The 57,671-nt window shown below is 53.4% G+C and carries 54 protein-coding genes and 1 pseudogene (2 of these 55 only partly in view); 38 read left to right on the top strand and 17 right to left on the bottom strand.

Annotated elements, in window-relative coordinates; genetic code table 11:
- From prpB to prpE, 4 genes are all read left to right on the top strand, one after another.
- On the top strand, nt 1–408 hold the 3' portion of the coding sequence (gene prpB, locus LDB27_RS16890; RefSeq protein WP_000052223.1) for a methylisocitrate lyase. It extends 480 nt beyond the left edge of the window; the window shows 408 of its 888 coding nt (coding positions 481–888); its start codon lies off the left edge, out of view; its stop codon occupies nt 406–408.
- A 110-nt stretch (nt 409–518) separates the two neighbouring features.
- A complete protein-coding gene (gene prpC / locus LDB27_RS16885; protein WP_001285878.1) occupies nt 519–1,688 on the top strand; it encodes a 2-methylcitrate synthase in 1,170 nt (389 codons plus the stop codon).
- A gap of 39 nt (nt 1,689–1,727) precedes the next feature.
- Nucleotides 1,728–3,179, top strand: coding sequence for a bifunctional 2-methylcitrate dehydratase/aconitate hydratase (locus LDB27_RS16880; protein ID WP_023207501.1), 1,452 nt, complete (start codon nt 1,728–1,730; stop codon nt 3,177–3,179).
- Between the two features lie 40 nt (nt 3,180–3,219).
- Complete coding sequence (gene prpE / locus LDB27_RS16875) at nt 3,220–5,106, top strand: propionate--CoA ligase (protein ID WP_023207502.1); 1,887 nt, start codon at nt 3,220–3,222, stop codon at nt 5,104–5,106.
- A 101-nt stretch (nt 5,107–5,207) separates the two neighbouring features.
- Here prpE and hemB read toward each other — a convergent pair whose 3' ends face one another.
- Nucleotides 5,208–6,182 carry a porphobilinogen synthase gene (hemB, locus tag LDB27_RS16870; RefSeq protein WP_000130724.1) on the bottom strand — a complete coding sequence of 325 codons (975 nt, stop codon included), beginning with the start codon at nt 6,180–6,182 and terminating at the stop codon, nt 5,208–5,210.
- A 512-nt stretch (nt 6,183–6,694) separates the two neighbouring features.
- Between hemB and ehaB the strand changes: the two genes are divergently transcribed.
- Nucleotides 6,695–9,706 carry an autotransporter adhesin EhaB gene (ehaB, locus tag LDB27_RS16865; protein ID WP_000556503.1) on the top strand — a complete coding sequence of 1,004 codons (3,012 nt, stop codon included), beginning with the start codon at nt 6,695–6,697 and terminating at the stop codon, nt 9,704–9,706.
- Between the two features lie 85 nt (nt 9,707–9,791).
- Entirely contained in the window at nt 9,792–10,415 is a 624-nt protein-coding gene (iprA, locus tag LDB27_RS16860) for a hydrogen peroxide resistance inhibitor IprA (RefSeq protein WP_000950235.1), read from the top strand.
- A gap of 44 nt (nt 10,416–10,459) precedes the next feature.
- On the opposite strand, the gene ampH is transcribed toward iprA, so the two are convergent.
- Nucleotides 10,460–11,617 (bottom strand): D-alanyl-D-alanine-carboxypeptidase/endopeptidase AmpH, encoded by a 1,158-nt coding sequence (gene ampH, locus LDB27_RS16855; protein ID WP_000830775.1) that lies wholly within the window; start codon nt 11,615–11,617, stop codon nt 10,460–10,462.
- Nucleotides 11,618–11,963: 346 nt separating this feature from the next.
- Here ampH and sbmA point away from each other — a divergent pair, with 346 nt between their 5' ends.
- On the top strand, nt 11,964–13,184 hold the full coding sequence (sbmA, locus tag LDB27_RS16850) for a peptide antibiotic transporter SbmA (protein WP_000477024.1): 1,221 nt from the start codon (nt 11,964–11,966) through the stop codon (nt 13,182–13,184).
- 14 nt (nt 13,185–13,198) lie between these two features.
- A complete protein-coding gene (yaiW, locus tag LDB27_RS16845) occupies nt 13,199–14,293 on the top strand; it encodes a surface-exposed outer membrane lipoprotein YaiW (protein ID WP_001271426.1) in 1,095 nt (364 codons plus the stop codon).
- Between the two features lie 37 nt (nt 14,294–14,330).
- Here yaiW and LDB27_RS16840 read toward each other — a convergent pair whose 3' ends face one another.
- Complete coding sequence (locus tag LDB27_RS16840) at nt 14,331–14,639, bottom strand: YaiY family protein (protein WP_000763139.1); 309 nt, start codon at nt 14,637–14,639, stop codon at nt 14,331–14,333.
- 267 nt (nt 14,640–14,906) lie between these two features.
- Here LDB27_RS16840 and LDB27_RS16835 point away from each other — a divergent pair, with 267 nt between their 5' ends.
- A complete protein-coding gene (locus LDB27_RS16835; protein ID WP_001239240.1) occupies nt 14,907–15,122 on the top strand; it encodes a DUF2754 family protein in 216 nt (71 codons plus the stop codon).
- 25 nt (nt 15,123–15,147) lie between these two features.
- On the opposite strand, the gene ddlA is transcribed toward LDB27_RS16835, so the two are convergent.
- Nucleotides 15,148–16,242 (bottom strand): D-alanine--D-alanine ligase, encoded by a 1,095-nt coding sequence (ddlA, locus tag LDB27_RS16830; protein WP_001096588.1) that lies wholly within the window; start codon nt 16,240–16,242, stop codon nt 15,148–15,150.
- Between the two features lie 77 nt (nt 16,243–16,319).
- Between ddlA and LDB27_RS16825 the strand changes: the two genes are divergently transcribed.
- From LDB27_RS16825 to adrA, 5 genes are all read left to right on the top strand, one after another.
- A complete protein-coding gene (locus LDB27_RS16825; protein ID WP_000480797.1) occupies nt 16,320–17,033 on the top strand; it encodes an extensin family protein in 714 nt (237 codons plus the stop codon).
- Between the two features lie 168 nt (nt 17,034–17,201).
- Nucleotides 17,202–18,413 (top strand): multidrug efflux MFS transporter, encoded by a 1,212-nt coding sequence (locus LDB27_RS16820; RefSeq protein WP_000446772.1) that lies wholly within the window; start codon nt 17,202–17,204, stop codon nt 18,411–18,413.
- 296 nt (nt 18,414–18,709) lie between these two features.
- Nucleotides 18,710–18,970 carry an anti-adapter protein IraP gene (gene iraP / locus LDB27_RS16815; protein ID WP_001518423.1) on the top strand — a complete coding sequence of 87 codons (261 nt, stop codon included), beginning with the start codon at nt 18,710–18,712 and terminating at the stop codon, nt 18,968–18,970.
- A gap of 352 nt (nt 18,971–19,322) precedes the next feature.
- Nucleotides 19,323–19,643 (top strand): phosphate starvation-inducible protein PsiF, encoded by a 321-nt coding sequence (gene psiF, locus LDB27_RS16810; protein ID WP_000705162.1) that lies wholly within the window; start codon nt 19,323–19,325, stop codon nt 19,641–19,643.
- Between the two features lie 91 nt (nt 19,644–19,734).
- The gene (adrA, locus tag LDB27_RS16805; protein ID WP_000484093.1) at nt 19,735–20,847 is read left to right on the top strand and encodes a diguanylate cyclase AdrA; all 1,113 of its coding nucleotides are present in this window, start codon (nt 19,735–19,737) and stop codon (nt 20,845–20,847) included.
- A gap of 14 nt (nt 20,848–20,861) precedes the next feature.
- Here the strand turns inward: adrA and proC are convergent, their stop codons facing one another.
- A complete protein-coding gene (proC, locus tag LDB27_RS16800) occupies nt 20,862–21,671 on the bottom strand; it encodes a pyrroline-5-carboxylate reductase (protein WP_000412193.1) in 810 nt (269 codons plus the stop codon).
- Nucleotides 21,672–21,810: 139 nt separating this feature from the next.
- Here proC and LDB27_RS16795 point away from each other — a divergent pair, with 139 nt between their 5' ends.
- The 5 genes from LDB27_RS16795 to ppnP all read left to right on the top strand — a co-directional run bounded on the left by LDB27_RS16795 (nt 21,811) and on the right by ppnP (nt 24,497).
- Nucleotides 21,811–22,266, top strand: coding sequence for a YaiI/YqxD family protein (locus LDB27_RS16795; RefSeq protein ID WP_000158137.1), 456 nt, complete (start codon nt 21,811–21,813; stop codon nt 22,264–22,266).
- A 184-nt stretch (nt 22,267–22,450) separates the two neighbouring features.
- Nucleotides 22,451–22,996, top strand: a complete 546-nt coding sequence (gene aroL / locus LDB27_RS16790) for a shikimate kinase AroL (protein ID WP_000983571.1) — start codon at nt 22,451–22,453, stop codon at nt 22,994–22,996.
- A 26-nt stretch (nt 22,997–23,022) separates the two neighbouring features.
- A complete protein-coding gene (yaiA, locus tag LDB27_RS16785) occupies nt 23,023–23,214 on the top strand; it encodes a protein YaiA (protein ID WP_001143161.1) in 192 nt (63 codons plus the stop codon).
- 250 nt (nt 23,215–23,464) lie between these two features.
- Nucleotides 23,465–24,142 carry an AroM family protein gene (locus tag LDB27_RS16780; RefSeq protein WP_001276437.1) on the top strand — a complete coding sequence of 226 codons (678 nt, stop codon included), beginning with the start codon at nt 23,465–23,467 and terminating at the stop codon, nt 24,140–24,142.
- A gap of 70 nt (nt 24,143–24,212) precedes the next feature.
- On the top strand, nt 24,213–24,497 hold the full coding sequence (ppnP, locus tag LDB27_RS16775; RefSeq protein ID WP_000941953.1) for a pyrimidine/purine nucleoside phosphorylase: 285 nt from the start codon (nt 24,213–24,215) through the stop codon (nt 24,495–24,497).
- A 37-nt stretch (nt 24,498–24,534) separates the two neighbouring features.
- Here ppnP and rdgC read toward each other — a convergent pair whose 3' ends face one another.
- Nucleotides 24,535–25,446: a recombination-associated protein RdgC gene (gene rdgC / locus LDB27_RS16770; protein ID WP_000964305.1), complete on the bottom strand. Its 912-nt coding sequence runs from the start codon at nt 25,444–25,446 to the stop codon at nt 24,535–24,537.
- Nucleotides 25,447–25,571: 125 nt separating this feature from the next.
- Here rdgC and mak point away from each other — a divergent pair, with 125 nt between their 5' ends.
- On the top strand, nt 25,572–26,480 hold the full coding sequence (gene mak, locus LDB27_RS16765; protein WP_001219270.1) for a fructokinase: 909 nt from the start codon (nt 25,572–25,574) through the stop codon (nt 26,478–26,480).
- A 19-nt stretch (nt 26,481–26,499) separates the two neighbouring features.
- Here mak and araJ read toward each other — a convergent pair whose 3' ends face one another.
- The 3 genes from araJ to sbcD form a co-directional block, all read right to left on the bottom strand.
- A complete protein-coding gene (gene araJ / locus LDB27_RS16760; protein WP_000755629.1) occupies nt 26,500–27,672 on the bottom strand; it encodes an MFS transporter AraJ in 1,173 nt (390 codons plus the stop codon).
- Nucleotides 27,673–27,844: 172 nt separating this feature from the next.
- On the bottom strand, nt 27,845–30,985 hold the full coding sequence (gene sbcC, locus LDB27_RS16755) for an exonuclease subunit SbcC (RefSeq protein WP_001530688.1): 3,141 nt from the start codon (nt 30,983–30,985) through the stop codon (nt 27,845–27,847).
- A complete protein-coding gene (sbcD, locus tag LDB27_RS16750; RefSeq protein WP_001221249.1) occupies nt 30,982–32,184 on the bottom strand; it encodes an exonuclease subunit SbcD in 1,203 nt (400 codons plus the stop codon). The genes sbcC and sbcD overlap by 4 nt, the downstream gene beginning before the upstream one ends.
- 213 nt (nt 32,185–32,397) lie before the next feature.
- On the opposite strand from sbcD, the gene phoB reads away from it, so the two are divergent.
- From phoB to malZ, 5 genes are all read left to right on the top strand, one after another.
- Nucleotides 32,398–33,087 (top strand): phosphate response regulator transcription factor PhoB, encoded by a 690-nt coding sequence (gene phoB / locus LDB27_RS16745; protein WP_000113921.1) that lies wholly within the window; start codon nt 32,398–32,400, stop codon nt 33,085–33,087.
- 69 nt (nt 33,088–33,156) lie between these two features.
- Nucleotides 33,157–34,452, top strand: a complete 1,296-nt coding sequence (gene phoR / locus LDB27_RS16740) for a phosphate regulon sensor histidine kinase PhoR (RefSeq protein WP_000893642.1) — start codon at nt 33,157–33,159, stop codon at nt 34,450–34,452.
- Between the two features lie 408 nt (nt 34,453–34,860).
- Nucleotides 34,861–36,180 (top strand): branched-chain amino acid transporter carrier protein BrnQ, encoded by a 1,320-nt coding sequence (brnQ, locus tag LDB27_RS16735; RefSeq protein WP_000149625.1) that lies wholly within the window; start codon nt 34,861–34,863, stop codon nt 36,178–36,180.
- Nucleotides 36,181–36,254: 74 nt separating this feature from the next.
- On the top strand, nt 36,255–37,625 hold the full coding sequence (proY, locus tag LDB27_RS16730) for a proline-specific permease ProY (RefSeq protein WP_001555879.1): 1,371 nt from the start codon (nt 36,255–36,257) through the stop codon (nt 37,623–37,625).
- Nucleotides 37,626–37,786: 161 nt separating this feature from the next.
- On the top strand, nt 37,787–39,604 hold the full coding sequence (gene malZ / locus LDB27_RS16725; RefSeq protein WP_000930717.1) for a maltodextrin glucosidase: 1,818 nt from the start codon (nt 37,787–37,789) through the stop codon (nt 39,602–39,604).
- Nucleotides 39,605–39,675: 71 nt separating this feature from the next.
- On the opposite strand, the gene LDB27_RS16720 is transcribed toward malZ, so the two are convergent.
- Both LDB27_RS16720 and acpH read right to left on the bottom strand, forming a co-directional pair.
- Nucleotides 39,676–40,278: a peroxiredoxin gene (locus tag LDB27_RS16720; protein WP_000244731.1), complete on the bottom strand. Its 603-nt coding sequence runs from the start codon at nt 40,276–40,278 to the stop codon at nt 39,676–39,678.
- A gap of 209 nt (nt 40,279–40,487) precedes the next feature.
- Nucleotides 40,488–41,069, bottom strand: a complete 582-nt coding sequence (acpH, locus tag LDB27_RS16715; RefSeq protein ID WP_001009858.1) for an ACP phosphodiesterase — start codon at nt 41,067–41,069, stop codon at nt 40,488–40,490.
- A 93-nt stretch (nt 41,070–41,162) separates the two neighbouring features.
- Between acpH and queA the strand changes: the two genes are divergently transcribed.
- The 7 genes from queA to LDB27_RS23885 all read left to right on the top strand — a co-directional run bounded on the left by queA (nt 41,163) and on the right by LDB27_RS23885 (nt 47,749).
- Nucleotides 41,163–42,227, top strand: coding sequence for a tRNA preQ1(34) S-adenosylmethionine ribosyltransferase-isomerase QueA (gene queA / locus LDB27_RS16710; protein WP_001266524.1), 1,065 nt, complete (start codon nt 41,163–41,165; stop codon nt 42,225–42,227).
- A gap of 196 nt (nt 42,228–42,423) precedes the next feature.
- A complete protein-coding gene (gene tgt / locus LDB27_RS16705) occupies nt 42,424–43,551 on the top strand; it encodes a tRNA guanosine(34) transglycosylase Tgt (RefSeq protein WP_000667305.1) in 1,128 nt (375 codons plus the stop codon).
- 22 nt (nt 43,552–43,573) lie between these two features.
- Entirely contained in the window at nt 43,574–43,906 is a 333-nt protein-coding gene (gene yajC / locus LDB27_RS16700; RefSeq protein WP_000007628.1) for a preprotein translocase subunit YajC, read from the top strand.
- A gap of 27 nt (nt 43,907–43,933) precedes the next feature.
- Entirely contained in the window at nt 43,934–45,781 is a 1,848-nt protein-coding gene (gene secD / locus LDB27_RS16695; protein WP_000934811.1) for a protein translocase subunit SecD, read from the top strand.
- Nucleotides 45,782–45,791: 10 nt separating this feature from the next.
- Nucleotides 45,792–46,763 carry a protein translocase subunit SecF gene (gene secF, locus LDB27_RS16690; RefSeq protein WP_000046629.1) on the top strand — a complete coding sequence of 324 codons (972 nt, stop codon included), beginning with the start codon at nt 45,792–45,794 and terminating at the stop codon, nt 46,761–46,763.
- Between the two features lie 93 nt (nt 46,764–46,856).
- Nucleotides 46,857–47,204 carry an HNH nuclease YajD gene (yajD, locus tag LDB27_RS16685; protein WP_000974818.1) on the top strand — a complete coding sequence of 116 codons (348 nt, stop codon included), beginning with the start codon at nt 46,857–46,859 and terminating at the stop codon, nt 47,202–47,204.
- A gap of 437 nt (nt 47,205–47,641) precedes the next feature.
- Nucleotides 47,642–47,749 carry a type I toxin-antitoxin system toxin Ldr family protein gene (locus LDB27_RS23885; RefSeq protein ID WP_000176312.1) on the top strand — a complete coding sequence of 36 codons (108 nt, stop codon included), beginning with the start codon at nt 47,642–47,644 and terminating at the stop codon, nt 47,747–47,749.
- 83 nt (nt 47,750–47,832) lie between these two features.
- Here the strand turns inward: LDB27_RS23885 and LDB27_RS16675 are convergent, their stop codons facing one another.
- Both LDB27_RS16675 and LDB27_RS16670 read right to left on the bottom strand, forming a co-directional pair.
- Entirely contained in the window at nt 47,833–48,696 is an 864-nt protein-coding gene (locus LDB27_RS16675; RefSeq protein WP_000752021.1) for a nucleoside-specific channel-forming protein Tsx, read from the bottom strand.
- Between the two features lie 299 nt (nt 48,697–48,995).
- Complete coding sequence (locus tag LDB27_RS16670) at nt 48,996–49,535, bottom strand: DUF3251 domain-containing protein (RefSeq protein ID WP_000198486.1); 540 nt, start codon at nt 49,533–49,535, stop codon at nt 48,996–48,998.
- A 151-nt stretch (nt 49,536–49,686) separates the two neighbouring features.
- On the opposite strand from LDB27_RS16670, the gene nrdR reads away from it, so the two are divergent.
- The 6 genes from nrdR (at nt 49,687) to pgpA (ending at nt 53,791) form a co-directional block, all read left to right on the top strand.
- Nucleotides 49,687–50,136, top strand: a complete 450-nt coding sequence (nrdR, locus tag LDB27_RS16665; protein ID WP_000543533.1) for a transcriptional regulator NrdR — start codon at nt 49,687–49,689, stop codon at nt 50,134–50,136.
- A 3-nt stretch (nt 50,137–50,139) separates the two neighbouring features.
- A complete protein-coding gene (ribD, locus tag LDB27_RS16660) occupies nt 50,140–51,243 on the top strand; it encodes a bifunctional diaminohydroxyphosphoribosylaminopyrimidine deaminase/5-amino-6-(5-phosphoribosylamino)uracil reductase RibD (protein ID WP_001150225.1) in 1,104 nt (367 codons plus the stop codon).
- Between the two features lie 88 nt (nt 51,244–51,331).
- Nucleotides 51,332–51,802: a 6,7-dimethyl-8-ribityllumazine synthase gene (ribE, locus tag LDB27_RS16655; RefSeq protein WP_001021372.1), complete on the top strand. Its 471-nt coding sequence runs from the start codon at nt 51,332–51,334 to the stop codon at nt 51,800–51,802.
- 20 nt (nt 51,803–51,822) lie between these two features.
- Entirely contained in the window at nt 51,823–52,242 is a 420-nt protein-coding gene (nusB, locus tag LDB27_RS16650; RefSeq protein ID WP_000801129.1) for a transcription antitermination factor NusB, read from the top strand.
- Between the two features lie 78 nt (nt 52,243–52,320).
- A complete protein-coding gene (gene thiL, locus LDB27_RS16645) occupies nt 52,321–53,298 on the top strand; it encodes a thiamine-phosphate kinase (RefSeq protein ID WP_000752147.1) in 978 nt (325 codons plus the stop codon).
- Nucleotides 53,276–53,791 carry a phosphatidylglycerophosphatase A gene (pgpA, locus tag LDB27_RS16640; RefSeq protein WP_000154059.1) on the top strand — a complete coding sequence of 172 codons (516 nt, stop codon included), beginning with the start codon at nt 53,276–53,278 and terminating at the stop codon, nt 53,789–53,791. The genes thiL and pgpA overlap by 23 nt, the downstream gene beginning before the upstream one ends.
- A 7-nt stretch (nt 53,792–53,798) precedes the next feature.
- On the opposite strand, the pseudogene LDB27_RS23965 reads toward pgpA, so the two are convergent.
- The 4 genes and pseudogenes from LDB27_RS23965 to ispA form a co-directional block, all read right to left on the bottom strand.
- Nucleotides 53,799–53,887 (bottom strand): annotated as a pseudogene (locus LDB27_RS23965) (hypothetical protein); the annotation flags it as partial.
- A gap of 7 nt (nt 53,888–53,894) precedes the next feature.
- Nucleotides 53,895–54,869 carry an aldo/keto reductase gene (locus LDB27_RS16635; protein ID WP_001199873.1) on the bottom strand — a complete coding sequence of 325 codons (975 nt, stop codon included), beginning with the start codon at nt 54,867–54,869 and terminating at the stop codon, nt 53,895–53,897.
- A 56-nt stretch (nt 54,870–54,925) separates the two neighbouring features.
- The gene (dxs, locus tag LDB27_RS16630) at nt 54,926–56,788 is read right to left on the bottom strand and encodes a 1-deoxy-D-xylulose-5-phosphate synthase (protein WP_000006777.1); all 1,863 of its coding nucleotides are present in this window, start codon (nt 56,786–56,788) and stop codon (nt 54,926–54,928) included.
- Nucleotides 56,789–56,811: 23 nt separating this feature from the next.
- A protein-coding gene (gene ispA, locus LDB27_RS16625) for a (2E,6E)-farnesyl diphosphate synthase (RefSeq protein ID WP_000348074.1) crosses the window boundary here: on the bottom strand, nt 56,812–57,671 show its 3' portion. Its footprint extends 40 nt past the window's final position; only the last 860 of its 900 coding nucleotides appear in the window; the start codon falls outside the window, past its right edge; it ends in the stop codon at nt 56,812–56,814.

Genomic DNA, 57,671 nt, shown 5'->3' with positions numbered 1-57,671 from the left:
GCGCTGGCGGTGGAAGGGCTGGAGGCGGCTCTCGATCGCGCGCAGGCTTACGTGGACGCGGGGGCTGACATGCTGTTCCCGGAGGCGATCACCGAACTGTCGATGTACCGCCAGTTCGCCGACGTGGCGCAGGTGCCGATCCTCGCCAACATCACTGAGTTTGGCGCGACGCCGCTGTTTACGACCGACGAGTTGCGCAGTGCAAACGTGGCGATGGCGCTCTATCCGCTGTCGGCGTTTCGCGCCATGAACCGCGCCGCAGAAAAAGTCTATACCGTGCTGCGCCAGGAAGGGACGCAAAAGAACGTGATCGACATCATGCAAACCCGCAACGAGCTGTACGAAAGCATCAATTACTACCAGTTCGAAGAGAAGCTGGACGCGCTGTACAGGAATAAAAAATCGTAGCCTGTAGGCCTGATAAGGCGAAGCCGCCATCAGGCAATGCCGGATGGCACTACGTTTATCCGGCTTACACGCCTCAATACCCTACACATTAAAAAAATGACGAGGACACTATGAGCGACACCACGATCCTGCAAAATAATAACCATGTCATTAAGCCCAAAAAATCCGTCGCCTTGTCTGGCGTACCAGCCGGAAATACCGCTCTGTGTACCGTGGGAAAAAGCGGTAACGATCTGCACTATCGCGGTTACGACATTCTCGATCTGGCGGAGCATTGCGAATTTGAAGAAGTCGCGCATTTGCTGATCCACGGAAAATTACCGACCCGCGACGAGCTGAACGCTTATAAAAGCAAGTTAAAAGCGCTGCGCGGATTACCCGCCAATGTCCGTACCGTTCTGGAAGCGTTACCGGCGGCCTCGCACCCGATGGACGTGATGCGTACCGGCGTTTCCGCGCTGGGCTGCACCCTGCCGGAAAAAGAGGGACATACCGTCTCCGGCGCGCGCGATATTGCCGATAAGCTGTTGGCCTCGCTCAGCTCTATCCTTCTTTACTGGTATCACTACAGTCACAACGGCGAACGTATTCAGCCGGAAACCGACGATGATTCCATCGGCGGCCATTTCCTGCATCTGCTGCATGGTGAAAAGCCAACCCAAAGCTGGGAAAAGGCGATGCATATTTCGCTGGTGCTGTATGCCGAGCATGAGTTCAACGCCTCGACGTTTACCAGCCGGGTGATTGCCGGGACCGGCTCGGATGTCTACTCCGCGATTATCGGCGCGATTGGCGCGCTGCGGGGCCCGAAACACGGCGGGGCGAATGAGGTGTCGCTGGAAATTCAACAGCGTTATGAAACGCCGGACGAGGCAGAGGCGGATATCCGTAAACGCGTGGAAAACAAAGAGGTGGTGATTGGCTTTGGACATCCGGTTTACACCATCGCCGACCCGCGCCATCAGGTGATCAAACGGGTGGCGAAACAGCTTTCAGAAGAAGGCGGCTCGCTGAAGATGTACCACATCGCCGACCGTCTGGAAACGGTGATGTGGGAAACCAAAAAGATGTTCCCGAATCTCGACTGGTTTTCGGCGGTCTCCTACAACATGATGGGCGTCCCTACCGAAATGTTCACCCCGCTGTTTGTCATCGCCCGCGTTACCGGCTGGGCGGCGCACATTATTGAACAGCGTCAGGACAACAAGATTATTCGCCCCTCTGCCAACTATACCGGGCCGGAAGATCGTCCGTTTGTCTCGATAGACGATCGTTGCTAACTCACTCTTATTAAAAATAAAACGCAGGAAACGTACCCTATGTCTACCCAAGAACTGAACATCCGTCCGGAATTTGACCGCGAAATCGTCGATATCGTGGATTACGTGATGAACTACGACATCACCTCAAAGGTGGCGTACGACACCGCGCATTATTGCCTGCTCGACACGCTCGGCTGTGGTCTGGAAGCGCTGGAATACCCGGCCTGTAAAAAATTGCTTGGGCCGATCGTACCAGGCACGGTGGTGCCCAACGGCGCACGCGTGCCGGGCACCCAGTTCCAGCTCGATCCGGTACAGTCAGCTTTTAACATTGGCGCGATGATCCGCTGGCTCGATTTTAACGATACCTGGCTTGCCGCCGAGTGGGGCCATCCTTCTGATAACCTCGGCGGTATTCTGGCGATTGCGGATTGGTTGTCACGTAACGCCGTCGCCGCCGGCAAAGCGCCGCTGACCATGAAACAGGTATTGAGCGGGATGATCAAAGCCCATGAAATTCAGGGCTGCATCGCGCTGGAAAACGCCTTCAACCGTGTCGGGCTTGATCATGTGCTGCTGGTCAAAGTGGCCTCGACCGCGGTGGTCGCTGAAATGCTGGGGCTGACGCGCGATGAGATCCTCAACGCGGTATCGTTGGCGTGGGTCGACGGCCAGTCGCTGCGCACTTATCGTCATGCGCCGAATACCGGTACGCGCAAATCCTGGGCGGCGGGCGATGCGACTTCGCGCGCGGTACGTCTGGCGCTGATGGCGAAAACCGGCGAGATGGGCTATCCCTCGGCGCTCACCGCCAAAACCTGGGGCTTCTACGACGTTTCATTCAAAGGTGAAACGTTCCGTTTCCAGCGCCCTTACGGCTCCTACGTGATGGAAAACGTGCTATTCAAAATTTCTTTCCCGGCAGAGTTCCACTCGCAAACCGCCGTCGAAGCGGCGATGACGCTGTATGAGCAGATGCAGGCCGCGGGTAAAACGGCAGCGGATATCGAGAAAGTGACCATCCGCACCCACGAAGCCTGTCTCCGCATTATCGATAAAAAAGGCCCGCTCAATAACCCGGCGGACCGCGATCACTGTATCCAGTATATGGTCGCCGTGCCGTTGCTGTTCGGACGGTTAACCGCGGCGGATTATGAAGACGAGGTGGCGCAGGACAAGCGTATTGACGCCCTGCGCGAGAAAATCGTGTGTTATGAGGACCCGGCTTTTACCGCCGACTATCACGACCCGGAAAAACGTGCTATCGGCAATGCGATCACCGTGGAGTTTACTGATGGCTCACGCTTTGGCGAGGTTGTCGTGGAGTATCCGATTGGTCATGCGCGTCGCCGCGCCGACGGTATTCCGAAGCTTATCGAAAAATTTAAAATTAACCTGGCGCGTCAGTTCCCGACTCGCCAGCAGCAACGCATTCTGGATGTCTCCCTGGACAGAGCCCGCCTGGAGCAGATGCCGGTTAACGAATACCTCGATTTATATGTCATCTGAGCCAGCCAGCAGTAAGGCGTAAGTTCAACAGGAGAGCGTGATGTCTTTTAGCGAATTTTATCAGCGTTCCATTAACGAACCGGAGGCGTTCTGGGCCGAGCAGGCCCGGCGTATCGACTGGCGACAGCCGTTTACGCAGACGCTGGATCATAGCCGTCCACCGTTTGCCCGCTGGTTTTGCGGCGGCACCACTAACTTATGTCATAACGCCGTTGACCGCTGGCTGGATAAACAGCCGGAGGCGCTGGCGCTGATTGCCGTCTCATCAGAGACCGATGAAGAGCGTACATTTACCTTCAGCCAGTTGCATGATGAAGTCAACGCTGTGGCCGCCATGTTGCTGTCGCTGGGCGTGCAGCGTGGCGATCGCGTATTGGTCTATATGCCGATGATTGCCGAAGCGCAGATAACCCTGCTGGCCTGCGCGCGCATTGGCGCGATCCATTCGGTGGTCTTTGGCGGTTTTGCCTCGCACAGCGTGGCGGCGCGCATTGACGATGCCAGACCGGCGCTGATTGTGTCGGCGGATGCCGGAGCGCGGGGCGGTAAAATCCTGCCGTATAAAAAGCTGCTTGATGACGCTATTGCGCAGGCGCAGCATCAGCCGAAACACGTTCTGCTGGTGGACAGAGGGCTGGCGAAAATGGCGTGGGTGGATGGGCGCGATCTGGATTTTGCCACGTTGCGCCAGCAGCATCTCGGCGCGAGCGTGCCGGTGGCGTGGCTGGAATCCAATGAAACCTCATGCATTCTTTACACCTCCGGCACTACCGGCAAACCGAAAGGCGTCCAGCGCGACGTCGGCGGTTATGCGGTGGCGCTGGCAACCTCGATGGACACCATTTTTGGCGGCAAGGCGGGCGGCGTATTCTTTTGCGCATCGGATATCGGCTGGGTCGTCGGCCACTCCTATATCGTTTACGCGCCGTTGCTGGCAGGCATGGCGACTATTGTTTACGAAGGACTGCCGACGTACCCGGACTGCGGGGTCTGGTGGAAAATTGTCGAGAAATACCAGGTTAACCGGATGTTTTCCGCCCCGACCGCGATTCGCGTGCTGAAAAAATTCCCGACGGCGCAAATCCGCAATCACGATCTCTCCTCGCTGGAGGCGCTTTATCTGGCCGGTGAGCCGCTGGACGAGCCGACGGCCAGTTGGGTGACGGAGACGCTGGGGGTGCCGGTTATCGACAATTATTGGCAGACGGAGTCCGGCTGGCCGATCATGGCGCTGGCCCGCGCGCTGGATGACAGGCCGCCGCGTCTGGGAAGTCCCGGCGTGCCGATGTACGGTTATAACGTCCAGCTACTCAATGAAGTCACCGGCGAACCTTGCGGCATAAATGAAAAAGGTATGCTGGTGATTGAGGGGCCGCTGCCGCCGGGCTGTATTCAGACTATTTGGGGCGACGATGCGCGTTTTGTGAAGACTTACTGGTCGCTGTTTAACCGTCAGGTTTATGCCACCTTCGACTGGGGAATCCGCGATGCCGAGGGGTATTACTTTATTCTGGGCCGTACCGATGATGTGATTAATATTGCGGGCCATCGGCTGGGGACGCGAGAAATAGAAGAAAGTATCTCCGGTTACCCGAACGTAGCGGAAGTGGCGGTGGTGGGGATAAAGGACGCTCTGAAAGGGCAGGTAGCGGTGGCGTTTGTTATTCCGAAGCAGAGCGATACGCTGGCGGATCGCGAGGCGGCGCGCGACGAGGAAAAAGCGATTATGGCGCTGGTGGACAACCAGATCGGTCACTTTGGTCGTCCGGCGCATGTCTGGTTTGTCTCGCAGCTCCCCAAAACGCGTTCCGGAAAGATGCTTCGCCGCACGATCCAGGCGATCTGCGAAGGCCGCGATCCGGGCGATCTGACAACCATTGACGATCCCGCGTCGTTGCAGCAAATTCGCCAGGCGATCGAGGAATAGCCGTAAGCCGGATAAGCCGCGTCCGGCAACGGGTTAGCGTCAGCGACTGAATAGTGGGGTAACGTCGGGAAAGGGCGGCAGCGCGCCGCCCTGTAACAGAATTAACGCAGAATATTTTTCTCAGCCAGATCCAGCGCGAAGTAGCTGAAAATCAAATCGGCGCCGGCGCGTTTAATCGAGCCCAGACTTTCCAGCACGACCTTTTCTTCATCGATGGCGCCAGCCATAGCAGCAAATTTAATCATGGCATATTCACCGCTCACCTGGTAAGCGCCAAGCGGCAACTCTGTGCGTTCGCGGATTTCACGCAGCACGTCCAGATACGCGCCGGCCGGTTTCACCATCAAGCAATCCGCGCCCTGGGCTTCGTCGAGCAGTGATTCGCGAATCGCTTCACGGCGGTTCATCGGATTCATTTGATACGTCTTGCGGTCGCCTTTTAACGCGGTGCCCGCTGCTTCACGGAAGGGGCCGTAGAAAGAAGAGGCGAACTTGGTGGAGTAGGACATTATTGCCGTATCGGTAAAACCGGCGGCATCCAGCGCCTGGCGGATAGCCTGGACTTGTCCATCCATTGCCGCGGAGGGCGCAATAAAATCTGCTCCAGCCGCCGCCGCGATAACGGCCTGTTTGCCGAGGTTGGCCAGCGTCGCATCGTTATCCACACCGTGTTCGCACAACACGCCGCAGTGGCCGTGCGAGGTGTATTCGCAGAAGCAGGTGTCGGACATGACGATCATCTCCGGCACGGTTTGCTTACAGATGCGGGACATTCTTGCCACCAGGCCGTCTTCTTTCCAGGTATCGCTGCCGGTGTCATCAGTATGGTGGGAAATGCCGAAGGTCATAACGGAACGAATACCAGCATTTGCGATACGTTCAATCTCTCGCGCCAGCTGCTTTTCCGGGATACGCATTACGCCGGGCATGGCATCAATAGCTTTGTAATCGTCGAGTTCTTCTTCAACAAAGATCGGCAACACCAGGTCGTTCAGGCTAAGTGTTGTCTCTTCAAACATAGCGCGCAGCGCAGCGGATTTGCGCAGGCGGCGAGGGCGATGGATAAGGTCTGTCATGGTCTGCCTGATGTTTGTGGAATCGAAGGCCCAGTATACCTGAATCTGCAGGCAGATGTTTTACGAAAACGGTCCTTAACGTAGCAGGCGCAGCCCCGGCGGCGGCAGAACATGGCGCTTCTTTTATATACCGGAGATTAATACCTCAGGCACTATATCATTTTAAATAAGAATTAGTTTTACGTTGTTTTTAGTTTTATTTCATCGTCATTTAAGTAAATGTGGGTTTTAACATTATTCATATTTATTTTATTTTTCTTTAATCCATATTTATCTCATATGTATTTTATTTTTTTATTTTCTTGTAACCTCATGAAAAAGAATGATTTTTAATTATCTATTTTCCTTTTATTACGTCTTTTTAATTCATGTCCGAATCCGGACTGAGGATAAAGAATAATTGAACCTTTTAGCAATGACGCCGCATAATCCTCCTTGCTAAACATCTATATGTTTTTATGCATTGATAATTGATGGATCAACTATATTACGTCCCTGAGGAGGGATGACAAATGCACTCCTGGAAAAAGAAACTTGTAGTCTCACAATTAGCATTGGCTTGCACTCTGGCAATCACTTCTCAGGCGAATGCTACTACTAATGATATTTCTGGTACCACTTACAATACGTTTCATCACTACAACGATGCGACCTACGCTGATGGCGTTTATTATGATGGCTATGTAGGTTGGAACAACTACGCAACTGATAGTTACTATAACGGTGACATTTATCCTGTAATCAATAACGCGCGAGTTAATGGCGTTATTTCTACCTACTATCTGGATGATGGCGTTACTACCAATACTAATGCGAATAGCCTGACAATTAAAAACAGTACTATTCATGGTATGATTACCTCCGAGTGTATGACTACCGATTGCGTAAATCGTGACACCGGGTATGTATATGATCGCCTGGCGCTGACCGTTGATAACTCTACCATTGATGACAACTACGAGCATTATACCTATAACGGTACCTATACCGATGGTACTGCGGATACGCATGTTGTTGATGTTTATGACATGGGTACCGCGATTACACTGGATCAGGAAGTTGATCTGTCTATTGTAAATAATTCTCATGTTGCTGGTATTACCCTGACTCAGGGCTACGAATGGGAAGATATCGACGATAACACCGTTAGCACTGGCGTAAACAGCGGTGAAGTATTTAATAACACAATCAATGTTGCTGATTCTACCGTAACCTCTGGCTCATGGTCTGATGAAGGTACTTCCGGCTGGTTTGGTAATACTAATAACGCTAGCGATTACAGCGGTTCTTATACTGCTGATGACATTGCGATTGCGGCAATTGCAAACCCATACGCTGATAATGCAATGCAGACGACGGTCAACCTCAGCAACTCCACGCTGATGGGCGATGTTGTATTCTCCAGCAATTTCGATGAGAACTTCTTCCCGAATGGAGCGGATAGCTATCGTGATACTGATGCTGACCGCGACACGAACGGTTGGGATGGCACTGACCGTATGGATGTTACCCTGAATAATGGTAGCAAATGGGTTGGTGCAGCAATGTCTGTACATATGACAGACACTGGTACTGATGCCGATGGAGACGGTGTTTTTGAATATACTGTAGATACTGACGGCGACGGTATTCTTGATGCCACATCTCCGGATGGAGTTTACGATTCTTATGCTGTAGGTACCGAGGCAACTGCAAATCTGATCGATATCGCAGCTAATAGTCTGTGGCCATTATCAACTGTAGGTGTTGATAACATTTATACTGACTACAGTGAGTATAACCATATCGTTGGTAACGAAGTTTATCAGAGCGGCCTGTTTAACGTGACCCTGAATACCGGATCACAGTGGGACACTACTAAAACTTCTCTGATTGATACGCTGAGTATCAATAGTGGTTCTGTTGTCAATGTTGCTGATTCTACTCTGGTTTCTGACACTATCGGCCTGACTGGTGGTTCTGCTCTGAACATCAATGAAGATGGTCATGTTGCAACTGATACCCTGTCTATCGATAACAGTACCGTTACGATTGCTGATGATGTTTCTGCTGGCTGGAGCGTAAATGATGCTGCCCTGTACGCAAACACTATCAACGTAACCAATAATGGTGTACTGGATGTTGGTAATAGCGCTTCTAATGCGCTGCAGGTTGATACTCTGAACCTGACCAGCTACACCGATGCTAACGGTTATGTGAACGCAGGTGTTTTCAACATCGAAAGTAACCGTTTCGTACTGGATGCTGACCTGACTAACGATCGTACTAACGACACGACTAAGTCTAATTACGGTTATGGCGTGATTGCGATGAACTCTGATGGTCATTTGACCATTAACGGTAACGGCGATACTTACGATACCGACCAGACGGAAGCAGGTCAGGATGAAGTTGATAACGTTGGTGACAATGTTGCAGCTGCAACCGGTAACTATAAAGTACGTATCGACAATGCTACAGGCACGGGTTCTGTTGCGGATTATAAAGGTAATGAGCTGATCTATGTTAACGATAAGAACAGCACCGCTACCTTCTCTGCAGCAAACAAAGCTGACCTGGGTGCTTACACCTATCAGGCTAAGCAGGAAGGCAACACTGTCGTGCTGGAACAGATGGAACTGACCGACTACGCTAACATGGCGCTGAGCATTCCTTCTGCGAACACCAATATCTGGAACCTGGAACAAGACACCGTTGGTACTCGTCTGACCAACGCTCGTCATGGCCTGGCGGATAACGGCGGCGCATGGGTAAGCTACTTCGGCGGTAACTTCAACGGCGACAACGGCACCATTAACTACGATCAGGATGTTAATGGCATCATGGTCGGTGTTGATACCAAAGTTGACGGTAACAACGCTAAGTGGATCGTTGGTGCGGCAGCAGGCTTCGCGAAAGGCGATCTGAGCGATCGTACCGGTCAGGTGGATCAGGACAGCCAGTCTGCCTACATCTACTCTTCCGCTCGTTTCGCAAACAACATCTTTGTTGATGGTAACTTGAGCTACTCTCACTTCAACAACGATTTGTCTGCTAACATGAGCGACGGTACTTACGTTGACGGCAACACCTCTTCTGACGCCTGGGGCTTTGGCTTGAAACTGGGTTATGATCTGAAGCTGGGTGATGCAGGCTACGTAACGCCTTACGGCAGCGTATCCGGTCTGTTCCAGTCTGGCGACGACTACCAGCTGAGCAACGACATGAAAGTTGACGGTCAGTCCTACGACAGCATGCGTTATGAAATCGGTGTAGATGCAGGTTATACCTTCACTTACAGCGAAGATCAGGCGCTGACGCCGTACTTCAAACTGGCTTACGTTTACGACGACTCCAACAACGATGCTGACGTAAACGGCGACTCTATCGACAACGGCGTAGAAGGTTCTGCGGTACGTGTTGGTCTGGGTACTCAGTTCAGCTTCACGAAGAACTTCAGCGCCTACACCGATGCTAACTACCTCGGCGGCGGTGATGTTGATCAAGACTGGTCTGCAAACGTTGGTGTTAAATATACCTGGTAATCATTTTCTCTCAGGAGAAATAAAGGTAATTTAAACTGAAAAATGCCCGTCAAGGACTTGACGGGCATTATTGCAAGGAATGCATATGTTATCTTTAAGCAAGCCACTACAGGAATTCAACAGACTCGATAAATGCCTTTCTAAGCATGGTACGCGTTTCGAGTTTGTTAACGATAAAGAGATTATCTGTTCACCTGATGAAAGTAATACCCATACCTTTGTTATTTTAGAGGGGGTTGTTTCGTTAGTTCGGGGTGATAAAGTTCTTATTGGTATTGTGCAGGCCCCCTTTATTTTCGGCTTAGCCGATGGTGTGGCGAAAAAAGAGGCACAATATAAATTAATTGCGGAGAGCGGTTGCATCGGTTATCGCCTCTCATCATCACAAACTCTCGCCATCATTGAGCAGAACCAACTGTGGCGTGAAGCCTTCTGTTGGATAGTATGGAAAAGCCAGGTACTGGAACTTCGTGACAAGCAGCTCATTGGTAATAATTCTTACGACCAGATTCGTGCGACGTTAATGACAATGATTGAGTGGGATGAAGAACTTCGCTCACGTATTGGTGTTATGAATTATATTCATCAACGAACGCGCGTATCGCGATCGGTGGTGGCGGAAGTTCTCGCAGCCCTGCGTAAGGGTAATTACATTGAAATGAATAAAGGCAAACTGATCAGTATTAACCGTTTGCCCTCCGAATATTAACAAAAATGTTGCGCCTCGTCTGATATAGCGCGAGGCGCGACGACTCAGGATGCAGGAATAGCAATCGGTTTATTGCCGCTTAGCTCAGTAACCAAATCGTTAATCCCGTCGCTCATATTGGTAAAACGCGTGAGGGGGGAACGGGTTACGACCACAAAAGCGCCAATATTATATTGTGGGATCATCGCCATATAGGTAATAAAACCGCCGCCGCCTCCTGTTTTCTGGATAATGCCAGGACGTCCGTCTTTTGGCGCCATATAGACCCAGCCCAGACCGAGCGCATCGGCTTTACCTGGTACGTCCATCCCGATGATTTTCTTTAACTGTGTGCGCTGATAAATCAACGTTTGCATACGATCGGCCTGATGGCTACGGTGATAGAAATCTGACGACAGATACTGTTGCATCCAGCGCATCATATCTCCTGGCGTAGAATAGACCCCGCCGCTGCCAATGGCTGCCAGCGTATTATTACAGGGGCTTGCGCCTTTTTCTGCCACCATCAGACGCTTACACTGATCGGGAGAGGGGGTAAACGTGGTGTCTTTCATTCCCAGCGGGCGGGTAATCTTTTCTTCAAACAGTTGCGTATAAGGTTTGCCGGAGGCGGTCGCCAGCGCGTCGGCTAGCAGGTCGAACGCCAGATTGGAATAGGCCGCCTGCGAGCCTGGCGCAACTTTTAACGTTGCTGTGGAGAGCCAGTTCCAGCGTTGTTCGCGGGTTGGCCAGACAAATACCGGACGATGCGCCGCGCCGCCGGGCTGTTCTCGCGGAAGCGCGCTGGTATGGGTCGCTAAGTTGACTAACGTAATCGGCGTGCCTTGATACGTCGGGACATGCGCGCCGGGAGGCGCATATTTGCTAAGAGGGTCGTTTAATTTTACCGTTCCCTGATCGAGCAATTTTACCAACATTTCACTGGTCATTAGCTTGGTGAGAGAAGCGATACGAATGACCGAATCAAGCTGTGGACGAACATTATTGCCCGGTCTGGTGTCACCGAAACTACGAAACACGCGTTGATTGCCGTCGATCACCACCAGCGCCATGCCCGTGGCGCCGCTACCATAAAAGATATGCTCGGCATAACGATCAACGATATCAGAGGCAAAAACCGGATCGGCAATCGGCTGAGCCGCCTGGACAGAAGTAAGTGATGCCGCAAACAGCATGGCAGTAAAAAGCAGACTACGTTTCAACGGTGATGTCCATAAGTGAAATAACGGTGGTTATGCGTATTTATACTACCCGGCGGCACATTGCAAAACGTTAAAGAGAAAAAAGTGGGTGAAAAAACGTAACGGCGAGTTTTCGTGATGAAGAATGTTTACTTTTGTGATAGAGCGCTTGTGATAACCTGATAGCGCCAGCCTGCCTGCTTAGAATGAAACTCGTCGAAACAATTCTGTTGAGCAGAAGTGCGAACTAAGCGTCACAACGTAGGTCACAATGCCTGGTTTAGCCCTTTCATTTGCGTGGGCATGGCGTGATATTGCCGCCGTTACAGCAGCCGTAATAAAGAGAAGAAGTTAGCAGGAGAGCATGATGTTTAAATCTTTTTTCCCAAAGCCAGGGCCGTTTTTCATGTCGGCGTTTGTTTGGGCGCTGATCGCCGTCATTTTCTGGCAGGCGGGAGGAGGAGATTGGGTGGCGCGACTTGTAGGGGCATCCGATGAAGTGCCTATCAGCGCAGCGCGTTTCTGGTCGCTGGACTATCTGATTTTTTATGCTTATTACCTGATTTGCGTGGGATTATTTGCAACGTTCTGGTTCATCTATAGCCCGCACCGCTGGCAGTACTGGTCGATACTTGGCACCTCGCTCATTATTTTTGTCACCTGGTTTTTGGTGGAGGTTGGCGTCGCGGTTAACGCCTGGTACGCGCCGTTCTATGATTTGATTCAAACGGCGCTCAGCTCGCCGCACAAGGTCACTCTTGGTCAATTTTATCATGAAGTGGGGGTGTTTCTCGGTATTGCGCTTATCGCCGTGGTGATCGGCGTGCTGAACAACTTCTTTGTCAGCCACTATGTATTTCGCTGGCGTACCGCAATGAATGAGCACTATATGGCGCACTGGCAGTACCTGCGCCATATCGAAGGGGCCGCCCAACGTGTGCAGGAAGACACCATGCGTTTTGCCTCTACACTGGAGAATATGGGCGTGAGTTTTATCAATGCCATCATGACGCTCATCGCCTTTCTGCCGGTGTTGGTCACCCTGTCAGCGCATGTGCCGAATTTACCCATCGTAGGGCATATCCCTTACGGCCTGGTCATTGCCGCTATAGTCTGGTCATTAATGGGGACGGGCCTGCTGGCGGTCGTCGGGATCAAATTGCCGGGGCTGGAATTTAAAAATCAGCGAGTGGAAGCCGCTTATCGTAAGGAGCTGGTCTACGGTGAAGATGACGCCAGCCGCGCCACGCCGCCAACCGTCCGTGAACTGTTTAGCGCGGTGCGCCATAACTACTTCCGTCTCTACTTTCACTATATGTATTTCAACATCGCGCGCATTCTCTATTTGCAGGTCGATAACGTTTTCGGTTTGTTCCTGCTGTTTCCTTCCATTGTTGCCGGTACGATTACGCTGGGGCTGATGACGCAAATCACCAACGTGTTTGGCCAGGTGCGCGGTTCGTTCCAGTATTTGATTAACTCCTGGACGACTCTGGTGGAGCTGATGTCTATTTATAAACGTTTACGTAGCTTTGAACGCCAGTTGGATGGTCAGCCAGTTCAGGAAGTGACCCACTCTTTTAGCTAACAGAAGGAAACGTTATGTCGGCGGCGTCCCGTCTTTATCCTCTGCCTTTTCTGGCGGTTGCCATATTGGCTGGCTGTAGTAGTCAATCCGGGCAGCCGGTGAGCAAGGGCGAGAAGCCTGTCGACGTGGCAAGCGTAGTACGTCAGAAAATGCCGGCCAGTGTCAAAGACAGAGAGGCCTGGGCGAAAGACATCGCGACAACGTTTAAGAGCCAGGGGCTGACACCGACGGTAGAAAATATCTGTTCGGTGCTGGCTGTCGCCCAGCAGGAGTCCGGTTATCAGGCGGATCCTGTCGTGCCGGGGCTAAGTAAAATAGCCTGGCAGGAGATTGATCGCCGTGCTGAACGACTACACATTCCGCTGTTTCTGGTGCACACCGCGCTGAAAATTAACTCCCCTAACGGCAAGAGCTATAGCGAACGCCTGGACACGGTAAAAACCGAAAAACAGCTTAGCGCTATTTTTGACGACTTTATCAATATGGTTCCTATGGGGCAGACGCTATTTGGCTCATATAACCCGGTGCATACGGGCGGCCCGATGCAGGTCAGCATTGCCTTTGCCGAACAGCACGCGAAAGGTTATCCGTGGAAGATGGCGGGTACGGTACGTCAGGAGGTCTTTACGCGCCGTGGCGGATTGTGGTTTGGAACCTACCATTTGCTGAATTACCCGGCGAACTACAGCGCGCCTGTTTTCCGCTTCGCCGACTTCAACGCGGGATGGTACGCCAGCCGTAACGCTGCGTTCCAGAATGCCGTCAGTAAAGCCAGTGGGGTAAAACTGGCGCTGGATGGCGATCTGATTCGTTATAACAGCAAGAAACCGGGCAAAACAGAGTTAGCGGTGCGCAAACTGGAAGGGCAGTTGGGAATGAGTGAGCGCGAAATTCGCAGCCAACTGGAGAAAGGCGATAGCCTGGCGTTTGAAAAAACGGCGCTCTACAAGAAAGTCTATAAACTGGCCGAGGCCAAAACGGGCAAGACGCTTGCGCGGGAAATGTTGCCCGGTATTCAACTGGAAAGTCCGAAGATCACGCGCAAGCTGACGACCGCCTGGTTTGCTAAACGAGTTGATGAGCGGCGGGCGCGGTGTATGGGGCGATAAATTTCGCGCTGGGATATTTTCTCCAGCGCGCTAAGGTTTATTGGTGACGGTGACGCCAGCGTAAAAACGCGGCGATAACGGCGAAAATGAGGCAGCCTGTGAGGAAGGGCACCAGGCCAAAAATCGTCCCGACGCCCAGACCAATCTCTACCCGCGGTCGACCTGTATCCTGTACCTGCATCAGATGCTCATAGATGCCCGGCGCATGAACCAGCAGGTTTAAGAGTTGCGCTCCGGCCCAGAAGCAAAACAGTACAAATATGGCGTAAGCAATATTTCCGGGCGTAGAGGAGGTTTCTCGATGCTTCCCGCTGAACAGCGATTTTGAGAGAGTGAAATCAGCCATAAAGACCTCCAGGATGATCGGCTACGATCTGGCGTTATGCCATCGGCTTACTGTGAAGTCTGACAGGTCATTGTGTTTGTCAATATCAGAATCATGGTAATTTCACATACGGAATGTATCCATCGCGTAAATTTTTGTTAGTTGTCACAAAATGATCACTTTTATCAAAATCAATTAACATTTAAGAAATTCCGTATCCCCCACAGACTCGCTCGCCAGAAGTATGCAAAAATACGTTTTTGTTGCTGTTAATACGTCGGAGTCGTTATGCGTTTGCCTGTAAAAATTCGTCGTGACTGGCACTACTATGCCTTCTCTATTGGCCTTATCTTTATTTTGAATGGCGTCGTAGGATTGCTGGGTTTTGAGGCGAAAGGATGGCAAACCTATGGCGTTGGGCTGGTAACGTGGATTATCAGCTTCTGGCTGGCGGGGTTCATCATTCGCCGGCGCGAAGATGATGAGGTAAAAGACGCCCGATAAACGTTGCGCTATCGGGCGTGCGCTATTACATCGTGGTTTTTAAGGCGTTATTCGCCGTATGGCGTTCCAGCGCCAGCTCAATCAGGCGGCTGATCAAATCGGTATAGCCCAATCCGCTCGCCTGCCAGAGTTTTGGATACATACTGATATTGGTAAAACCTGGCAGCGTATTGATCTCGTTAATCACGACCTCATTGTCTGCCGTTAAGAAGACATCGACACGCGCCATACCCGCGCACCCCAGCGTCTGATAAGCCTGGATCGCGATCGCGCGGATCTTGTCATTCACCTCGGAAGGGATCTGCGCAGGCACGACAACTTGTGCGCCGTTATCATCAATATACTTAGTATCGTAGGCGTAAAATTCGCTATTCAGTACGATTTCGCCGCAGGTACTGGCCTGTGGGTTATCGTTACCTAATACGGCACATTCGATCTCGCGCCCTTTGATTCCTTGCTCCACCACCACTTTATGATCGAATTCGAAAGCCAGCGCGACCGCCTGCTGATATTGCGCTTCGTTAGCGACTTTACTAACGCCGACCGAAGAGCCCTGATTGGCGGGCTTAACGAACAGCGGCAGTCCCAGACGGGATTCAACCTCGGCAAAACTAAACGCGTGACGATTCGTTCGGGTGAGTGTAATAAACGGGGCGATATTCAGTCCTGCATCGCGTAGCAGTCGTTTGGCGACGTCTTTATCCATGCAGGCTGCGGAGCTCAGCACGTCTGAACCGACAAACGGTAAGTTTGCGACGCGCAGCATCCCCTGCAATGAGCCGTCTTCGCCCAGCGTACCGTGGACGATAGGAAAAATAACATCTACCGTCGGTAGCGGCTGCCCGTTCTGGGCGTTAATCAACTGGTGTTGGTGTTTGCCAGGCACCTGGGCCAGACTGATTGCCGAAGGACGTAGCGCGATATGTGCCGGATCGTCTGCATTCTGCAAATAATTTTCCGCATCGTTAACATGCCATTGTCCTGCCTTATCTATCCCTAACAGCACCACGTCGAAGCGGGTTTTATCGATCGCATCAACGATATTTTTCGCTGATTGCAAAGACACTTCATGTTCCGCCGACTTACCGCCAAATACTATTCCTACCCGCAATTTCGCCATCTTAAAAACCCATTCCATCGAATGCAAAGCGTATACATTACCACGACAAAACGCGGGTTTCGCGGGCTTCTGCCATAATGTTTATGGGATGTGAGAACGGAGGCCGCGTGAGAGGTAAGGGTTTTCTGATTATTGTGCTGTTGGGCGGCATTGGCGGACTGGGATATCGTTATCTTCCCTCTTATTATAATCCTTTTGCTCCGCTACAACTTGCCGATCCGCCAGGCTGGATCACTACCTTCAAACTACAGCGCCTGACGCCGTCGCAGTGCCGGGAGCTTTTGACGGCGGCCAATCAACAGGGATTAATTTCATCACAACCTGTTGCGGATAGCACTGGTGAATGTCCCTTGTCCCATGTTGTGCGCGTCAGAGATTTTGGCCAGGTCAAACTGAGCAGCAGTTTTTTAGCCTCCTGCCCGTTGGCGCTGCGCTCCGCGCTGTTTGTCGAACAGCAGGCAAAACCTTTAACAGAAACGTGGATGAAGCGCCGCCTGACCCGCATCGAACATCTGGGCAGCTATGCCTGCCGTAATATTTATCACCGCCCGGATGCGCGTCGCAGTGAACATGCCAGCGCAGAAGCGCTGGATGTCAGCGGGTTTCAGCTATCGGATGGCCGAAAAATCACTGTTCTGCGCGGCTGGGGGCGTGAGGAGACGGGGCCCTGGTTACGCGCTATGTTAAACGCCAGTTGCCATTATTATGGCAATGGACTCGGGCCTGACTATAACGCTGCTCATGCTAACCATTTTCATCTTGGAATGCGGGGCTACGGCGTGTGTCGTTAAAGCATAAACGTCTGCCTTGCGCGGCTATATAATGTGATATGTTTCACAAAAATGATGAACGGGGAGACAAAATAGCAAAGTGTGACGTATCGCACCTCTGGAACCACCAGGAAAATGAGAGCTTGCTAAGCTAACGCGTATTTTCAGCTACTTACCGTTACGAGTCTTATGGAATCCTGGAAAGTTAATCTAATTTCCGTTTGGTTTGGATGTTTTTTTACCGGGCTGGCAATCAGCCAAATCCTGCCATTTTTACCCCTTTATATTTCCCAGCTTGGCGTCTCTTCCCATGAAGCGTTATCAATGTGGTCCGGGTTAACGTTTAGCATCACGTTTCTTATTTCCGCCATTGTGTCGCCGATGTGGGGCAGTCTCGCCGATCGTAAAGGGCGTAAACTGATGCTATTGCGCGCGTCGCTCGGGATGGCGATAGCTATTCTACTGCAGGCATTCGCGACCCATGTCTGGCAACTTTTCCTGCTGCGCGGAATCATGGGGTTAACGTCAGGCTATATCCCCAATGCCATGGCGCTGGTAGCCTCTCAGGTACCGCGCGAACGTAGCGGCTGGGCGCTCAGTACGCTTTCTACCGCGCAAATCAGCGGCGTTATCGGCGGGCCGTTAATGGGCGGCTTTGTCGCGGATCATATCGGGCTGCGGGCGGTATTTCTGATTACCGCCATGCTGTTGGTGGTGAGCTTTCTGGTCACGCTATTTTTAATTAAAGAAGGCGTACGTCCGGTCATCAGGAAAAGCGAACGCCTGAGCGGTAAAGCCGTTTTTGCGTCGTTACCTTATCCTGCGCTGGTGATCAGTTTGTTTTTTACCACGATGGTCATTCAACTCTGTAATGGTTCCATCAGTCCAATCCTGGCGCTGTTTATCAAATCAATGATGCCGGACAGTAATAACATCGCCTTTCTTAGCGGGTTAATTGCCTCGGTGCCCGGTATCTCCGCGCTTATCTCCGCGCCTCGCCTGGGAAAACTTGGCGACAGAATCGGCACGGAAAGAATTCTGATGGCCACGCTTATCTGCGCAGTGCTGCTTTTCTTCGCGATGTCCTGGGTCACCACGCCGTTCCAGTTGGGGCTGTTGCGTTTCTTGTTAGGCTTTGCCGATGGCGCGATGTTACCCGCCGTACAAACGTTATTGGTGAAATACTCCAGCGATCAAATTACCGGACGTATTTTTGGTTACAACCAGTCATTTATGTACCTGGGCAACGTGGTTGGGCCGTTGATGGGCGCGACGGTATCGGCGATGGCCGGTTTCCGCTGGGTTTTTATCGCTACGGCGGCGATCGTGTTGATCAATATTGGGCAACTGACCCTGGCGTTACGTCGTCGGCGTAACGCGCAAAAAGCGAAAGGCCAATAGCGGTGCATCGTAACGGCGCTTCTGCCGTTACGATATGGTTTAAATTAAAAGATATATTCTTTATCCGTGAAGTTTTTCTATAGATGGCATAACCTTAAATTATGATATAGCGTGATTATTGTTTTTTGATGGTTTATTATCGTCTCGTTTTCGGTCTGAGAAACGTTTCGCTGCGGCGACAGTGATAATTATTTGTGTAAAGTTCTTCCTGTATCATAAAAATAGTACTTTCAGCCTCTAGGCAGTGGTTCTTCATAGTGATAACGTCACCCTGGAACTAATAAGGAAATATGGTCATGAAAAATCTCATAGCAGAGTTGTTGCTTAAGCTAGCCCAAAAAGAAGAAGAGTCGAAAGAACTGGTTGCTCAGGTAGAAGCGTTAGAGATTATCGTCACAGCAATGTTACGTAACATGGCGCAAAACGAGCAGGAGATGTTGATACGTCAGGTAGAGGGGGCACTTGAAGGCGTAAAGCCGGATGCCAGCGTTCCTGATCACGATACGGAATTGCTGCGCCAATATGTAAAAAAGTTGCTGAGACACCCCCGGCACTAATCGTATTTAAAACAACACAGTTGTTATAACGTTACTTTTATAAAATAGCCCTGGCCGCTTCGTTTTTATTTTGCTCTGTATTAACCAGAAGAAAATAAAAACGAAGCGGCTATGGTAATAACAGTGTAACGCTATGCGCTGTTCTTCTGCATCCTGCCAGTGTGACTGTGGATAATCGAATTGCACATTAGCCTACGGTTTGTCAATCAATAAAACATCTATTGCTCACGGTAAGTAATACTTTTACAACCGGGTGGTATTTTTGCCAGTAACAGCCAGACTTATATAAAGTCCCTGGGATATTTCCCAAAGGGACAACGTGTAATGTGTACACTGACAAAAGGATGGTGCTATGAAAATAACATTACTGGTGACTTTACTTTTTGGCCTGGTCTTTTTAACCGCCGTCGGCGCAACCGAGAAACCGTTAACGCCGCAACAGCAGCGCATGACAACCTGTAATCAGCAGGCGACAGCGCAAGCGTTGAAAGGCGATGCGCGTAAAACCTACCTTAGCGACTGCCTGAAAAACAGTAAGTCAGCCCCTGGCGAGAAAAGCCTGACGCCGCAACAGCAGAAAATGCGTGAATGCAATGTTCAGGCGACGGAACAATCCCTGAAAGGCGATGACCGTAGCAAGTTTATGAGCGCCTGCCTGAAAAAAGCGGCGTAGTGCTATCGGGTGAGCCCTGAAAAACACTCACCCGAAATTTCATACTCCCTCCATGCGCTCTGTTTCTATAATTTGGGAAAATTGTTTCTAAATGTTCCCAAAAATAATGAATGATGAAAATTTTTACCGAAAAGCAGTTGAACAGGCGGTAGCGCCGCCTGACCCTCCTGATGATCGTCAGCGCTCCGGGTTGCGCTTCGCCCGGCGCATCAGGCTACCGCGCGCGGTGGGGTTAGGGGGGATGTTTTTACCGGTGGCCGCCGTGTTAGTGACGCAACCTGTCTTTGGCGGCTGGTGGCTGTTGCTGGTCGGCTGGTCTTTTGTCTGGCCGCATCTGGCGTGGCAGTGGTCGGCGAAAGCCCTTGATCCGCTACGTCAGGAAATTTACAACCTGAAAGTGGATGCGATCCTCTCCGGCATGTGGATCGCGCTGATGGGCGTCAATATGTTGCCTGCCGCCGCGCTGTTTATGATGATGAGCATGAATCTGATGGGGGCTGGCGGGCGGCGGCTATTCACTGCCGGAATGGGGCTTTTGCTGGCGTCATGTCTGGTGACGTTGCAGCTTACCGGGCTACCCGTCGCGATGCGAAGCTCATCGCTGGAAGTCACGCTCTCTTTGCCCGTCATTATGTTGTATCCGCTTCTGTTCGCCTGGGTAAGTTATCAAACGGCCATTAAATTAGCGGAACATAAGCGACGCTTGCAGGCGATGAGCTCGCGGGATGGCATGACCGGCGTCTATAACCGACGCCACTGGGAAATTTTATTACGTAATGAATTCGATCACAGCCGACGCCACCATCGGGAGGCGACATTGTTGATTATCGACATCGATCATTTTAAGAGCATTAACGACACCTGGGGGCATGATGTTGGGGATGAGGCTATTATCGCCCTGACGCGTCAATTACAGATAACGCTACGCGGGAGTGATATTATCGGGCGCTTTGGCGGCGACGAATTCGCGGTGATTATGTGCGGAACGCCGGCAGACAGCGCGATTACCGCCATGTCGCGAGTGCATGAACGGCTAAATACCTTACGCTTGCCGGGCGCGCCGCAGGTCATGTTACGTATCAGCGTGGGCGTGGCGCCGTTAACGCCACAAATCGGTCATTATCGGGAATGGTTAAAGTCTGCGGATATGGCGCTTTACAAAGCAAAGAATGCCGGACGTAACCGCACCGAAGTGGCGGCATGACGTCCAGCCGGGCCTCAGGATTTACTGAGCGCCTCTGATTTTTCCATACACTTCGTCATCGCTTCTATTACCGCAGCGCGGAAGCCACGTTCTTCCAGAACGCGTACGGCTTCAATCGTCGTTCCGCCAGGCGAGCACACCATATCTTTCAGTTCGCCGGGATGTTTTCCGGTTTCGAGTACCATTTTCGCCGATCCCATGACGGCCTGCGCGGCGAATTTATAAGCCTGAGCGCGAGGCATACCGCCCAGAACGGCAGCGTCCGCCATCGCCTCGATAAACATAAAGACATAGGCCGGCGAAGATCCGCTCACGCCAACCACCGGATGGATCATCGGCTCAGCAATCACTTCCGCCTCGCCAAAGCAGCGGAAAATATTCAGGACATCAGCCGTATCTTCCGGTGTGACCAGCGCGTTGGGCGTGACGGAGGTCATTCCTGCGTTAACCAGCGACGGCGTATTCGGCATAGCGCGAATGATTTTACGGTCGTGTCCCAGCGCGCGCGCAAGCTGATCAAGCGTTACGCCTGCGGCGATAGAGACCACCAGAGAGTCTTTGTTCAGGCTGGAGGAGATTTCACTGAGCACTTTCACCATAATGCCCGGTTTTACCGCGCCGAAAACGATATCCGCGACCTGAGCGACCTCCTGCGCGCTTTGCGCCGCATTAATGCCGTACTGGTCATGCAGGGCGGCAACTTTATCGGGGGAGGGGGTGTAGACCCAGATCTGACCGGGAAGTACCTGACCGCTGGCAATCAGTCCGCCAAGAATAGCCTTGCCCATATTACCGCAGCCAATAAAACCGATTTTCTTCTCCATCTCGTCACTCCCTATGTTTGTGTGTTATGGGGAATGGTTAGCTTAACGCGGATTGAAAACGGGCAGAAGGAGAAACAGCACTTTGATGAAAGACAAAAGCGCGAGACAATAAAAGATTGTATACCGTACGGGAGACATTATGACCATCTGGGTGGATGCGGATGCGTGTCCGAATGTCATTAAAGAAATTTTGTACCGCGCCGCCGAGCGGATGCAGTTGCCGCTTATTCTGGTTGCCAATCAGGCCTTGCGTGTGCCGCCTTCGCGTTTTATCCGCACGCTCCGCGTGGCCGCCGGGTTTGACGTGGCGGACAATGAAATTGTGCGTCAATGCGAAGCGGGCGATCTGGTGATTACCGCGGATATTCCGCTGGCGGCTGAAGTGCTGGAAAAAGGCGCTGCGGCTCTTAATCCCCGGGGAGAACGCTATAGCGACGCCACGATTCGCGAACGTCTGACGATGCGTGACTTTATGGACACGCTACGCGCCAGCGGCGTACAAACGGGGGGACCAAACACTCTCTCGCCGCGCGATCGTCAGCATTTTGCCGCCGAGCTGGATAAGTGGTGGCTGGAAAGCCAGCGTAAAAAATAAATCGTGTAATGAAAAATTTACAGTTTATTCATTTCTGATTCTTGCTATAGTACTAATATTGTGACTTTAGTACTTTAATGTAAATTATTGTTTACATTTATGCGTTGTACTAGTTAGATGATATGATTATAACATTGCTGATATCAAATCCTGCGTATGCGCAGTTCCTGGGGGAACGCCTGCTATGATGCAACCTCTTTATCTTGTTGGCCCGCGGGGCTGTGGGAAAACCACCATCGGTATGGCGCTGGCGCAGGCAACCGGTTTTCGGTTTGCAGATACCGACCGCTGGCTGCAATCGCACGTGCAGATGAGCGTCGCTGATATCGTTGAAAAAGAAGGCTGGGGAGGGTTCCGCGCCCGGGAAACCGCGGCCCTGGAAGCGGTAAGCGCGCCTTCGACTGTTGTGGCGACGGGGGGCGGTATTATTCTCACGGAGTATAACCGACGTTATATGCACCGTGTTGGCGTAGTGATTTATCTGTGCGCGCCGGTATCCACGCTGGTTAACCGGCTTGAGGCTGAACCTGAAGCGGAGCTGCGCCCGACCCTCACCGGCAAGCCGTTGAGCGAAGAGGTTCGGGAAGTGCTTGAGCAGCGTGACGCGTTGTATCGCGAAACGGCGCATTACATTATTGACGCGACGAAAACGCCGGCCCAGGTCGTTTCTGAAATTATTGCGGCGTTGCCGCCGTCGACGCAACGGTTACAGGGAGATGTCTATACTTAACGCTCACCCAGAATAAAGGAAACGCTATGCCAACCAGACCACCTTATCCGCGGGAAGCTTATATCGTCACCATTGAAAAAGGCACGCCGGGCCAGACGGTGACGTGGTATCAGCTACGGGCTGATCATCCGAAACCTGATTCGCTCATCAGCGAGCATCCGACCGCAGAAGAAGCGATGGATGCGAAAAAACGTTACGAAGATCCGGATAAATCATAGACGCATGAACCACTCGGAAGGGATTCCGGGTACCCCTAAATTGTATCTCCATCACATTCTTGAAACATTTATACTGGCAACTAAAACCGTAAATTAAGCGATAACAATACAATATTGGAGTTATTTGGAATCTTTACACAATACGTTGCTCATCTGCTGCTACGCTTTCTGAGATTTGTAGGGCAGGTAGCGCGGTGAGCGTGTGAATATTTGCCCGGGAATTACGACGAAGTAATAAGGTGGAATAAAAATGAGTGCGTCGTTGGCAATCCTCACAATCGGCGTTGTGCCAATGAGCGAAGTGTTACCGCTTCTGACGGAATACATCGACGAACAACACATCACCCATCATAGCCTGCTGGGAAAAATGAGCCGGGAAGACGTTATGGCGGATTACGCTGTAGAGCCTGGCGACGATCCGCTTTTGACGTTGCTGAATGATAACCAGATAGCCCATGTTTCCCGCCAGAAAGTGGAGCGAGATTTACAGAGCGTTGTCGAGGTGCTGGATAACCAGGGTTATGACGTCATTATACTGATGAGCACCGCGGCGATTAAAAGTATGGCAGCCCGTAATTCTATTTTGCTTGAACCGCTGCGTATTATTCCACCGCTTGTCGCCTCTATTGTGGATGGGCATCAGGTGGGCGTGATTGTGCCTGTTGCAGAACTTCTGGCGGCCCAGGAGAAAAAATGGCAGGTATTGCAAATGCCGCCGGTGTATTCGCTGGCGAATCCGGTTCACGGTTCTGAGCAACAGTTAATTGATGCCGGGCAGGCGCTATTGGATCAAGGCGCGGACGTCATTATGCTGGATTGTCTGGGTTTTCATCAGCGTCATCGGGATATTTTACAGCAGGCGCTGGATGTGCCGGTTTTACTCTCTAATGTTTTGATTGCGCGGTTAGCTTCAGAACTGCTTGTCTAATTTTACGTGACAGGCCGAACGTCAGGACTCTATATTGGGTGTTAATTTAATAACGAGACGGGGCCTGATTATGCTACAAAGTAATGAATACTTTTCCGGGAAAGTGAAGTCTATTGGATTTACCAGCAGTAGCACCGGCCGGGCCAGCGTTGGTGTGATGGCGGAAGGGGAGTATACCTTTGGCACCGCCGAACCCGAAGAGATGACGGTTGTGAGCGGCGCGTTGAAGGTACTGTTGCCGGGAACTGTCGAATGGAAAGTGTATACAGCCGGTGAGGTGTTTAACGTGCCTGGCCACAGCGAGTTTCATCTACAGGTTGCTGAGCCCACCTCGTATCTGTGCCGCTATTTGTAACGGTGAGTCCCCTCTCCGGCGGAGAGGGACCCTCTGGTTAGCGCTGCGCTTCGCCGCCTAATCCTTCCACCAAGCTTTGAATCAGCGCCGCCAGCTCGCCGGTCATCAGGATAAAGTCCGCGTCAAAACGTTGGGCAAAATCTTCCCGGTCGATATCTTCGTTCTGATCGCGCAGCTCGTCGCAGAATTTCAGACGCTTAATGGAGCCGTCGTCGCACATGACGAATTGAATACGCTGCTGCCAGTCGAGCGCCAGCTTCGTGACCACTTTACCCGCTTCAATATGAACGGCGATCTCGTCGCTGACCAGATCCTGCTTTTTCGCGCGGATCACGCCGCCATCTTCCAGCATCGCTTTCAATTCGGCTTCGTCCAGCAACTGGAAACCCTGAGCGACCGTACCGGAGCGCACCCACTCGGTGAGCGTCAGCTCAATCGGGTTTTCCAGCGCCAGCGGGACGACCGGCAGCGAGCCAAGACTTTTACGCAGTAGCGCCAAAGTATCTTCCGCTTTTTTCGCGCTGGCGCAGTCAACCATAATCAGGCCGTTAACGGTATCAATCCACATCATTGTCTGACTGAAGCGGCTAAACGCGCGCGGCAGCAACGAATGCAACACTTCATCCTTCAGGGAATCTTTTTCCGTCTTCTTCAGCTTGCGTCCCTGATCGGCTTCCAGTTTCTGGATTTTCGCCTCCAGAGCCTGTTTGATCACTGGCGATGGCAGGATTTTCTCTTCTTTGCGCGCGCAAATAATAATTTGGCCATTGGCGGTGTGCGTTAACGCATCGCTGTGAGAGCCCATCGGCGGAACCCAGCCCATTTTGGCCATATCCTGGCTACCGCATGGGGTAAACGTCATTGAGGCGAGCTGTTTCTCCATCTCTTCGGCGCGTAATGTAATATCGCGGCTAAGACGGTAAACCATTAAATTTTTGAACCACAGCATGATAATTTCCACGGCCTTGTCGTTAAATCCAGGCGGTATAGTAACGAATTGTCGGCAGGCTTGCATTGCCAATCAGAACGGTGAATTCTACCCTGTTGATATTCCCAAAAAATGAGGAGCGGTATGTGCGTATTGGTATCGATTTAGGCGGCACAAAAACGGAAGTCATTGCGCTTGATGATGCAGGAGAGCAGCGGTTTCGCCATCGTCTGCCTACGCCGCGGGAGGATTATCAGCAAACGATAGAAACCATCGCTACGCTGGTCGACATGGCGGAACAGGCGACCGGCCAGACCGGCAGCGTTGGCATTGGCATTCCCGGTTCTCTCTCGCCTTACACCGGCGTGGTAAAAAACGCTAACTCTACGTGGCTTAACGGCCAGCCGTTCGATAGCGATGTGAGCCGTCGTCTGAAGCGTGAAGTGCGGTTAGCCAACGATGCCAATTGCCTGGCGGTATCAGAGGCGGTAGATGGCGCGGCAGCGGGGGCGCAAACGGTATTTGCGGTGATTATCGGTACCGGGTGCGGCGCGGGCGTAGCGCTAAATGGCCGGGCGCACATCGGCGGCAACGGTACGGCAGGTGAATGGGGCCACAATCCGTTGCCGTGGATGGATGACGATGAGTTGCGTTACCGCGAAGAAATTCCCTGTTATTGCGGTAAACAAGGCTGTATCGAAACCTTTATTTCCGGTACGGGATTTGCCACGGATTACCAGCGTTTGAGCGGTAAAGCGCTAAAAGGCGATGAGATTATTCGTCTGGTCGACGCGCAGGACGCCGTGGCGGAACTGGCGTTAAGCCGTTATGAGCTGCGGCTGGCGAAAGCATTATCTCATGTCGTGAATATTCTGGATCCGGATGTCATTGTGCTGGGCGGTGGTATGAGCAATGTTGAGCGCCTGTACAAGACGGTTCCGTCGCTGATGAAATCGTTTGTTTTTGGCGGCGAGTGCGAGACGCCGGTACGTAAGGCGCGGCATGGCGATTCGAGCGGCGTGCGCGGCGCGGCCTGGCTGTGGCCGCTGGCGTAACGTTTTTAGCCGGATGGCGTCATCCGGCAACCGGCGTGACCGATGGCTGCTTGTGTTTTAGACGTCCGTATACCAGCAACGACGACATGGCGGAAAACGAGAGCAGGGCGGCGGGAAGCGCCACGTAGTGGTACGCAAAACCTAGCGTCAGCATCAGTCCGCCGCACCAGGCGCCAATCGCGCTACCGAGATTAAAGGCGATTTGCCCTCCCGCCGCGCCCAGCAGTTCGCCGCCTTTGGCGTTTTGCAGCAGCAGGATTTGCAGCGGCGCAGAGAGCGCAAACAGACCAGCGCAGCAGATAAACGCGAAAGTCAGCGATGCCGTTTTGTATCCGCTGAAGAAAAAGAGCGCCATGAGAGAGAGCACGATAATGAGGTCAGTCACTACCGCGATGCGCAGCGGAGTATATCTGCCGGAGAGTTTGCCGCTTAACAGATTGCCTAACACCATCCCCAGCCCGACCAGCATCATAATAAACGTCATGCTCGTCTCCGAAAAACCGGAGATGTACATCATAAATGGCTTGATATAGCTGAACCAGGCAAAAACGCCCGCATTGCCGAACATCGTGGCGGCGAAAATGAGCCACGGTGCAGGACTACGCAAGAAGTGGAACTGCTCGCGCAGGCTGCCTTGGGCTTTGTCACGGATATCCGGCACCCAGAAGAAAATTGCGGTGAGCACAGCGATGTTGAAAACCGCGATCAATAAAAAGGTGTAGCGCCAGCTAAATTCCTGGCTCAGGTAAGTGCCGACCGGAATGCCCACCAGATTCGCCACCGTCATTCCTGAAACCATACCCGCGACGGCGGCGGTGACTTTCCCGGGGCGGATAATCTTTGACAGGACAATGGCGCCGACGCCAAAAAAGGCGCCGTGCGGAAAGCCGGAAACCAGTCTGCCGACGGCGAGCATCAGATATGACGAGGAAAAGGTAAATATGGCATTGCCCATCACGCACAGCGTGACCAGAAACAGCAGTATATGTTTAAGCGAAAAGCGGCTGGAAAAGAGCGCCATAACAGGCGCGCCCAGCACGACGCCGAAGGCGTAAAACGAGATCATATGCCCGGCGGCGGGAATCGTTATCCCGACATCGCGTGCCAGCTCCGTCAGCACGCCCATAATGCCAAACTCGGCCATCCCCAGTCCGAACGTACCCAGCGCCAAAGAAAAAATAACTTTTTTCATACCACCTGCCGAAAATAAAGGCGCATGTTGCGCGCTGTGGCTGTGAATTGTCACAGCCAATCAACGTATAGCTTGCGGATAAGCGCGAGGTAATACCATTCCTTATCCGTCTTTGTGTATTCATTATTATGCTATGTCATGACGGTATGCTGTGCGCAGGATGACACTCGCGTTACTCCACGGCAAACGCTTTGTCCAGTTTGCTATAACCAAGCCCATTGATTTTTTTCACTTTTATCTGCACGGGGATACGTTCTTTCATGGCTTCCACGTGGCTAATCACACCGATGGTCTTCCCGCTGGCATTCAGCGCGTCGAGCGCATCCAGCGCGGCGTCCAGCGTTTCGCTATCAAGCGTGCCGAAGCCTTCGTCGAGGAACAAAGAATCAATGCGCGTTTTATGGCTGACCAAATCTGATAACGCCAGCGCCAGCGCCAGGCTGACCAGGAAGCTTTCGCCGCCTGATAACGTTCGCGTATCGCGCACGGCGTCGGCCTGCCAGGTATCGACAACCTCCAGTTCCAGCGCGTCGCTGGCTTTGCGCTGCAATAAATAACGGCCATGCAGGCGGGTGAGCTGATGATTCGCCAGCCAGACCAGATTATCCAGCGTCAGTCCCTGGGCGAATTTGCGGAACTTATCACCTTCTTTAGAGCCGATCAGCGCATTGAGATAGCCCCAGTCTTCCACTTGCTGAGAGGCTTGCTTCATTTCCGCCATCAGCGCGCGTTGGCGCTGCCGATTATCTGCATCCTGTTTAATTTGCTGGCGGATTTCCCCCTGGCGTGTCGTGTTCTCGCGCAGTTGTTGCGCCAACTGCGCCAGCCGCTGCGCGAGCTGCTCTGCCGTACACGTTGGGTCCAGACCGGCGGGCGGCTGTTGCTGATGGTCAGCCAGCGCCTGCGCGGACTGCGCGCTTAACGCCTTCGCTTGTTGTAGCTGACTTTCCAGCGTTTGTTGTTGTTTTTCCAGACGGGTCACGGTCTCTTCATCCAGCAACGCCGCCAGGAACGTTGCCTGGCGGTCAAACGGGCTATTTTTTAACGCCGCATCAAAGTGCGCTATCGCCTCGGTGGCGCGCTGCTGTTCCTGCGTCGTCTGTTCCTGCAGGGTTTGCAACTGGCTTTGTAATGACACGCACTCATCATGCGCCTGCCGCCAGTTATCCAGCGGCACGTCGTCGTCGGAATCCGCGGTATCCGTTTGCGGTAGCGTCTCCAGCAACGGGGCAAGCCTGTCGATCTGCGTTTGCAAATCCGCGAACTCTGTCTGACGCTGTTGCCATATTTTCGCTTCGTCGGCGCGCTCATTCAGCCACGAAGCCTCGTTTTCTGGCGCAGGAAGGGAAAGCGTATACTGCGCCAAATCAGCCGTCAGCGAGGCCTGACGCTGCGCAATCTGCGCGGTAAAGCGCGCTACTTGTTCAGTATGCGCCGCGATTTGCGTTTGTAGAGCATGACGCTGGCTGAGCTGATCCAACTGTTGCTCATGCTCTTCCGCGGCGGTCAACCAGCCCGCGAGGTCTTCTTGCGGCTGGAGCTGAACGCCCAGCGTAGCGCACAGCGTTTGCCATTCCTCAGTAAGCGCTTGCTCCTCCTGCAACAACGACTGCGCCTCGCTTTCATCCCGCTGTAATTGTTGCGTTAAGGCATCTAACTGTCCTCGCAGCGCCGCGCCTTCTTCCGCCAGCGTTTTGACCTCTTTTTCCAGCGCGTCGCGGCGGGTTTGATTCGCGCTCAGTTCCAGCGCCTGATAGGCGGCGATGGCCGGGTGTGTCGTCGAGCCGCAAAGCGGACACGGCTGGCCGGACTGTAAGTGCGCCCGCTGGCTTTCCAGATCTTTGATGCGCGCCTCCTGCTCGCAAATAGTGCGAACGTCCGCAAGCTCCTGCGCTTTAGTCTTATAACTCAGGCGCTTATCCGCCAGACGTTGGGTGTATTGCGCCTGCTCCTGATGATGACGCGCGATAGCTGCCTGTAGCTGCGCCTGACGCTTTTGTTTCGGGACAATTTGCCCCTGAAGCGCGGCGAGACGATGGCGTAGCGGACGCTGTCGGGTATGCAATGCTCTGGCTTCCGCTAGCGCCTGTGGCGTGAGGTCGAGCGTGAGCGGCGGTAGCGCATCACGCTGACGCGTATCGCTCAGCAACTGCTGTTGCCATTGGCTCAGTTGCGCCCGGTCGTGGGATTGTTGTGTTAACAATGCTCGCCAACCCGCCAGTTCGCTGCGCCAGACGCGGATGCCGTCGTGTTCCGCCAGCCATGTCTTCAACCGCTGCCCTGTGGCGTTCAGTTGGGTGAATTGTCGATGCGCGCAGGAGCGGATACGCTGGCGCAGGCGATACGCACTTTGTAAGCGAGCATTCACTTCATCACTGTGTTGGCGAACACGCTCAACGGCGCGGGTTTGTTCCTGAATGCGCTCCCAATGCGGGCGCAACTGGCGAGCAGGTTGCGCCAGCGTCAGCGCCGCGAGCTGCGGCTGCGCTTTTTCTCGCGCCTCTTGTGCCGCGTACAGCGCCTGCTGCCGGGCGTGTAATTCAGTGTGGAGTTCGTTTTTTCGGGTCAGCCAGTGAAGGTGCTGCTGCTGTCCCTGCTGGCTGGCCAGCAGGCGTTTCTCTTCGTCAGTAAGCGCCTGCAAACTGGCTTCCAGTTGCTGTAACTGTTCGTCCGCCAATAGGGCGACGCCGCTGGCCTGCGCTTGTAGCTTTTCCAGTTCGAGACGGGCTGATTTATGTTTTTCAAATACCTGTGCGGAGATCTGCCCGTAAATCTCAGTGCCGGTGAGCTCCTCCAGAAGCTCTGCGCGCTCTTTCGCTTTGGCGTTAAGAAAGGCGGCGAACTGCCCCTGTGATAACAACATCGAACGGGTGAAGCGCCCGTAGTCCAGCCCGGTCAACGTGGCGATCATCTCCAGTTTATCCTTTACCTTATCGGCAAAGATCTTTCCGTCTGAACACCGCGCCAGCTCCACGCGTGGGGCCTGGAGATTGCCGTCAGGCTGATTTCGGGCTCGGTTCTGGCTCCAGAACGCGCGCCAGGTCTCGCCTTTTACCTCAAACTCCACTTCGGCCAGACATTCCGCCGTATCGCGCGTCATCAAATCGTTTTGCGACTGCGATACCGTATTCAGGCGCGGCGTTTCGTGGTACAGCGCCAGACAGATGGCGTCAAGCAAGGTGGTTTTTCCCGCTCCGGTCGGGCCGGTAATGGCGAATAACCCGTTACTGGCAAACGGTTCGGCGGTAAAGTCGACCTTCCATTCACCTTTCAGCGAGTTCAGGTTTTTCAGACGCAAACTGAGAATTTTCATGCCTCATGCTCCTCATTCAACGCGTAGAGCGTGCTGGAAAAGAGCTGATTCAGGCGCTCGCGCTGCGGGGGATCTAACGCTTCCAGCGCCAGACGCCGCGCAAAAACCTCCTCCACGCTAAGCTCGCTTAATGTTTCCCGCCGCTCGTTCGCCAGCGAGCGCTCGCGCTGTTCGCGGCTACGGCGCACCAGTAATACCTCTACGGGTAGCGACTCCGTTAGCGTCTGTATTCTGCGTTGGATATCGTGCAGATAATCATCGGTGGTGATTTCAATATCCAGCCAGACGGGGGGTGATTGCTCCACGCCGCGCCACTGCTCAAGCTGTTCGGTAATTGACGCCAGGTCGCCTTTTAAAACCGCCAGCGGTTGAGTCACGGGGACAGCCAGACTTTCGGTACTTTGCCATTTCCCCTGCTCGAAGGTCACCAGATGCACGCATTTGCTTTTGCCGCACTCATCAAAGCTGAGGGCGATGGGTGAGCCGCAATAGCGGATATGCTCTGTGCCGCCGACACATTGCGCGCGGTGAATGTGTCCCAATGCGATATAATCCGCTGGGGGGAAATGCTGCGCCGGAAAGGCATCCAGCGTACCGATATAAATGTCGCGAACCGCATCGCTTTTGCTGGCGCCGACGGTGGTTAAATGCCCCGTCGCGATAACCGGCAGCTTTCGTTCGCCGCGTAGCTGGCACGCTTCCCGATATTGCTGTTGATAATAATCGGCAATCGCATGAAGAAGTTGCTGCTGTTTCTCGCTGCCGGATAATCCCGCCTGACTGGTAAGAATGTCGCGCGGGCGCAAAAAGGGAATGGGGCACAGTACGGCGCCTGGAGAACCGTCGCGACGATGAAGTAGCTGCGGCGCATAGCCCGCGCTGGCGATCACGGTTGTATTGAGAAACGCCAGAATGTCGCGCGACTCGTTTAGCGTGGCGACGGAATCATGATTACCGGCCAGCACCACCAGATGACAGCCCGTTTGCTGTAAATTAACGACGAAACGGTTATAAAGTTCTCGGGCATAGCTTGGCGGCGAACCGGTATCAAAAATATCGCCAGCGACAATAATGGCATCCACCTGATGGGCCTGCGCGGTCTCCAGCAGCCAGTCCAGAAAAGCCTGATGCTCCGCGGCGCGGCTTTTACTGTAGAAATTTTGTCCCAGATGCCAGTCAGAGGTGTGGAGGATGCGCATAATTGTTCCATGCAAAAAAAGCGTGAACGGGATTATACACGTCATCCCCTCCATTTTTGGGCGCAATTTACCGCCGGTACACGGTAATGCACGGTTTCACCGGTGTCATAAATCATCAACATGCTGTCAATGCCGCCTTTTTTTTCATAAATCTGTCATAAATCTGACGCATAATGGCGCGGCATTGATAACTAACGACTAACAGGGCAAATTATGGCGAGACGTATTCTGGTCGTAGAAGATGAGGCGCCGATCCGTGAAATGGTGTGCTTCGTGCTCGAACAAAATGGCTTTCAGCCCGTAGAAGCCGAAGATTATGACAGTGCGGTGAATAAACTTAATGAACCCTGGCCGGATCTCATCCTTCTTGACTGGATGTTGCCCGGCGGGTCAGGGTTACAGTTTATTAAACATCTCAAACGTGAAGCCATGACCCGGGATATTCCTGTGGTTATGCTGACCGCGAGAGGTGAGGAAGAAGATCGCGTGCGCGGGCTGGAAACCGGCGCTGACGATTACATTACCAAGCCGTTTTCCCCCAAGGAGTTGGTGGCGCGCATTAAAGCCGTTATGCGGCGCATCTCGCCGATGGCGGTCGAAGAGGTGATCGAGATGCAGGGACTGAGCCTTGATCCTGGATCTCACCGCGTGATGACCGGCGACAGCCCGCTGGATATGGGGCCGACCGAATTTAAATTACTCCATTTCTTTATGACGCACCCGGAACGGGTTTACAGTCGCGAGCAGCTACTCAATCATGTCTGGGGCACCAATGTGTACGTTGAAGACCGGACGGTCGACGTGCATATTCGCCGTTTGCGTAAGGCGCTGGAGCACAGCGGCCACGACCGGATGGTGCAAACGGTACGCGGGACAGGGTATCGTTTTTCGACCCGCTTTTAATGCCTTTTCCGCCAGTAGAACACAGGTTTCTGGCGGAGAAGGCTTTCCATTCTTGAGGGAGTATGACGCGTGCTGGAACGGCTGTCATGGAAAAGGCTGGTGCTGGAGCTGGTGCTCTGTTGCATCCCCGCGCTTATCCTTAGCGCTTTTTTTGGTTATCTGCCGTGGTTTTTACTGGCGGCGGTGACGGGACTGCTTGTCTGGCATTTCTGGAATTTATTACGCCTCTCCTGGTGGCTTTGGGTCGACAGAAGTATGACGCCGCCGCCGGGACGGGGAAGTTGGGAACCGCTGTTATACGGTTTACACCAGATGCAGTTGCGAAATAAGAAGCGGCGCCGCGAGCTGGGGAACCTGATTAAACGTTTTCGCAGCGGCGCGGAGTCGCTGCCTGATGCCGTGGTACTGACCACAGAAGAGGGCGGTATTTTTTGGTGTAACGGTTTGGCGCAACAGATACTGGGGCTACGCTGGCCGGATGACAACGGGCAGAATATTCTCAATCTACTGCGTTATCCGGAGTTTACCCAGTATTTAAAAACGCGTGATTTCACCCGTCCGCTTCATTTGGTGCTCAATACCGGGCGGCATCTGGAGATCCGCGTCATGCCTTATACCGATAAACAACTCCTGATGGTGGCGCGCGATGTGACGCAAATGCATCAGCTTGAAGGCGCCAGACGTAACTTTTTCGCCAACGTTAGCCATGAGTTGCGTACGCCCTTGACGGTATTGCAAGGCTATCTGGAAATGATGCAGGAACAGGCGCTGGAGGGGGCGACGCGAGAGAAAGCGCTGCATACGATGCGCGAGCAAACGTATCGTATGGAAGGGCTGGTAAAACAACTGCTTACGCTGTCTAAAATTGAGGCGGCCCCGGCGCTGTTATTAAATGAAAAAGTGGATGTACCGATGATGCTGCGGGTCGTGGAGCGTGAAGCGCAGACGCTCAGCCAGCAGAAACATACCTTTACGTTTGAGGTCGACGATAGTCTTAGCGTTCTGGGCAATGAAGAGCAGCTACGTAGCGCGATCTCAAACCTGGTGTATAACGCAGTAAACCATACGCCGGCGGGAACGCATATTACGGTGAGCTGGCGACGTGCCGCGCATGGCGCTGAATTTTGCATTCAAGATAACGGTCCGGGGATTGCTGCCGAGCATATTCCTCGTCTGACCGAACGCTTCTACCGCGTCGATAAAGCGCGTTCGCGGCAAACGGGCGGCAGCGGCCTGGGATTGGCGATTGTGAAACATGCGTTGAATCACCATGAAAGCCGCCTTGAAATCGACAGTTCGCCTGGCAAAGGAACGCGATTTAGCTTTGTGCTGCCGGAACGTTTAATTGCCAAAAATAGCGATTAATTGCCTTTCGTAAGTATAACTTTCCATAAGCCAGCGGATGCTGGCTTATTTTCTTTGCAGTTAAGACGGGCTCGTTGAAACATTCAACGTTTGGTGATTTTTTGTTCGCATGATTAGCCATAACTTTTTCATGAGAATGGTGTTTTATTCTGGTTGTAAATTTCATATCGCTATATTCATCTGGTTTTTAGATCCCACCTTGCTTTAAAACGTTATAAGCGTTTAAATTGCGCTTCAGGTGCTGTCATTACGACTGCATTTGCGCGGTAAATCGAAAAACAATTCTTCGCCGCATCGGTCCGGGAGCTTTTCCCGCTGAAATTGATAAAAAACGCCGCTTTATAATCCTCCGGGAAAGGCAAAAATTTTAATGTTTACAACATCACCATCCACAGGCAGTAAGACTTTATGACCCATCAGTTAAAATCGCGCGATATCATCGCCCTGGGCTTTATGACATTTGCGCTGTTCGTTGGCGCAGGCAATATTATCTTTCCTCCTATGGTCGGTTTGCAGGCGGGTGAACACGTCTGGACAGCCGCTATTGGCTTTCTGATTACCGCCGTGGGGCTACCGGTTCTTACTGTTGTGGCGCTGGCGAAAGTCGGCGGCGGGGTAGACAGCCTCAGTACGCCGATTGGTAAAGTGGCGGGACTCCTGCTGGCGACCGTTTGCTATCTGGCCGTCGGGCCGTTATTTGCGACGCCGCGTACCGCGACGGTGTCGTTTGAAGTCGGTATCGCTCCGTTGACCGGCGATTCTGCAATGCCGTTGCTGATTTACAGCGTGGTCTATTTCGCTATCGTTATTCTGGTTTCCCTCTATCCGGGTAAGCTGCTGGATACGGTAGGGAATTTCCTGGCGCCGTTGAAAATTATTGCGCTGGTCATCCTTTCCGTCGCGGCTATCGTTTGGCCTGCCGGTCCAATCAGCAACGCCCTGGACGCTTATCAGAATGCGGCCTTTTCTAACGGATTTGTGAACGGCTATCTGACGATGGATACGCTGGGCGCGATGGTGTTTGGTATCGTTATTGTGAACGCGGCGCGTTCTCGCGGCGTTACCGAAGCGCGCCTGTTGACGCGTTACACGGTCTGGGCCGGCCTGATGGCGGGCGTGGGGCTGACGCTGCTTTACCTTGCCTTGTTCCGCTTAGGTTCTGATAGCGCGACGCTGGTCGATCAGTCAGCGAACGGCGCGGCGATTCTTCATGCCTACGTTCAGCATACCTTTGGCGGCGCGGGAAGCTTCCTGCTGGCGGCGCTGATCTTTATCGCGTGTCTGGTGACGGCGGTGGGGCTGACCTGCGCCTGCGCTGAGTTTTTCGCGCAGTATATTCCGCTGTCTTACCGCACGCTGGTCTTTATTCTCGGCGGCTTCTCTATGGTGGTGTCAAACCTCGGACTGAGCCATCTGATTCAAATCTCCATTCCGGTGCTGACGGCTATCTATCCGCCGTGTATCGCACTGGTTGTATTAAGTTTTACCCGCTCATGGTGGCATAATTCCACCCGCATCATCGCGCCGGCCATGTTTATCAGTCTGCTTTTTGGTATCCTTGACGGCATCAAAGCATCTGCCTTTGGCGATATGCTGCCAGCCTGGAGTCAGCGTTTACCGCTGGCGGAACAGGGACTGGCGTGGTTGATGCCAACGGTGGTGATGGTGATCCTGGCGATTATCTGGGATCGCGCGGCGGGTCGGCAGGTGACCTCCAGCGCTCACTAAAATCGCTGACATATGTGTACACCACGGGGCTTAACGCCCCGTGGTTTTTTATTGTGTTGATAGGTCAGAAATTGATGGAAAGCAATAATAAGCTAAAGCGTGGGCTGAGCACCCGGCACATTCGCTTTATGGCATTAGGTTCGGCAATCGGCACCGGCCTGTTTTACGGCTCGGCGGACGCCATCAAAATGGCGGGGCCGAGCGTGCTGTTGGCCTATATTATTGGCGGGGTCGCGGCATATATCATTATGCGCGCATTGGGGGAAATGTCCGTTCACAACCCTGCCGCCAGCTCATTTTCGCGCTATGCGCAGGAAAACCTCGGCCCGCTTGCGGGCTATATTACCGGCTGGACCTACTGTTTTGAGATCCTGATCGTCGCCATTGCCGACGTGACCGCGTTCGGCATTTACATGGGAGTCTGGTTCCCCGCCGTGCCGCACTGGATTTGGGTGCTTAGCGTGGTGCTGATCATTTGCGCCATCAACCTGATGAGCGTCAAGGTGTTCGGCGAGCTGGAGTTTTGGTTCTCCTTCTTCAAAGTCGCCACCATTATTATCATGATTGTCGCGGGTATCGGCATTATTGTGTGGGGAATTGGCAACGGCGGGCAGCCCACCGGCATTCATAACCTGTGGAGCAACGGCGGCTTCTTCAGCAATGGCTGGCTGGGAATGATCATGTCGCTGCAAATGGTGATGTTCGCTTACGGCGGGATTGAAATTATCGGTATCACCGCCGGGGAAGCGAAAGACCCGGAGAAATCCATTCCGCGCGCTATTAACTCAGTACCGATGCGTATCCTGGTATTTTATGTCGGCACGCTGTTCGTCATTATGTCTATCTATCCGTGGAATCAGGTCGGCACAAACGGCAGTCCATTTGTGCTGACGTTCCAGCATATGGGGATTACCTTCGCCGCCAGCATTCTGAACTTTGTGGTATTGACCGCCTCGCTTTCCGCTATCAACTCCGATGTGTTTGGTGTAGGCCGTATGCTGCATGGTATGGCGGAGCAGGGGAGCGCGCCGAAAGTCTTTGCCAAAACGTCACGCCGTGGTATTCCGTGGGTCACTGTGCTGGTGATGACGATTGCGCTGCTGTTTGCGGTTTACCTGAACTACATCATGCCGGAAAACGTCTTCCTGGTGATTGCCTCGCTGGCGACGTTTGCGACGGTATGGGTATGGATTATGATCCTGCTGTCGCAAATCGCCTTCCGCCGTCGTTTACCGCCGGAAGAGGTAAAAGCGCTGAAGTTTAAGGTGCCGGGCGGTGTCGTAACGACGATAGCTGGGCTGATTTTCCTGGTCTTCATTATTGCGCTTATCGGCTACCATCCGGATACCCGCATCTCACTGTATGTGGGCTTCGCCTGGATAGTTCTGCTGTTGATTGGCTGGATATTTAAACGCCGTCGCGACCGTCAATTGGCGCAGGCGTAGTCGTTTTTCTCTGCCTTATCCGGTCTGCAGGCAACGGCAGGCCGGATAAGCGGAGCCGCTTCTCCTCCTGGAGTCTCCTCCCCTAATAAACCCCTGGATGATGAGTTATCCTTTAAATCTCTATGGCAAGGTGGCCCCATTTTCAGTAGAGGGGATACGAGATGTTGAATGCCTGGCACCTACCGGTTGCCCCATTTGTGAAGCAACATAACGATAAATTAACCATTACGCTGTGGCTGAGCGGAGAAAATCCGCCGTCTCGCGTGACGTTGCGCTCAGAATTCGATAATGAAGAAATCTCACTGGCGATGCGCAAACAGCGCCGCCAGCCGCAGCCGGGCGTGACGGCGTGGCGAGCGACGCTCAATATCGCGTTAGGGCAGCCACGTCGCCGTTACAGCTTTAAATTGCTTTGGCACGACCGCCAGCTTTGGTTTACGCCACAGGGATTTAGCCGTTTTCCGCCTGCGCGTCTGGAACAATTTGCGGTTGATGCGCCGGATAGCGGCCCGCAGTGGGTCGCCGATCAAATTTTTTATCAGATCTTCCCGGATCGTTTTGCCCGCAGCGCGACGCGTGAAGCCGATCAGGACCGGGTGTACTACCACCATGCCGCGGGTCAGGAGATTGTGCTGCGCGACTGGGACGATCCTTTAACTCCCCAGGCGGGCGGTTCCACCTTTTACGGCGGCTGTCTGAATGGCATTTGTGAGAAGCTGCCGTATCTGAAAAAACTGGGCGCCACAGCGCTATATCTGAATCCGGTATTTACCGCGCCGAGCGTCCATAAGTACGACACGGAAGATTATCGCCATGTCGATCCGCAATTTGGCGGCGATCGGGCACTGCTACGCCTGCGGCGTGAAACCCAGGCGCAGGGCATGAGGCTGGTGCTGGATGGCGTGTTTAATCATAGCGGCGACTCGCATGCGTGGTTTGACAGGCATAACCGCAGCACTGGCGGCGCGTGTCATCATCCGGACTCGCCGTGGCGCGACTGGTACTCCTTTTCATCACAAGGCGTGGCGCTCGACTGGCTGGGTTATCCGAGCCTGCCGAAACTCGATTATCAATCAGAAACGCTGGTGGATGAGATCTATCGTGGTGAGGACAGTATCGTTCGTCACTGGCTAAAGGCACCGTGGAATATGGACGGCTGGCGGCTGGATGTCGTACATATGCTGGGTGAGGCGGGCGGGGCGCGCCACAATTTGCAGCACGTCGCCGGCATTACCCGGGCGGCAAAAGAGGCGCAGCCTGAAGCCTATATTGTGGGGGAACATTTCGGCGATGCGCGGCAGTGGCTACAGGCCGATGTGGAAGATGCCGCCATGAATTATCGCGGCTTCACCTTCCCACTGTGGGGATTTCTCGCCAATACTGATATCGCTTACGAACCACAGCATATTGATGCCCGGACCTGTATCGCGTGGATGGATAACTACCGCGCCGGGCTGTCACATCAGCAACAACTACGCATGTTTAATCAACTCGACAGCCATGATACTGCGCGCTTTAAAACCTTGCTCGGTAAAGACGCGGCGCGCCTGCCGCTGGCGGTGGTCTGGCTGTTTACCTGGCCCGGCGTGCCATGTATTTATTACGGCGATGAAGTCGGCGTGGACGGTGCAAATGACCCCATGTGCCGCAAACCGTTCCCGTGGGATGAACGCAAGCAGGACGGCAACTTGCTGGCGCTGTACCAGCGTATGGCGAAACTGCGTCAGCGCAGTCTGGCGCTGCGTCGTGGCGGATGCCAGGCGCTGTATGCCGAAGGTGACGTAGTGGTATTCGTGCGAGTTTATCAGCAGCAGCGGGCGCTGGTGGCGATTAACCGGGGCGAGGCCTGTGAAGTAGTGCTGGAAGCGTTGCCGTTGCTGAACGTGGCCGGATGGCAATGTAAAACGGGGAGCGGTGACATCCGCAAGGGAAGACTTAGTTTACCCGCGATTTCCGCGACGGTATGGATGAATCGTTGAGGCGAGGTGGTTCGTAACACCTCACGCATAAAAAAGGCTCGCGATGGCGAGCCTTTTATCAATGCACTGACTTACAGGCTGGAAATGTTCTCAGCCAGGTATTTAGCCACGCCGTCCGGAGAGGCGTTCATGCCTTCTTTGCCTTTTTCCCACTGCGCCGGGCAGACATCGCCGTGCTCTTCGTGGAACTGCAGCGCGTCGACCATACGCAGCATTTCGTCGATGTTACGACCCAGCGGCAGATCGTTTACGACCTGGTGGCGAACAATACCGTTAGCGTCAATCAGGAAAGAGCCGCGCAGCGCAACGCCTTCGTCCGGATGTTCGATACCGTAAGCTTTCTGAATTTCACGCTTCACGTCAGCAACCATTGCGTATTTCACCGGGCCAATGCCGCCTTTATCGACAGGGGTGTTACGCCATGCGTTGTGGACGAACTCAGAGTCGAAAGAAACGCCGACCACTTCAACGCCGCGCTTCTGGAATTCTTCATAACGTTTATCGAAGGCGATCAGCTCAGACGGGCAAACAAAAGTGAAGTCCATCGGCCAGAAGAACAGAACGGTTGTTTTACCATTGGTGTGCTGTTTGAAGTTGAATTTATCAACAATCTCACCGCTACCCAGTACCGCCGCAGCGGTGAAATCCGGGGCCTGACGAGTAACCAGTACCATAATAATTCTCCTGCAATATTAAGGGTTTTAGAACGCAACGCGGGCAGTATAGGGAGGGCGAAGCGACAAAACAATGCGGTCTTGACAATCAATGAGACAGCTTTTGCCTATCGATCGGGTCATTATAAATCGTAATGATGACCCCTTTATGACAGCGAACCATCTTTCTGCCAACGGCGGATCTGACGCACGCCCTCGCTATCAGGCCGTCACAGCGCTTTGCGGGCGGCCTGTGCCATCATACGCGGATAAAAATGCCAGAAGCGCTCTTCTAACGCGTCGTAGTGCGCGTCCAGATCGTACCAGGAATCACGCAAGGCATCCAGCCGGGGACGGCGATTCGCCATGCCATTCAGCACGTTTTGAATGAAATCCATATCGCGATACCGCTCTAACCATTTTTCTGACCAAAGATAATCATTCAGGTTGACAAAGCGCGGCGGGGAGTCGGGCAGAATCGTCGCGACCTGCGCATGGGCGTAGCCGACAAACGCCTGAAGTGGAAAATCAGGAGAGATTTGCGTCCAGTGGCGCGATAAAAAATGATCCCACATGACGTCCAGCGTAATGGGCGCCACGCGCCGCGTTTCATGGCGGAACCACTCTCGCGCCTCACGAACTTCCGGCAGGTTGTCGGTCATGACGTCAATACGCCGATGCATATAAATACCCTCTACCACGTCAGGAGGATAATGTGTTGCCGGGTTACCGCGGACAAAATCGGCCAGCAGATTACCGGAAAGCGAGCTGTCGGCAAGGTGCGCCAGATGCAGGTGAGCAAGAAAATTCATTATTGATTCTCTGTCCAAAAAGCGGGTAACGGTTGCAGCGGGAACGCCCCGGCACTAGACTACCCGCCTCTTATTTTAGTCTGAGTCAGAGTCATGCGCGTTACCGATTTTTCCTTTGAACTACCCGAATCCCTGATTGCCCACTACCCACAGCCGGAACGCAGTCGCTGCCGTTTGCTGTCATTAGAGGGGCCGACGGGCGCGCTGACGCACGGTACTTTCACCGATCTGCTCGATAAGCTCAACCCTGGCGATTTGCTGGTCTTCAATAATACCCGCGTGATCCCGGCGCGGCTGTTTGGCCGTAAAGCCAGCGGCGGCAAGATAGAAGTGCTGGTCGAACGTATGCTCGATGATAAACGCATCCTGGCGCATATTCGCGCTTCTAAAGCGCCAAAACCGGGTACGGAACTGCTGCTGGGCGACGACGAAAGTATTCACGCGACCATGACCGCGCGTCACGGCGCTCTGTTTGAAGTTGAGTTTAATGACCCGCGTCCGGTGCTGGATATTCTTAACGCCATCGGCCATATGCCGTTGCCGCCGTATATCGACCGTCCGGACGAGGACGCCGACCGCGAACTGTACCAGACGGTCTACAGTGAAAAACCGGGCGCCGTCGCCGCGCCGACGGCCGGGCTGCACTTTGATGAGCCGCTGCTGGCGGCGCTTCGTGAGAAAGGTATCGAAATGGCGTTTGTTACGCTACACGTAGGCGCGGGCACTTTCCAGCCGGTGCGTGTCGATACCATTGAAGATCATATCATGCACTCCGAATATGCTGAGGTGCCGCAAGAGGTGGTCGACGCGGTGCTGGCGGCGAAAGCGCGCGGCAACCGGGTTATCGCCGTCGGCACCACCTCGGTACGCTCGCTGGAAAGCGCGGCGCAGGCGGCAAAAAGCGATTTGATAGAGCCGTTCTTCGGCGATACGCAAATCTTTATTTATCCAGGTTATCAATACAAAGTGATTGATGCGCTGATCACCAACTTCCATCTGCCGGAATCGACGTTGATTATGCTGGTTTCCGCATTTGCCGGTTATCAACACACCATGAATGCCTATAAGACTGCGGTAGAACAAAAATATCGCTTTTTTAGCTACGGGGACGCGATGTTTATCACGTACAATCCGCAGGCTATTTTTGAGCGTCCGTAAGAAGGCTATCTCACTTGCTATTTTGACGCCGGGCAGTGCTCGCCATCCTCACGTACTGCGTGTACGCTCCGGTGGCTGTGCGCTGGCCGACCCCAAACTGGCTGCGCCGATGATGCCTTCGGGAATTTATTAGCTATGGAATCATTCCGTAGCGAGTCGTTAAACGTCGGACTGTTTTTCTGACGCAGGAGTGATAATGAAATTTGAGTTAGATACCACCGATGGTCGCGCGCGTCGCGGTCGTCTGGTGTTTGATCGTGGCGTAGTGGAAACGCCTGCTTTTATGCCTGTGGGTACTTACGGTACGGTAAAAGGCATGACGCCGGAAGAAGTGGAAGCGACCGGCGCGCAGATTATTCTCGGCAACACTTTCCACCTGTGGCTGCGCCCGGGTCAGGAAATCATGAAGCTGCATGGCGATCTGCACGATTTTATGCAGTGGAAAGGGCCGATTCTCACCGATTCCGGCGGCTTCCAGGTTTTCAGCCTCGGCGATATTCGTAAGATTACCGAGCAAGGTGTGCACTTCCGTAACCCGATCAACGGCGATCCGATTTTCCTCGATCCGGAAAAGTCGATGGAGATCCAGTACGATCTCGGTTCCGATATCGTGATGATCTTTGATGAATGTACGCCGTACCCGGCAGACTGGGACTATGCTAAACGCTCGATGGAGATGTCATTGCGTTGGGCAAAGCGTAGCCGCGACCGTTTTGATAGCCTTGGCAATAAGAATGCGCTTTTTGGCATCATTCAGGGCAGCGTTTACGAAGATTTACGCGATATCTCGGTGAAAGGTCTGGTAGAGATTGGCTTTGATGGCTACGCTGTCGGCGGTTTGGCTGTCGGTGAGCCGAAAGCAGATATGCACCGCATTCTGGAGCACGTTTGCCCGCAGATCCCGGCTGACAAACCGCGTTACCTGATGGGCGTGGGTAAACCGGAAGATCTGGTGGAAGGGGTGCGTCGCGGTATTGATATGTTTGACTGTGTCATGCCAACGCGAAATGCCCGTAATGGTCATCTGTTTGTGACCGACGGCGTGGTGAAGATTCGTAATGCAAAGCATAAAAGCGACACCAGCCCGCTTGACGCCGAGTGCGATTGCTACACCTGTCGCAATTATTCACGCGCTTACTTGCATCATCTCGACCGTTGCAACGAAATATTAGGTGCGCGTCTCAATACCATTCATAACTTGCGTTACTACCAGCGTTTGATGGCGGGTTTACGCAAGGCTATTGAAGAGGGTAAATTAGAGAGCTTCGTAACCGAGTTTTACCAACGTCAGGGGCGACCCGTTCCACCTTTGAACGTTGATTAATTTTAATAATGAGGGAATTTGAATGAGCTTTTTTATTTCTGATGCGGTAGCGGCAACAGGTGCTCCGGCGCAGGGCAGCCCGATGTCTCTGATTTTAATGCTGGTGGTGTTTGGTCTGATTTTCTATTTCATGATCCTGCGCCCGCAGCAGAAGCGCACCAAAGAGCACAAAAAGCTGATGGACTCCATTGCGAAAGGTGATGAAGTTCTGACGAATGGCGGTCTGGTCGGTCGAGTGACCAAAGTAGCGGAAGCCGGCTACATTGCCATCGCGCTGAATGACACCACGGAAGTGGTTATCAAACGTGACTTCGTAGCTGCCGTTCTGCCGAAAGGCACCATGAAGGCGCTGTAATATTTCGTTTTCCCAAAGGGAACTGCCGTGTTAAACCGTTATCCTTTGTGGAAGTACATCATGCTGGTCGTCGTGATTATCGTCGGCCTGCTTTACGCACTTCCCAACCTGTATGGTGAGGATCCGGCTGTTCAAATCACTGGCGTGCGCGGCGTCGCCGCCAGTGAGCAAACGCTGATCCAGGTCCAGAAAACGTTACAAGAAGAAAAAATTCCCGCTAAGTCTGTGGCACTGGAAGAGGGCGCTATTCTTGCGCGCTTCGACACCACCGATACCCAGCTACGCGCCCGTGAAGCGCTGATGAGCGTGCTGGGGGATAAATATGTCGTGGCGCTTAACCTTGCGCCGGCTACGCCGCGCTGGTTGGCGGCTATTCACGCCGATCCGATGAAGCTCGGTCTTGATCTGCGCGGCGGCGTTCACTTCCTGATGGAAGTGGATATGGATACCGCGTTAGGTAAACTCCAGGAACAAAATATCGATAGCCTGCGCAGCGATCTGCGTGAAAAAGGCATTCCTTATACCACCGTTCGTAAAGAAAATAATTATGGGCTGAGCATCACGTTCCGTGACAGCAAAGCGCGTGATGAGGCGATCGCCTATCTGACGCCGCGTCATCGTGACCTGGTGATTTCCAGCCAGAGCGGCAATCAACTTCGCGCGGTAATGACCGATGCGCGCCTGAGCGAAGCGCGTGAATACGCCGTTCAGCAGAACATTAATATTCTGCGTAACCGTGTTAACCAACTGGGCGTCGCGGAGCCTGTCGTACAGCGTCAGGGCGCAGACCGTATTGTGGTTGAGCTGCCGGGTATCCAGGATACCGCTCGTGCGAAAGAAATTCTCGGCGCGACCGCGACGCTGGAATTCCGTCTGGTGAATACCAACGTTGACCAGGCCGCTGCTGCTGCCGGGCGCGTACCGGGTGATTCCGAAGTGAAACAGACCCGCGAAGGTCAGCCGGTGGTATTGTACAAACGCGTGATCCTCACCGGCGACCATATCACCGACTCGACGTCCAGCCAGGATGAATATAACCAACCGCAGGTTAACATCTCGCTGGATAGCGCAGGCGGCAATATCATGTCTAACTTCACTAAGGACAATATCGGCAAACCGATGGCGACCCTGTTTGTGGAGTATAAAGACAGCGGTAAGAAAGACGCTAACGGTCGCGCTGTACTGGTGAAACAGGAAGAGGTGATTAACATTGCCAACATCCAGTCTCGGCTGGGTAACAGCTTCCGTATTACCGGTATCAGCAACCCGAACGAAGCGCGTCAGCTCTCGTTGTTGCTGCGTGCGGGCGCCCTAATTGCGCCGATTCAGATCGTTGAAGAGCGCACCATTGGCCCGACTTTGGGTATGCAAAATATTAAGCAGGGCCTGGAAGCCTGTCTGGCCGGTCTGGTGGTCTCCATCCTGTTCATGATCTTCTTCTATAAGAAGTTTGGTCTGATTGCGACCAGCGCGTTAGTGGCTAACCTGGTGTTGATTGTCGGTATCATGTCGCTGTTGCCGGGGGCAACGCTCAGTATGCCGGGGATTGCGGGTATTGTGTTAACCCTTGCGGTGGCGGTCGACGCCAACGTTCTGATTAACGAACGTATCAAAGAAGAGTTGAGTAATGGCCGCACGGTACAGCAGGCGATAAACGAAGGCTATGCCGGCGCGTTCAGTTCCATCTTCGATGCGAACATCACGACGCTGATTAAAGTCATCATTCTGTATGCTGTCGGTACCGGGGCAATTAAAGGATTCGCGATTACGACCGGTATCGGTGTGGCGACGTCGATGTTTACCGCGATTATCGGTACGCGTGCTATCGTAAACCTGCTATATGGCGGCAAGCGCGTCACTAAGCTGTCAATCTGAGGAGTGCGATGTGGCACAGGAATACACTGTTGAACAACTAAACCACGGCCGTAAAGTCTATGACTTTATGCGCTGGGACTTCTGGGCATTCGGCATCTCCGGGCTGTTGCTGATCGCGGCCATTGTCATTATGGGCGTACGCGGGTTTAACTGGGGGCTGGATTTCACCGGTGGTACGGTAATTGAAATCACGCTGGAAAAACCGGCTGAAATGGACGTGATGCGCGAAGCGCTGCAAAAAGCGGGCTATGAAGAGCCGCAGTTGCAGAACTTTGGCAGCAGTCACGACATTATGGTGCGTATGCCGCCAACCGAAGGCGAAACCGGTGGTCAGGTGCTGGGTAGCAAAGTGGTGACGATCATTAATGAAGCCACCAACCAGAACGCGGCCGTGAAGCGTATTGAATTCGTGGGGCCAAGCGTGGGTGCCGATCTGGCGCAAACCGGCGCTATGGCGCTGCTGGTGGCGTTGATCTCTATCCTCGTTTATGTCGGTTTCCGCTTTGAGTGGCGACTGGCGGCAGGGGTGGTCATCGCGCTGGCGCACGACGTGATCATTACGCTGGGGATACTGTCGCTTTTCCATATCGAGATTGACCTGACCATTGTGGCATCGTTGATGTCGGTGATCGGTTACTCGCTGAACGACAGTATCGTGGTCTCTGACCGTATTCGTGAAAACTTCCGCAAAATCCGTCGCGGGACGCCTTACGAAATCTTTAACGTGTCGCTGACCCAGACGCTACACCGCACGTTGATTACCTCCGGGACGACGTTAGTGGTAATTCTGATGCTGTACCTCTTCGGCGGTCCGGTACTGGAAGGCTTCTCGCTGACGATGCTGATCGGTGTCTCTATTGGTACGGCATCTTCTATCTATGTCGCATCGGCGCTGGCGCTGAAACTCGGTATGAAGCGCGAGCATATGCTGCAGCAGAAAGTCGAAAAAGAAGGGGCGGATCAGCCGTCCATTCTGCCGTAAGCTGGCGTTAACATGACTGAAAAAAGCCGCAACATCGCAGGGTGCTGCGGCTTTTTATTATCCAGAATAAACTCGATTGCATGAGGAACTATCATGGCTATCATCCCAAAAAACTACGCGCGCCTGGAAAGCGGCTATCGTGAAAAAGCGCTGAAGCTGTTTCCGTGGGTGTGCGGACGTTGTTCCCGTGAGTTTGTGTATTCAAATCTGCGTGAGCTGACGGTGCATCATATCGATCATGACCACACCAATAATCCGGAAGACGGTAGTAACTGGGAGCTATTGTGCCTCTACTGCCACGATCACGAGCATTCCAAATATACCGAAGCCGATCAGTACGGTTCGACGGTCATTGCCGGGGAAGATGCGCAAAAAGATGTCGGCGAGGCGACTTATAACCCGTTTGCCGATCTGAAAGCGATGATGAACAAAAAGAAATAAGCAGACTGCTGACAAAGCTGTTGATGCTGTTGAATGTTAGGTTACGCTTCGCTCCACCCAACGGAATCCGCAATATAAATGAATTATTGGTTTTCGTAGGTCGGATGCAATCCGACATTTTTTCAGCCCCGGAGTTTGTCGCCAGCCCCAAACGTCCTGTAACGCATACATTGTCACTGGAATCCCGATCGCAAGGTTGGGATTTTTTTGTTTTTAAGTCCTGCCGATACTGGCGAGCAGAGTAGAATCAGCGGTAAGCCGGGGCAACCCGGTGAGGCGCAATGTTGCGGGGGCTTGATCCCCGGTGGCCTTGTCGCTGGAAAGAGAAAACCCCCGCACATTGTTCGGTATTCACCGGCAACATTACGGGGGCTAACTTGACCCTAGACAAGTTGAGGATAGCCGCGAACCGTTGCCATTGCAACAAAGGCGGCAATATGACGCTCACAGAGTTGAGCATTACTATCTGGCACGATCTGGCGGCACCAACGCTGGTCGGGATTGCGACAGGTCTGTTTTTAGGCTGGTGGCATCGCCGGAAGTAATGTGAAGTGGGCGCGACTCGCCGCCGGATGGCAGCATGCGCCCGAAACGGGCCAGAGGGCGACCTCTGGCCTTTTTTGCAGGTTTAGAAGTTGTAACCCACGACCAGGTAGCCGCCCCAGCCGGTAGATTTCGCGCTGAAATCGCCGTCGCCCCAGTTCAGTTTTGCGCCATTCTGCCACTGTCCGCCGTTATGGAAGTAACGTGCAACGACCGAGTAGTGCCAGTGATCGTAGTTCAGCGCCAGGATATGGCTGGAAGCGATGGAGTTGCTGGTACGGTTCGGATCGTCGCCTAAATCAGATCCCCAGTCAAAGTTGGTAAAGCCGATATAGCTCAGTTTACCGCCCCACAGATCGGTGATGGGGACGAAGTATTTTACTTTGAAACGGTAGCCGTCCCATTCGTTTTCATTGGACGCGCCGTAGTTTTGCCACTGATATTTCGCATACACGTTCAGCGACAGGCCCATCGGCAGGCCGGTGTCGATATCGGTCCCCAGACCCATATACCACGTGCTCTGGCGGCTGGCTTTGTTATCGCCCATATCGTAGATGTAGTTGTTGGCGAAATACCACTCTTTAAACGGGCCGAAGCTCAGGTCTGCGCCGGTCAGCTTATCAATCGAGAAACGCGGTTCGATTTCCATGAACAGCGGAGAACCGTCGGACCAGATACCTTTATCGTTGCCGTTACCCCAATCAAAGGTTTTGGGAATATCGATATAGCCGTAGAAATCAAACCAGTCTTTTTTGGCAAATGCTTCATATTCCAGATAGACGTCGTTGTTCAGCTTCGGCGAGAAGCGGGTATGGTAGCTGCCTACTACGTTTACACTCTGGTGCCACCAGTCGGACAAATACTGCGGCTGATCATTTTCTGCTGCGTTAGCAGTAAAAGATGAGGTGAGCGCCAGCGCTGCGCTGACTGCGAGTAAAGTTTTTTTCATATGTATGCCACTGTTTGAAATCCCTTGCGGGAGTGAAAAGAACGCAATTTGCGTTTCTAAATATTTCGTGTTTCTGCGGAGCCTATTATAAAAATCATTGCTCACAAAAATATGTCTTGTTTCACATATCTATCATTTACGTAATCGATTGCGTTCACGTTTGCGCACTTTAGGCGCGGCGACAGCACTATCTTTCATGAATATTACCAATCCATGTCATAAATGACGGAAATGTCAGTAGGGCAACAAAAGTCGCGCGGGGGATGTTGCGGAACGCACAAAACGCTCCGCCAGAACGTTTATTGATTAACAGGCTGAATATCATGGATGCGAATGAAGCCTAACTGCGCCGGTGTGATCCCCTTCAACGGTAACGAAATATTGACATCACTGGGCGCCAGCAAACTGGCAGGGGCATTTACCAGAAGGCTCTGTGCATTCACCTCCTGATAGTTCTCCGTAGTGCCCTGAATTTGCCCGTACTCTACGGTAGCGCTGAATGCCGGCAGCGGATCGCGGGACTCGCCCTGAATGCGTAACGTTGCGTGAGCGCCGTCTGCGACAGGCGTAATCTCCAGCAATGTCATACGTAGCGTACCGATCTGACTCTCCAGCCGGGCAGGCGTATTGGCGCCAGGCAACAAATAGACGCCGCGGGTTGACTCCGCATTCAGCTTATTTTGTTGGGTAATTTTTACCGTTTCCTGATTCAGTTGGGTCATCTCTTTATTCAGGGTGCTAATGCTTTGATGCATCTGGCGAACTTCGCTCTGCGGCGCGCAGGCGGTCAGGCTCAAGAGACTTCCCACCAGGAGAATTCTTAGGTAACGTCTTGTCATGTCGATCATTTCCTTCGTGGTCCGATAGCGTAATGGTAGTGCGCTATACGCACAAAGGCACCGATCCTTTATCTCAAAAGCGCTCCGCCTTTGTTGTCGCGCCAGTTCAGGGTAAAATAGCATTTCCTAAATCATCTGGTCAGGACGCCGTATGCATTGCCCATTTTGTTTCGCCGTAGATACCAAAGTCATTGACTCTCGTCTTGTAGGCGAGGGCTCGTCCGTGCGCCGCCGTCGGCAGTGTCTGGTGTGTAATGAACGCTTTACGACCTTTGAAGTGGCTGAACTGGTCATGCCGCGCGTGATAAAAAGCAACGATGTGCGCGAACCCTTTAATGAGGATAAGCTGCGTAGCGGCATGTTGAGAGCGCTGGAAAAAAGACCCGTCAGCGCAGATGATGTTGAAATGGCATTGAACCATATTAAGTCACAATTACGTGCCACTGGGGAGCGTGAAGTTCCCAGCAAGATGATTGGCAACCTGGTCATGGAGCAGCTGAAAAAACTCGATAAAGTCGCGTATATTCGCTTTGCCTCCGTCTATCGCAGTTTCGAAGATATTAAAGACTTTGGCGAAGAAATCGCTCGCCTACAGGACTAAGCCATGCAGGATGAATTTTACATGGCGCGAGCGCTAAAACTGGCGCAGCGTGGACGTTTCACCACTCACCCGAACCCTAATGTCGGTTGTGTCATTGTTAACAATGGCGACATCGTCGGCGAAGGTTATCACCATCGCGCCGGAGAGCCGCACGCCGAGGTTCATGCGCTGCGGATGGCGGGCGCAAAAGCCAAAGGCGCAACCGCCTATGTCACGCTTGAACCCTGTAGCCATCATGGGCGAACGCCGCCATGTTGCGATGCGCTGATTGCGGCCGGCGTCGCGCGCGTGGTCGCCGCGATGCAGGACCCGAACCCACAGGTCGCCGGGCGCGGACTGTATCGTCTGCAACAGTCGGGTATTGCGGTCAGCCACGGGTTAATGATGAGTGAAGCGGAGGCGCTCAATAAAGGCTTCCTCAAACGGATGCGTACCGGATTCCCTTATCTTCAGCTTAAACTGGGCGCCTCCGTGGATGGACGGACGGCGATGGCCAGCGGCGAAAGCCAGTGGATCACCTCGCCGCAGGCCCGGCGTGACGTTCAGCGCTTGCGTGCGCAAAGCCACGCTATCTTAACCAGTAGCGCGACGGTATTGGCTGACGATCCGGCCTTGACGGTGCGTTGGGCGGAGTTAGACGCCTCTACGCAGGCGTCTTACCCGCAGGAAAATCTGCGCCAGCCGGTGCGAATTGTTATCGACAGCCAAAACCGGGTAACGCCTGCGCATCGTATTGTGCAGCAGCCTGGCGAAACGTGGATTGCGCGTACCCAGGAAGATAGCCGCGCGTGGCCCGATTCGGTTCGTACTATCAGCGTGCCGGCGCACAACGGACATTTGGATCTGGTTGTGCTGATGATGCAGTTAGGCAGGCAGCAGATTAATAGCATATGGGTTGAAGCCGGACCGGGACTGGCGGGCGCGTTGCTGCAAGCCGGGCTGGTGGATGAACTGATTGTCTATGTCGCGCCTAAATTGTTGGGAACCCAGGCGCGGGGATTATGCGAATTGCCGGGGCTTGAGAAGCTCGCCGACGCGCCGCAATTTACCTTCAGCGAAATACGCCATGTCGGCCCGGATGTTTGCCTGCATATGGTGAGCGCATGAGTTCTCCCGTCGAAAGGGGAGCAGCGCTCAAATTATTATGATAAAATCCGCCCCCCTGCGGGGCCAAATGAACCCTGGAAGAGAGAATATGAACATTATTAAAGCTAACGTTGCAGCCCCTGACGCTCGTGTCGCCATCACTATTGCGCGTTTCAATCAGTTTATCAACGACAGCCTGCTGGATGGCGCGGTTGATGCCCTGACGCGTATTGGTCAGGTAAAAGATGATAATATTACCGTAGTGTGGGTGCCTGGCGCCTATGAACTGCCGCTGGCGACCGAAGCGCTGGCGAAAAGCGGTAAATATGACGCCGTGGTTGCGCTGGGAACCGTGATTCGCGGGGGGACTGCGCACTTTGAATATGTGGCAGGCGGCGCCAGCAATGGCCTGGCAAGCGTTGCCCAGGACAGTGGCGTGCCGGTAGCCTTTGGTGTTCTGACCACCGAGAGTATTGAACAAGCCATCGAACGTGCTGGTACAAAAGCCGGTAATAAAGGCGCAGAAGCTGCGCTGACCGCGCTTGAAATGATTAATGTATTGAAAGCCATTAAGGCCTGATTTTTTGTAAGGGGAATTCCGTGAAACCTGCTGCTCGTCGCCGCGCCCGTGAGTGTGCCGTCCAGGCGCTTTACTCCTGGCAGTTGTCCCAGAACGACATCGCTGATGTTGAATACCAGTTCCTGGCGGAACAGGACGTAAAAGACGTCGACGTTCTCTATTTCCGTGAACTGCTGTCCGGGGTGGCGACTAACAGCGCGTACCTGGATGGTTTAATGAAACCGTATCTGTCCCGCCTGCTTGAAGAGCTGGGACAGGTTGAAAAAGCCGTGCTGCGTATTGCGTTGTTTGAGCTGTCAAAACGCAGCGATGTGCCTTATAAAGTGGCCATCAACGAAGCGATTGAACTGGCGAAAACCTTTGGCGCTGAAGACAGCCACAAATTCGTCAACGGCGTACTGGATAAAGCAGCTCCGGTGATTCGTCCTAACAAAAAGTGATTCACAGGCCGGAAAGATAGCGGGCGATCGATACCCGCCGTCTCCGGCCTTTTCTTTTTTTCTGCTGAGGCATAACGTATGGCATGTGGCGAGTTTTCCCTGATTGCCCGTTATTTTGACCGTGTAAGAAGCTCTCGTCTTGATGTTGAAACCGGTATTGGCGACGATTGCGCGCTCCTGAATATTCCTGAAAAGCAGACCCTGGCGATCAGTACCGATACGCTGGTGGCGGGCAACCACTTCCTCCCCAATATCGATCCTGCCGATCTGGCTTATAAAGCGTTGGCGGTGAATTTAAGCGATCTGGCCGCGATGGGGGCCGACCCGGCCTGGTTAACGCTGGCGTTAACGTTGCCGGAAGTGGATGAGCCGTGGCTGGAGGCTTTTAGCGACAGTCTGTTTGCGCTATTGAATTACTACGATATGCAGCTCATTGGCGGCGACACCACGCGTGGACCGCTGTCGATGACGCTGGGTATCCACGGTTATATCCCGGCAGGGCGCGCGCTCAAGCGATCTGGCGCGAAGCCGGGCGACTGGATTTATATCACCGGTACGCCGGGCGACAGCGCTGCCGGGCTGGCGGTTTTGCAAAACCGGCTACAGGTGTCGGAGGAGACAGACGCTCACTATTTAATTCAACGGCATTTACGCCCGACGCCGCGTATTTTACACGGCCAGGCGCTGCGTGATATCGCCAGCGCGGCTATCGATCTTTCCGATGGTTTGATTTCCGATCTGGGGCATATCGTCAAGGCCAGCGGCTGTGGGGCAAGAGTAGAAGTTGATGCGCTGCCAAAATCCGATGCGATGATGCGCCATGTTGATGACGGGCAGGCGCTGCGTTGGGCGCTTTCCGGCGGCGAAGACTATGAGCTGTGCTTTACGGTGCCGGAACTGAACCGTGGCGCGCTGGATGTCGCCATTGGTCAACTGGGTGTTCCCTTTACCTGCATAGGTCAAATGAGCGCAGATATTGAAGGGCTGAATTTTGTACGTGACGGAATGCCTGTCACCTTTGACTGGAAAGGATATGACCATTTTGCCACGCCATAAAGATGTTGCGAAAAGCCGCCTGAATTTGCGCAATCCGTGGCATCTGCTCGCTACCGGCTTTGGCAGCGGGCTGAGCCCCGTGGTGCCGGGCACGATGGGCTCGCTGGCGGCTATCCCCTTCTGGTATCTGATGACGTTTCTGCCGTGGCAGCTTTATTCGCTGGTTGTGATGTTTGGGATCTGCATTGGCGTTTATCTTTGCCATCAGACGGCGAAAGATATGGGCGTACACGACCACGGCAGTATTGTCTGGGACGAATTTATCGGTATGTGGATAACGCTGATGGCGTTGCCGACGACGGACTGGCAGTGGGTGGCTGCCGGGTTCATTATTTTCCGCATTCTGGATATGTGGAAACCCTGGCCGATTCGTTGGTTTGATCGCAACGTGCACGGCGGCATGGGGATAATGATCGATGATATCGTCGCCGGGGTGATATCCGCCGGCATACTGTATTTTATCGGTCATCACTGGCCGCTCGGTATTATTTAAAGGGGTTGCCGGATGGCGGCGTAAACGCCTTATCCGGCCTCTCCCCGAACAATATGTCGATTTCGCAGGCCCGATAAGCGCCGCGCCATCGGGCAATGGCAGATTATTTAAATCCCACCACCGGATGTTGTTTGTACGGTGTTTCGAGTTCGGCAATCTGCTCCGGTTTGAGCGTTAAATCAACGGCATTCAGCAACTCATCTAACTGCTCTTCACGCGAAGCGCCGATAATCGGCGCGGCGACGCCTCGTTTGCTGAGCAGCCAGGCCAGCGCGACCTGCGCTCGCGTTGCGCCAAGCGCCTCGCTGACGCCAGCCAGCCGTTCCGCTATTTGCGCATCATTTTTATCGCTTTCATCGTATAAATTTTTACCCACGTCATCCGAGACCAGCCGGGCCGTGGTTTCTCCCCAAGGGCGAGTTAAGCGTCCGCGCGCCAGCGGACTCCACGGAATCACGGCAACGCCTTCCTGCCAGCACAGCGGTAGCATCTCTCGCTCTTCCTCGCGGTAGATCAGGTTATAGTGATCCTGCATGGTGACAAACGGCGCCCAGCCGTGTTGTTTTTGTAGCGCCAGCGCCTGGGCAAATTGTGAGGCGTGCATTGAGGAAGCGCCGATATAGCGGGCTTTACCCGCCTTCACCACGTCGTTTAGCGCTTCCAGAGTTTCTTCTATTGGCGTGGTGTAATCCCAGCGGTGGATTTGCAGGATATCGACATACTCCATTCCCAGACGGGTGAGGCTATCGTCAATAGAGCGCAGGATTTGCGCGCGGGACAATCCTTCCGGCAGATCGCCGACGCGATGGAAGACTTTCGTCGCTACCACCACCTCGTCGCGCCGGGCGAAATCACGCAGCGCGCGGCCGACAATCTCTTCGCTGCTGCCGTCGGAGTAGCTGTTGGCGGTATCAAAAAAGTTAATGCCGCCCTCAAGGGCGCGCTTGATGATGGGACGGCTGCTCTCTTCGGGAAGCGTCCAGGCGTGATTGCCGCGACTCGGCTCGCCGAATGTCATGCAGCCCAGACAAAGGCGGGACACCCGAAGATCTGTATTTCCTAACGTGTTGTATTGCATGACTCCGCTCCTGTTATACCCGTCACTCTTCAAGCATAGCAGGAGCAAAGAGGGGATTATGCCAGCCAGGCCTTGATTTTGGCTTCAATGCCTGCGGCGTCGAGCCCCAGTTCCGCGCGGGCTTCTTCCTGCGTTCCTTGCGGGATAAAGAAATCCGGAAGGCCGATATTCAGCACAGGTACAGGTTTACGATGGGCCATTAGCACTTCGTTTACGCCGCTGCCAGCGCCGCCCATAATGGCGTTTTCTTCCAGCGTCACCAGCGCGTCATGCTGCGCGGCCATCTCCAGAATTAACGTGTCGTCCAGCGGCTTAACAAAGCGCATGTCGACCAGCGTGGCGTTCAGCGCTTCGGCGACTTTCGCCGCCTCAGGCATTAAGGTGCCAAAGTTCAGAATCGCCAGTTTTTCGCCATGACGCTTCACAAGGCCTTTACCAATAGGCAGTTTTTCCAGCGGGGTTAGCGCCACGCCCTGCGCATTACCGCGTGGATAACGTACTGCCGTCGGGCCGTCGTTATAGTGATACCCGGTAAATAACATCTGGCGACATTCGTTTTCGTCGCTTGGCGTCATGATCACCATATCCGGGATGCAGCGCAGATAGGAGAGATCGAACGCGCCCTGGTGTGTTTGTCCATCCGCGCCAACGATACCGGCGCGATCGATGGCGAACATGACCGGCAGTTTCTGGATAGCGACGTCATGGATGACCTGATCGTAGGCGCGTTGCAGGAAAGTAGAGTAGATCGCCACGACGGGCTTATAGCCGCCAATCGCCAGGCCTGCGGCGAAGGTGACGGCATGCTGCTCGGCGATGGCGACGTCAAAATAGCGATCCGGGAATTTACGTGAAAATTCCACCATGCCGGAACCTTCGCGCATTGCCGGGGTGATCGCCATCAGTTTGCTGTCTTTGGCGGCGGTTTCACACAGCCAGTCACCGAAGATTTTTGAATAACCGGGCAGACCGCCGCTGCTTTTCGGCAAACATCCGCTGGAAGGATCAAATTTAGGCACCGCATGGAAAGTGATCGGATCTTTTTCCGCGGGCTCATAGCCGCGGCCTTTCTTGGTCATGATATGCAGGAACTGCGGGCCTTTCAGGTCGCGCATGTTCTTCAATGTGCTGATAAGCCCCATGACATCGTGACCATCGACCGGCCCGATGTAGTTAAAGCCCAGCTCTTCGAACAGTGTGCCCGGCACAACCATGCCTTTAATATGTTCTTCGGTACGCTTGAGCAGTTCTTTAATTGGCGGTACGCCGGAGAAGACCTTTTTTCCGCCTTCGCGCAGAGAAGAGTAAAGCTTACCGGAAAGTAGCTGCGCCAGATGGTTGTTGAGCGCGCCGACGTTTTCCGAAATCGACATTTCATTGTCGTTCAGAATGACCAGCATGTCGGGCCGGATATCGCCTGCGTGATTCATTGCTTCAAACGCCATACCGGCGGTGATGGCGCCGTCGCCTATCACACAGACGGTGCGGCGATCTTTGCCTTCTTTCTCCGCCGCCACGGCAATGCCGATACCGGCGCTGATGGAGGTGGAGGAATGCCCAACGCTCAGCACATCGTATTCGCTTTCTCCGCGCCACGGGAACGGGTGCAGACCGCCTTTCTGGCGAATGGTGCCGATTTTGTCGCGACGACCGGTAAGGATTTTATGTGGATAAGCCTGGTGTCCAACATCCCAGATTAGCTGGTCAAACGGGGTGTTGTAGACATAATGCAGCGCCACGGTAAGTTCTACCGTGCCCAGCCCGGAAGCGAAGTGCCCGCTGGAACGGCTTACGCTGTCGAGTAAGTAGCGGCGTAGCTCGTCGCAGAGTTTCGGCAGACTCTCTTTCGGTAACAGTCGTAACTCCTGGGTGGAGTCGACCAATGCCAGGGTAGGGTATTTGGCTATATCAAAACTCATCGCAAGCTCATTGGATATGGGGTTTATTTATCACGCTGGATTATGTAGTTCGCTAGCGCTTCCAGTGCCGAGGTGTCCAGTGATTGCGCGGCCAGCTGATGTAACGACTGACGGGCGTCCTCTATCAGGTCCCGGGCTTTATTCCGGGCTTGCTCAAGACCCAGAAGTGCAGGGTAGGTACTTTTGCCAAGCTGCTGGTCTGCGCCCTGACGTTTACCTAACGTTGCAGTATCGCCCACCACATCCAGAATGTCATCCTGAACCTGGAAGGCAAGGCCGATACTCTCTGCATAGCGGTCAAGTATCGGCAGAGTATTCCGTCCTTTATCGCCCGCGCTCAACGCGCCAAGTCTAACGGCGGCGCGAATGAGCGCGCCGGTCTTATGGCGATGAATGCGTTCCAGCGCGTCCAGAGTGATCCGCTGGCCTTCTGCCGCCAGATCCAATGCCTGACCGCCGCACATACCGGCGATGCCGCTGGCGTTCGCCAGTTCGGCGATCATCGCGATACGATCGCGATCGGCGACTTCCGGCATCGGCGCGTCGCTGATAATGGCAAACGCCAGCGTTTGCAACGCGTCTCCCGCCAGGATTGCGTTGGCTTCGCCAAATTTAATATGGCAAGTCGGCAGGCCGCGACGCAAATCGTCATCGTCCATTGCTGGCAGGTCGTCATGGATCAGCGAATAGGCATGAATGCATTCGACCGCCGCAGCTGGCGCATCCAGCGTTGCCGTACTGACGCCAAACATTTGACCGGTGGCGTAAACCAGAAATGGCCGCAGGCGTTTACCGCCTAATAATGCGCCATACTGCATGGCTTCGACCACGGGAGTGTTCTGAAAGGGCAGTGGCGCGATAAAACGGCTCAGCGCCTGATTCG

This window comes from Salmonella sp. JXY0409-18, assembly GCF_020268625.1.
GTDB classification, from domain to species: domain Bacteria; phylum Pseudomonadota; class Gammaproteobacteria; order Enterobacterales; family Enterobacteriaceae; genus Salmonella; species Salmonella enterica.
The sequence above is the reverse complement of the archived record's forward strand: the minus strand, read 5'-3'. Positions and strand labels throughout refer to the sequence as shown.

Coding starts and splice junctions, on each gene's coding strand:
- aroL (WP_000983571.1), top strand. CDS start 22,451: ATGATGCAACCTCTTTATCTTGTTGGCCCGCGGGGCTGTGGGAAAACC.
- ehaB (WP_000556503.1), top strand. CDS start 6,695: ATGCACTCCTGGAAAAAGAAACTTGTAGTCTCACAATTAGCATTGGCT.
- sbmA (WP_000477024.1), top strand. CDS start 11,964: ATGTTTAAATCTTTTTTCCCAAAGCCAGGGCCGTTTTTCATGTCGGCG.
- adrA (WP_000484093.1), top strand. CDS start 19,735: ATGTTCCCAAAAATAATGAATGATGAAAATTTTTACCGAAAAGCAGTT.
- brnQ (WP_000149625.1), top strand. CDS start 34,861: ATGACCCATCAGTTAAAATCGCGCGATATCATCGCCCTGGGCTTTATG.
- proC (WP_000412193.1), bottom strand. CDS start 21,671: ATGGAGAAGAAAATCGGTTTTATTGGCTGCGGTAATATGGGCAAGGCT.
- sbcC (WP_001530688.1), bottom strand. CDS start 30,985: ATGAAAATTCTCAGTTTGCGTCTGAAAAACCTGAACTCGCTGAAAGGT.
- ribD (WP_001150225.1), top strand. CDS start 50,140: ATGCAGGATGAATTTTACATGGCGCGAGCGCTAAAACTGGCGCAGCGT.
- prpC (WP_001285878.1), top strand. CDS start 519: ATGAGCGACACCACGATCCTGCAAAATAATAACCATGTCATTAAGCCC.
- ppnP (WP_000941953.1), top strand. CDS start 24,213: ATGCTACAAAGTAATGAATACTTTTCCGGGAAAGTGAAGTCTATTGGA.
- LDB27_RS16825 (WP_000480797.1), top strand. CDS start 16,320: ATGTTTATGGGATGTGAGAACGGAGGCCGCGTGAGAGGTAAGGGTTTT.
- yajC (WP_000007628.1), top strand. CDS start 43,574: ATGAGCTTTTTTATTTCTGATGCGGTAGCGGCAACAGGTGCTCCGGCG.
- proY (WP_001555879.1), top strand. CDS start 36,255: ATGGAAAGCAATAATAAGCTAAAGCGTGGGCTGAGCACCCGGCACATT.
- LDB27_RS16795 (WP_000158137.1), top strand. CDS start 21,811: ATGACCATCTGGGTGGATGCGGATGCGTGTCCGAATGTCATTAAAGAA.
- yaiW (WP_001271426.1), top strand. CDS start 13,199: ATGTCGGCGGCGTCCCGTCTTTATCCTCTGCCTTTTCTGGCGGTTGCC.
- LDB27_RS23885 (WP_000176312.1), top strand. CDS start 47,642: ATGACGCTCACAGAGTTGAGCATTACTATCTGGCACGATCTGGCGGCA.
- nrdR (WP_000543533.1), top strand. CDS start 49,687: ATGCATTGCCCATTTTGTTTCGCCGTAGATACCAAAGTCATTGACTCT.
- queA (WP_001266524.1), top strand. CDS start 41,163: ATGCGCGTTACCGATTTTTCCTTTGAACTACCCGAATCCCTGATTGCC.
- hemB (WP_000130724.1), bottom strand. CDS start 6,182: ATGACAGACCTTATCCATCGCCCTCGCCGCCTGCGCAAATCCGCTGCG.
- yaiA (WP_001143161.1), top strand. CDS start 23,023: ATGCCAACCAGACCACCTTATCCGCGGGAAGCTTATATCGTCACCATT.
- LDB27_RS16670 (WP_000198486.1), bottom strand. CDS start 49,535: ATGACAAGACGTTACCTAAGAATTCTCCTGGTGGGAAGTCTCTTGAGC.
- LDB27_RS16635 (WP_001199873.1), bottom strand. CDS start 54,869: ATGCAATACAACACGTTAGGAAATACAGATCTTCGGGTGTCCCGCCTT.
- malZ (WP_000930717.1), top strand. CDS start 37,787: ATGTTGAATGCCTGGCACCTACCGGTTGCCCCATTTGTGAAGCAACAT.
- prpE (WP_023207502.1), top strand. CDS start 3,220: ATGTCTTTTAGCGAATTTTATCAGCGTTCCATTAACGAACCGGAGGCG.
- LDB27_RS16780 (WP_001276437.1), top strand. CDS start 23,465: ATGAGTGCGTCGTTGGCAATCCTCACAATCGGCGTTGTGCCAATGAGC.
- rdgC (WP_000964305.1), bottom strand. CDS start 25,446: ATGCTGTGGTTCAAAAATTTAATGGTTTACCGTCTTAGCCGCGATATT.
- pgpA (WP_000154059.1), top strand. CDS start 53,276: ATGACCATTTTGCCACGCCATAAAGATGTTGCGAAAAGCCGCCTGAAT.
- iprA (WP_000950235.1), top strand. CDS start 9,792: ATGTTATCTTTAAGCAAGCCACTACAGGAATTCAACAGACTCGATAAA.
- ddlA (WP_001096588.1), bottom strand. CDS start 16,242: ATGGCGAAATTGCGGGTAGGAATAGTATTTGGCGGTAAGTCGGCGGAA.
- iraP (WP_001518423.1), top strand. CDS start 18,710: ATGAAAAATCTCATAGCAGAGTTGTTGCTTAAGCTAGCCCAAAAAGAA.
- LDB27_RS16880 (WP_023207501.1), top strand. CDS start 1,728: ATGTCTACCCAAGAACTGAACATCCGTCCGGAATTTGACCGCGAAATC.
- LDB27_RS16720 (WP_000244731.1), bottom strand. CDS start 40,278: ATGGTACTGGTTACTCGTCAGGCCCCGGATTTCACCGCTGCGGCGGTA.
- dxs (WP_000006777.1), bottom strand. CDS start 56,788: ATGAGTTTTGATATAGCCAAATACCCTACCCTGGCATTGGTCGACTCC.
- araJ (WP_000755629.1), bottom strand. CDS start 27,672: ATGAAAAAAGTTATTTTTTCTTTGGCGCTGGGTACGTTCGGACTGGGG.
- psiF (WP_000705162.1), top strand. CDS start 19,323: ATGAAAATAACATTACTGGTGACTTTACTTTTTGGCCTGGTCTTTTTA.
- yajD (WP_000974818.1), top strand. CDS start 46,857: ATGGCTATCATCCCAAAAAACTACGCGCGCCTGGAAAGCGGCTATCGT.
- acpH (WP_001009858.1), bottom strand. CDS start 41,069: ATGAATTTTCTTGCTCACCTGCATCTGGCGCACCTTGCCGACAGCTCG.
- sbcD (WP_001221249.1), bottom strand. CDS start 32,184: ATGCGCATCCTCCACACCTCTGACTGGCATCTGGGACAAAATTTCTAC.
- thiL (WP_000752147.1), top strand. CDS start 52,321: ATGGCATGTGGCGAGTTTTCCCTGATTGCCCGTTATTTTGACCGTGTA.
- tgt (WP_000667305.1), top strand. CDS start 42,424: ATGAAATTTGAGTTAGATACCACCGATGGTCGCGCGCGTCGCGGTCGT.
- ribE (WP_001021372.1), top strand. CDS start 51,332: ATGAACATTATTAAAGCTAACGTTGCAGCCCCTGACGCTCGTGTCGCC.
- phoB (WP_000113921.1), top strand. CDS start 32,398: ATGGCGAGACGTATTCTGGTCGTAGAAGATGAGGCGCCGATCCGTGAA.
- LDB27_RS16820 (WP_000446772.1), top strand. CDS start 17,202: ATGGAATCCTGGAAAGTTAATCTAATTTCCGTTTGGTTTGGATGTTTT.
- LDB27_RS16675 (WP_000752021.1), bottom strand. CDS start 48,696: ATGAAAAAAACTTTACTCGCAGTCAGCGCAGCGCTGGCGCTCACCTCA.
- LDB27_RS16835 (WP_001239240.1), top strand. CDS start 14,907: ATGCGTTTGCCTGTAAAAATTCGTCGTGACTGGCACTACTATGCCTTC.
- LDB27_RS16840 (WP_000763139.1), bottom strand. CDS start 14,639: ATGGCTGATTTCACTCTCTCAAAATCGCTGTTCAGCGGGAAGCATCGA.